At 52.6% G+C, this 57,671-nt stretch carries 47 protein-coding genes (1 of these 47 running past the window's edge); 23 read left to right on the forward strand and 24 right to left on the reverse strand.

The genetic code is table 11. The annotated features are described in order from the left end of the window. Positions 1 to 272: 272 nt before the first annotated feature. Positions 273 to 3,125 carry a T9SS type A sorting domain-containing protein gene (locus tag MRY86_RS22390; protein WP_293566481.1) on the reverse strand — a complete coding sequence of 951 codons (2,853 nt, stop codon included), beginning with the start codon at positions 3,123 to 3,125 and terminating at the stop codon, positions 273 to 275. 154 nt (positions 3,126 to 3,279) lie between these two features. Between MRY86_RS22390 and MRY86_RS22395 the strand changes: the two genes are divergently transcribed. Then, on the forward strand, positions 3,280 to 4,686 hold the full coding sequence (locus tag MRY86_RS22395; protein WP_293566482.1) for a hypothetical protein: 1,407 nt from the start codon (positions 3,280 to 3,282) through the stop codon (positions 4,684 to 4,686). On the opposite strand, the gene MRY86_RS22400 is transcribed toward MRY86_RS22395, so the two are convergent. Continuing rightward, complete coding sequence (locus MRY86_RS22400; protein WP_293566483.1) at positions 4,683 to 5,138, reverse strand: hypothetical protein; 456 nt, start codon at positions 5,136 to 5,138, stop codon at positions 4,683 to 4,685. The two genes, MRY86_RS22395 and MRY86_RS22400, sit on opposite strands and share 4 nt — an antisense overlap. A 5-nt stretch (positions 5,139 to 5,143) precedes the next feature. Beyond that, positions 5,144 to 6,247, reverse strand: coding sequence for a hypothetical protein (locus MRY86_RS22405; protein WP_293566484.1), 1,104 nt, complete (start codon positions 6,245 to 6,247; stop codon positions 5,144 to 5,146). A gap of 293 nt (positions 6,248 to 6,540) precedes the next feature. Here MRY86_RS22405 and MRY86_RS22410 point away from each other — a divergent pair, with 293 nt between their 5' ends. The 5 genes from MRY86_RS22410 to MRY86_RS22430 all read left to right on the forward strand — a co-directional run bounded on the left by MRY86_RS22410 (position 6,541) and on the right by MRY86_RS22430 (position 13,720). After that, on the forward strand, positions 6,541 to 7,800 hold the full coding sequence (locus MRY86_RS22410) for a DEAD/DEAH box helicase (RefSeq protein WP_293566485.1): 1,260 nt from the start codon (positions 6,541 to 6,543) through the stop codon (positions 7,798 to 7,800). A 720-nt stretch (positions 7,801 to 8,520) separates the two neighbouring features. After that, on the forward strand, positions 8,521 to 9,219 hold the full coding sequence (locus MRY86_RS22415; protein ID WP_293566486.1) for a hypothetical protein: 699 nt from the start codon (positions 8,521 to 8,523) through the stop codon (positions 9,217 to 9,219). A 71-nt stretch (positions 9,220 to 9,290) separates the two neighbouring features. Next, positions 9,291 to 9,692 carry a hypothetical protein gene (locus tag MRY86_RS22420; protein WP_293566487.1) on the forward strand — a complete coding sequence of 134 codons (402 nt, stop codon included), beginning with the start codon at positions 9,291 to 9,293 and terminating at the stop codon, positions 9,690 to 9,692. Between the two features lie 210 nt (positions 9,693 to 9,902). Further along, on the forward strand, positions 9,903 to 11,780 hold the full coding sequence (locus tag MRY86_RS22425) for a DUF1080 domain-containing protein (RefSeq protein ID WP_293566488.1): 1,878 nt from the start codon (positions 9,903 to 9,905) through the stop codon (positions 11,778 to 11,780). Between the two features lie 11 nt (positions 11,781 to 11,791). Next, positions 11,792 to 13,720: a plastocyanin/azurin family copper-binding protein gene (locus tag MRY86_RS22430; protein WP_293566489.1), complete on the forward strand. Its 1,929-nt coding sequence runs from the start codon at positions 11,792 to 11,794 to the stop codon at positions 13,718 to 13,720. A gap of 3 nt (positions 13,721 to 13,723) precedes the next feature. On the opposite strand, the gene MRY86_RS22435 is transcribed toward MRY86_RS22430, so the two are convergent. Then, the gene (locus tag MRY86_RS22435) at positions 13,724 to 14,296 is read right to left on the reverse strand and encodes a pentapeptide repeat-containing protein (RefSeq protein WP_293566490.1); all 573 of its coding nucleotides are present in this window, start codon (positions 14,294 to 14,296) and stop codon (positions 13,724 to 13,726) included. A gap of 159 nt (positions 14,297 to 14,455) precedes the next feature. Between MRY86_RS22435 and MRY86_RS22440 the strand changes: the two genes are divergently transcribed. Beyond that, positions 14,456 to 15,985 (forward strand): SulP family inorganic anion transporter, encoded by a 1,530-nt coding sequence (locus tag MRY86_RS22440; RefSeq protein WP_293566491.1) that lies wholly within the window; start codon positions 14,456 to 14,458, stop codon positions 15,983 to 15,985. 384 nt (positions 15,986 to 16,369) lie between these two features. On the opposite strand, the gene MRY86_RS22445 is transcribed toward MRY86_RS22440, so the two are convergent. Beyond that, positions 16,370 to 17,935: a glycerol-3-phosphate dehydrogenase/oxidase gene (locus MRY86_RS22445; RefSeq protein WP_293566492.1), complete on the reverse strand. Its 1,566-nt coding sequence runs from the start codon at positions 17,933 to 17,935 to the stop codon at positions 16,370 to 16,372. Positions 17,936 to 18,031: 96 nt separating this feature from the next. Between MRY86_RS22445 and MRY86_RS22450 the strand changes: the two genes are divergently transcribed. Then, positions 18,032 to 18,793, forward strand: coding sequence for a DeoR/GlpR family DNA-binding transcription regulator (locus MRY86_RS22450; protein ID WP_293566493.1), 762 nt, complete (start codon positions 18,032 to 18,034; stop codon positions 18,791 to 18,793). Here MRY86_RS22450 and MRY86_RS22455 read toward each other — a convergent pair whose 3' ends face one another. Both MRY86_RS22455 and MRY86_RS22460 read right to left on the reverse strand, forming a co-directional pair. Next, a complete protein-coding gene (locus MRY86_RS22455) occupies positions 18,794 to 19,981 on the reverse strand; it encodes a DUF1343 domain-containing protein (RefSeq protein WP_293571957.1) in 1,188 nt (395 codons plus the stop codon). Between the two features lie 10 nt (positions 19,982 to 19,991). Beyond that, on the reverse strand, positions 19,992 to 20,720 hold the full coding sequence (locus MRY86_RS22460) for a DeoR/GlpR family DNA-binding transcription regulator (RefSeq protein WP_293564118.1): 729 nt from the start codon (positions 20,718 to 20,720) through the stop codon (positions 19,992 to 19,994). Between the two features lie 267 nt (positions 20,721 to 20,987). On the opposite strand from MRY86_RS22460, the gene MRY86_RS22465 reads away from it, so the two are divergent. From MRY86_RS22465 to MRY86_RS22480, 4 genes are all read left to right on the forward strand, one after another. Beyond that, positions 20,988 to 24,080 carry a SusC/RagA family TonB-linked outer membrane protein gene (locus MRY86_RS22465; RefSeq protein WP_293564117.1) on the forward strand — a complete coding sequence of 1,031 codons (3,093 nt, stop codon included), beginning with the start codon at positions 20,988 to 20,990 and terminating at the stop codon, positions 24,078 to 24,080. Positions 24,081 to 24,106: 26 nt separating this feature from the next. Further along, the gene (locus MRY86_RS22470) at positions 24,107 to 25,417 is read left to right on the forward strand and encodes a RagB/SusD family nutrient uptake outer membrane protein (RefSeq protein WP_282780747.1); all 1,311 of its coding nucleotides are present in this window, start codon (positions 24,107 to 24,109) and stop codon (positions 25,415 to 25,417) included. A 102-nt stretch (positions 25,418 to 25,519) separates the two neighbouring features. Continuing rightward, positions 25,520 to 26,191 (forward strand): class I SAM-dependent methyltransferase, encoded by a 672-nt coding sequence (locus tag MRY86_RS22475; RefSeq protein WP_282780745.1) that lies wholly within the window; start codon positions 25,520 to 25,522, stop codon positions 26,189 to 26,191. Positions 26,192 to 26,246: 55 nt separating this feature from the next. Continuing rightward, positions 26,247 to 28,373 (forward strand): Tex family protein, encoded by a 2,127-nt coding sequence (locus tag MRY86_RS22480; RefSeq protein ID WP_293564116.1) that lies wholly within the window; start codon positions 26,247 to 26,249, stop codon positions 28,371 to 28,373. Between the two features lie 2 nt (positions 28,374 to 28,375). Here MRY86_RS22480 and MRY86_RS22485 read toward each other — a convergent pair whose 3' ends face one another. The 8 genes from MRY86_RS22485 to MRY86_RS22520 are packed head-to-tail and all read right to left on the reverse strand — an operon-like array spanning position 28,376 to position 36,390. Beyond that, positions 28,376 to 28,867 carry a gluconokinase gene (locus MRY86_RS22485; protein ID WP_293564115.1) on the reverse strand — a complete coding sequence of 164 codons (492 nt, stop codon included), beginning with the start codon at positions 28,865 to 28,867 and terminating at the stop codon, positions 28,376 to 28,378. 30 nt (positions 28,868 to 28,897) lie between these two features. Then, the gene (locus MRY86_RS22490) at positions 28,898 to 29,884 is read right to left on the reverse strand and encodes an aldo/keto reductase (protein ID WP_293564114.1); all 987 of its coding nucleotides are present in this window, start codon (positions 29,882 to 29,884) and stop codon (positions 28,898 to 28,900) included. Between the two features lie 3 nt (positions 29,885 to 29,887). Then, entirely contained in the window at positions 29,888 to 30,439 is a 552-nt protein-coding gene (locus tag MRY86_RS22495; protein ID WP_293564113.1) for a DUF1697 domain-containing protein, read from the reverse strand. A 6-nt stretch (positions 30,440 to 30,445) separates the two neighbouring features. Further along, complete coding sequence (bglX, locus tag MRY86_RS22500; RefSeq protein WP_293564112.1) at positions 30,446 to 32,686, reverse strand: beta-glucosidase BglX; 2,241 nt, start codon at positions 32,684 to 32,686, stop codon at positions 30,446 to 30,448. 17 nt (positions 32,687 to 32,703) lie between these two features. Continuing rightward, on the reverse strand, positions 32,704 to 33,747 hold the full coding sequence (locus MRY86_RS22505; RefSeq protein ID WP_293564111.1) for a hypothetical protein: 1,044 nt from the start codon (positions 33,745 to 33,747) through the stop codon (positions 32,704 to 32,706). Positions 33,748 to 33,753: 6 nt separating this feature from the next. Then, the gene (locus MRY86_RS22510; RefSeq protein ID WP_293564110.1) at positions 33,754 to 34,425 is read right to left on the reverse strand and encodes a hypothetical protein; all 672 of its coding nucleotides are present in this window, start codon (positions 34,423 to 34,425) and stop codon (positions 33,754 to 33,756) included. Positions 34,426 to 34,482: 57 nt separating this feature from the next. Then, positions 34,483 to 35,340: a mechanosensitive ion channel family protein gene (locus tag MRY86_RS22515; protein WP_293564109.1), complete on the reverse strand. Its 858-nt coding sequence runs from the start codon at positions 35,338 to 35,340 to the stop codon at positions 34,483 to 34,485. A gap of 21 nt (positions 35,341 to 35,361) precedes the next feature. Continuing rightward, positions 35,362 to 36,390: a glutathione synthetase gene (locus tag MRY86_RS22520; RefSeq protein ID WP_293564108.1), complete on the reverse strand. Its 1,029-nt coding sequence runs from the start codon at positions 36,388 to 36,390 to the stop codon at positions 35,362 to 35,364. A gap of 128 nt (positions 36,391 to 36,518) precedes the next feature. Here MRY86_RS22520 and MRY86_RS22525 point away from each other — a divergent pair, with 128 nt between their 5' ends. Next, positions 36,519 to 37,811 (forward strand): MFS transporter, encoded by a 1,293-nt coding sequence (locus tag MRY86_RS22525; protein ID WP_293571958.1) that lies wholly within the window; start codon positions 36,519 to 36,521, stop codon positions 37,809 to 37,811. Between the two features lie 13 nt (positions 37,812 to 37,824). Here MRY86_RS22525 and MRY86_RS22530 read toward each other — a convergent pair whose 3' ends face one another. Then, positions 37,825 to 39,147 (reverse strand): serine hydrolase domain-containing protein, encoded by a 1,323-nt coding sequence (locus tag MRY86_RS22530; RefSeq protein ID WP_293563546.1) that lies wholly within the window; start codon positions 39,145 to 39,147, stop codon positions 37,825 to 37,827. Positions 39,148 to 39,379: 232 nt separating this feature from the next. Between MRY86_RS22530 and MRY86_RS22535 the strand changes: the two genes are divergently transcribed. Then, positions 39,380 to 40,531, forward strand: a complete 1,152-nt coding sequence (locus tag MRY86_RS22535; RefSeq protein ID WP_293563547.1) for a PDZ domain-containing protein — start codon at positions 39,380 to 39,382, stop codon at positions 40,529 to 40,531. On the opposite strand, the gene MRY86_RS22540 is transcribed toward MRY86_RS22535, so the two are convergent. The 5 genes from MRY86_RS22540 to MRY86_RS22560 are packed head-to-tail and all read right to left on the reverse strand — an operon-like array spanning position 40,532 to position 44,625. Then, positions 40,532 to 41,524: a YihY/virulence factor BrkB family protein gene (locus MRY86_RS22540; protein ID WP_293563548.1), complete on the reverse strand. Its 993-nt coding sequence runs from the start codon at positions 41,522 to 41,524 to the stop codon at positions 40,532 to 40,534. Continuing rightward, complete coding sequence (locus tag MRY86_RS22545; protein ID WP_293571959.1) at positions 41,511 to 41,942, reverse strand: thioesterase family protein; 432 nt, start codon at positions 41,940 to 41,942, stop codon at positions 41,511 to 41,513. Before MRY86_RS22545 ends, MRY86_RS22540 begins: the two co-directional genes overlap by 14 nt. Continuing rightward, positions 41,942 to 42,808, reverse strand: coding sequence for a fructosamine kinase family protein (locus tag MRY86_RS22550; protein WP_293563550.1), 867 nt, complete (start codon positions 42,806 to 42,808; stop codon positions 41,942 to 41,944). Before MRY86_RS22550 ends, MRY86_RS22545 begins: the two co-directional genes overlap by 1 nt. Positions 42,809 to 42,811: 3 nt before the next feature. Continuing rightward, positions 42,812 to 43,546, reverse strand: coding sequence for a LytTR family DNA-binding domain-containing protein (locus MRY86_RS22555; RefSeq protein WP_293563551.1), 735 nt, complete (start codon positions 43,544 to 43,546; stop codon positions 42,812 to 42,814). Then, on the reverse strand, positions 43,543 to 44,625 hold the full coding sequence (locus MRY86_RS22560; protein ID WP_293563552.1) for a histidine kinase: 1,083 nt from the start codon (positions 44,623 to 44,625) through the stop codon (positions 43,543 to 43,545). Before MRY86_RS22560 ends, MRY86_RS22555 begins: the two co-directional genes overlap by 4 nt. 210 nt (positions 44,626 to 44,835) lie before the next feature. Here MRY86_RS22560 and MRY86_RS22565 point away from each other — a divergent pair, with 210 nt between their 5' ends. The 4 genes from MRY86_RS22565 to MRY86_RS22580 all read left to right on the forward strand — a co-directional run bounded on the left by MRY86_RS22565 (position 44,836) and on the right by MRY86_RS22580 (position 47,479). Further along, positions 44,836 to 45,246: a 6-carboxytetrahydropterin synthase gene (locus MRY86_RS22565; RefSeq protein WP_044222600.1), complete on the forward strand. Its 411-nt coding sequence runs from the start codon at positions 44,836 to 44,838 to the stop codon at positions 45,244 to 45,246. 59 nt (positions 45,247 to 45,305) lie between these two features. Continuing rightward, positions 45,306 to 45,902 carry a GTP cyclohydrolase I FolE gene (gene folE / locus MRY86_RS22570; RefSeq protein ID WP_293563553.1) on the forward strand — a complete coding sequence of 199 codons (597 nt, stop codon included), beginning with the start codon at positions 45,306 to 45,308 and terminating at the stop codon, positions 45,900 to 45,902. A 66-nt stretch (positions 45,903 to 45,968) separates the two neighbouring features. Further along, positions 45,969 to 46,847, forward strand: coding sequence for an ACP S-malonyltransferase (gene fabD, locus MRY86_RS22575; protein ID WP_044222603.1), 879 nt, complete (start codon positions 45,969 to 45,971; stop codon positions 46,845 to 46,847). Positions 46,848 to 46,921: 74 nt separating this feature from the next. Then, positions 46,922 to 47,479, forward strand: a complete 558-nt coding sequence (locus tag MRY86_RS22580) for a YqgE/AlgH family protein (RefSeq protein WP_044222605.1) — start codon at positions 46,922 to 46,924, stop codon at positions 47,477 to 47,479. A 102-nt stretch (positions 47,480 to 47,581) separates the two neighbouring features. On the opposite strand, the gene MRY86_RS22585 is transcribed toward MRY86_RS22580, so the two are convergent. Then, the gene (locus MRY86_RS22585; RefSeq protein WP_293563554.1) at positions 47,582 to 48,946 is read right to left on the reverse strand and encodes a peptidoglycan DD-metalloendopeptidase family protein; all 1,365 of its coding nucleotides are present in this window, start codon (positions 48,944 to 48,946) and stop codon (positions 47,582 to 47,584) included. A 335-nt stretch (positions 48,947 to 49,281) separates the two neighbouring features. Between MRY86_RS22585 and MRY86_RS22590 the strand changes: the two genes are divergently transcribed. From MRY86_RS22590 to MRY86_RS22600, 3 genes are all read left to right on the forward strand, one after another. Beyond that, on the forward strand, positions 49,282 to 50,463 hold the full coding sequence (locus MRY86_RS22590) for an AIR synthase-related protein (RefSeq protein WP_293563555.1): 1,182 nt from the start codon (positions 49,282 to 49,284) through the stop codon (positions 50,461 to 50,463). A gap of 65 nt (positions 50,464 to 50,528) precedes the next feature. Further along, positions 50,529 to 51,173, forward strand: coding sequence for an endonuclease III (gene nth, locus MRY86_RS22595; RefSeq protein WP_293563556.1), 645 nt, complete (start codon positions 50,529 to 50,531; stop codon positions 51,171 to 51,173). 89 nt (positions 51,174 to 51,262) lie between these two features. Continuing rightward, positions 51,263 to 51,586: a DUF3817 domain-containing protein gene (locus tag MRY86_RS22600; protein ID WP_293563557.1), complete on the forward strand. Its 324-nt coding sequence runs from the start codon at positions 51,263 to 51,265 to the stop codon at positions 51,584 to 51,586. On the opposite strand, the gene MRY86_RS22605 is transcribed toward MRY86_RS22600, so the two are convergent. Beyond that, positions 51,574 to 54,099 (reverse strand): BamA/TamA family outer membrane protein, encoded by a 2,526-nt coding sequence (locus MRY86_RS22605; protein ID WP_293563558.1) that lies wholly within the window; start codon positions 54,097 to 54,099, stop codon positions 51,574 to 51,576. The two genes, MRY86_RS22600 and MRY86_RS22605, sit on opposite strands and share 13 nt — an antisense overlap. Before the next feature lie 30 nt (positions 54,100 to 54,129). Here MRY86_RS22605 and MRY86_RS22610 point away from each other — a divergent pair, with 30 nt between their 5' ends. Beyond that, positions 54,130 to 54,885, forward strand: a complete 756-nt coding sequence (locus MRY86_RS22610) for an RNA methyltransferase (protein ID WP_293563559.1) — start codon at positions 54,130 to 54,132, stop codon at positions 54,883 to 54,885. A gap of 256 nt (positions 54,886 to 55,141) precedes the next feature. Here MRY86_RS22610 and MRY86_RS22615 read toward each other — a convergent pair whose 3' ends face one another. Beyond that, positions 55,142 to 56,260, reverse strand: a complete 1,119-nt coding sequence (locus MRY86_RS22615; RefSeq protein ID WP_293563560.1) for a TlpA disulfide reductase family protein — start codon at positions 56,258 to 56,260, stop codon at positions 55,142 to 55,144. A 724-nt stretch (positions 56,261 to 56,984) separates the two neighbouring features. Between MRY86_RS22615 and MRY86_RS22620 the strand changes: the two genes are divergently transcribed. Beyond that, on the forward strand, positions 56,985 to 57,671 hold the 5' end (the start) of the coding sequence (locus tag MRY86_RS22620) for an FG-GAP-like repeat-containing protein (RefSeq protein ID WP_293563561.1). The gene runs 1,026 nt beyond the window's last position; the window shows 687 of its 1,713 coding nt (coding positions 1-687); its start codon is at positions 56,985 to 56,987; its stop codon lies beyond the right edge, outside the window.

Raw genomic sequence — 57,671 nt, forward strand, 5'->3', positions numbered from 1 at the left:
ACGCAAAGTCGGGCTTTTTTTTTGTCTGGGATTTTCTTTCTGTATTTGAAGCGTTTTTTCTCCATCGGGCTACGGCGGACAGCGTCCGCCCCCGCGCTCCAACCTCAATAAACCATGGAACAGCAGCAGTTTTACGTTTACACCTTGAAGTGCAGTGATGCCATAAAGGGGTGAAGCCGGACCACCAATCAGCCCGGATTATTAGGCCAAGACAATGAGGGCGACAGGAATACCTGCCGCCCTCATCTTCAATTCAATAATTGAGGTTGTGATTATCGCTGAATCATAAACCGCCCTGTTGTCCGGTCAGTACCCAAACGGACTTCGTAAAGGTAGAGGCCATTTGGCCATTGATCTACACGTATGCCTTTTTCCGTTTCCAGGAAAGGATAAACAGCGAGGCGCTGCCCATTGGAGTTATAGATGACAATTTGAGCAAATGAACTTTGATCTTCCATTTTTACAAACCGGATGACTTGGTTAGCCGGGTTAGGGGCCACCTGTATTTTGCCCGATGCCTGGTCAGGGGCTTCCACTGAGGTCATTGTGGAGTTTTCCAAAAAGTCGACGGCTATCCGATGAACGGTGGTGTTCGTAAAAATAGGCTCATTGAAGTCGAAATAAATAGCGGCCTGATTGGAGATCGCTGTACCTAACGGTGCGTCAGGTTTGAGATCAATACCAAACTTTACAAACCCATGTGAAGCCGGCTCATTCACGTTGCTATCAGGCAGCATGATATTATCGAATTCAAAAAGGAGTGTGCCGTCCTGCGCCAGCTTCCAGGTATAGGGGTGACTGCTGGCGCCAGGCGTAAGGGTCGCAGGGGCAAGCCATGCTGACAGGGTATCCCGTATGGCTACATTAAAGGCAGTATCTGTACCTGTGTTTTGGAATCGGATCAGGTACTCCAGGCGGGTACCTGGCTCAATGAAGTGCTCGGGGCCAGCACCTTTAGGGAAGCCCTGCTTGTCATTGGGGTCGTAGGCACCAATATTCGCCCGGCATTCCAAATCGGTGAAACCGCCGTTGCCGTACAAGGGGAAGCTGTTGAAAAAGCCCAAAGAAATCACCTGATTATCGGAGATACAACCTTCCAGGGTGGAGCTGATCAGTTCTCCCGGGGCAAAGCCGGGACTGCGAGGCGCCTGCAGCCGGTAAGTAGCACCGTTGGCAGGTTGACGGATTTCGATGGATTCTCCCTGCTCAAGCTCAAAGGGTTGAGTGAAAAACATGACATCATCTTCAATAACGATATAGGGAGCACTGCTTTCCATATCCGCATCTCCAATATTCAGGAGCGTAAAGACGGCAGAGTCGCCATCACAACGACTGTCTGCGGATATCAGCGGGGCAGGGGGCTTGGGCACACAAAGCGTATCGGGAAAAACGAATGCTTCTACACAGTGGGTCTGCCCGAGCTCTGTGTTGTCACAGTCTACGTATACCGTAAACTTGAACTGTCCGCAGGCATTCGGTGGAAGATCGCCCAGCTCAAACCGGTAAGCCTGATCTCCGGTTGTCGAATAGGGCAACTCCGCAGATTCCAGCGTTAAGAATTCATCAAGTTGGATTTCCACGGCAGCGTCGTTAGCCACGGCAGTGCCTTCATTGCAGTAACGGACCGAATAGGTATTGGAGAAACAGCGCCTTAGAAAGGGCACCGATACATCCACCGACATCAGTGGGCACTCTACTGCTGCCTGTACATAGAAGTCGACAGCTGTTTCCTCGTAGAAGCCTTCCAGTAAGGTATCTATAGTGGTTTGGCAAGGCACCCAAAGATCATTGGGAGGGGTGATGGAAATAGAATAGCTGCCAGTATCCACCGTCATGGTGTAAAAACCATTGGAATCGGTAGTGGCATAGTAATCCATAGTGCCATTAGACGCGGTGACATTCCAGCCCAATAGTGGAGCAGCAGTGGTGTCAAAAGCACAATCGGCATCTTCATCCCGCTGCACCGTGCCTTGCAATATATTGGTGTACATATTGCCATTGCTGTCTAGTTTGACGGCGAAGGGGCGGTAATCATTATAGCCTACAGCTACATAGCCCGTTCCATCTGCACTTTCGGTTACCGCGGCAAATCTATAAAAGGGAAAGAATACAGAAGCATTTTCGATATGTGTCCATAGCGTATTTCCGTTTTCCTCAACTCTGGATACAAACCCAGTTTCGTTAATTGGGAAAGGATTATCAGTCCCCATAGATCCTGCGAGAATGTAGCCACCCGCAGGCAGTTGGTCTATATCTGTTACCGCATCAGCGGTCTCAGCGTGCCAAATTTCAGTGCCCTCTGGAGTAACTTTTTTAATAAAACCCGGTTCAATATCAGGTATTCCTCCACCGAAGACAAAATTCCCATCATGGTCTTGTGCTATTGCAAAGGCATTGTATTCCTCACTTTCATCGCCGTAAATCACCTGCCAAAGCTCCTGCCCGTTTGCGTCGAAACGAGTCAGGTGAGCCACCTCTACGTCAGCCTGTCTAGCGGTTCCTGTTGCCATAAACCCACCGTCGCTTAATGGCAAAATCTCCGCGAGGTAGGGCTTATGAAAGATAGACGCACCCTGCACAAAATAGGTTTGTTCCCAAATCACATTGCCTTGCAGATCGACCTTATTCAACAAGACCGTATAGTTGTTGTTGGGACCTGTTAGGTATTCACGATGCATGATGAAGTGCCCATCAATTGTAGGCGTGAAAACTGTGGAAGTAATCGAATTAGGCAATTGCTCTAAATCAGGGTAATATTGGAGCGATTGTAATTCACCCTGCATATTGAGTCGCATGACTCCGGGAAGCGGGGTGGGTGTATCAAAAATGCCAGTAATGTAAATGGCACTGTCACCGAGGATGTGCATTTGACCTCGCCTATTCACTTGCCCAGTCACTGTCACTGGAAGAAACTTAGACCATTGGGTGTTGCCGTAAGCATCAATTTTCCAAATGGCCGCTTCGTTCCCGTAAAGCAAGTAGCCGCCATCCGGGGTGGCATGTACATCGCTGATCCAGCCCCCGACGTAGTCTTCCAGACTGTAGGTCTTACGCCAGCCTTGCGCGTGTAAAAAGTGAACAGAGGTAACAAGTCCTAGGATTACAAGTAAAAATAAACGTTTCATGGTTTTTTTTTTTACAAAGATTGGGGGAGTAGGGCCAGGATGCAAATACAAAAAACACTATTTATCAAAGCAAGATTCTTGAATTTTAGAGGAATGACTTTTAAATATTGAGCTATAAGGTTATTTTTATCAAATACATATAAATTATTTAAAATTGAAAGAAAGCAAGCTTGTTTCTATTTTAGGGCAATTAAGTAAAAAAGAAGTGGCCATTTTTGATAAACTGGTCCGTTCTCCACTCTTTAATCAACGTCAGGATGTGGTCGAGTTCTGGTCATTCTTGCAAGAGCAACTCTACTGGATCGGCGATGTGCCTACCAAAGAATCAGTTTCCAGGCATCTTTTCCCCGATCAGCCATATGATGCACAGCGTATCCGCTATCTGATGAGCTGGCTCATGAAGCTGGTGGAACAATACCTGGCACTTGCGCCTCATCTGCTTTCCTCTGTTCAGCAGCAAATTGAGCTGTCTGCCGCCTATCGGGAAAAGAGAATGCCTAAGCATTTTCAACAAACCCTCCGCAAAGCCCGGCGGGAAATTGAAGCCCAGCCGCACCGTCATGTAGAGTATTATCAGTGGCAATATCAGTTGCAATGGGAGAATTATTTGTTTTCCTCCAGCCAAAAACGAGTGACTAGCCACAACCTGCAGGAAGTGTCCGATACGACAGACGTCGCTTTCATTGCCCAAAAATTACGGCAGACTTGCTTTCTGCTGAGCCATCAGGCGGTTTACAAAACGGACTATGATTTTGGCTTGCTGCAGGAAGTGCTGGCTTACGCCAAACAGCGAGACTTACTGGGCCTCCCTGCCATCGGTGTTTACTATCATTGCTACTATGCCCTCTCGCCAGATGGTACAGAAAAGGACTTTCAGGCCTTTAAGGATCAGTTAATTAGGCACTGGTTCAGGTTCCCGGAATCTGAAACCAGGGACTTGCTGTTGCTGGGGCTGAACTATTGTATACGCAAATTCAATGCTGGCGGATTGGAATATGCCCAGGAAGGGTTGGACCTTTACCAAAAGGGGCTTTCCTCCGGTGTGCTGCTTTCTGATGGGTTTCTATCGCGCTTCACCTACCGGAATGCAGTAGCCCTGGCTGTTTCCATCGGCGCTTTGGAATGGGCTGACGCTTTTATTGAACATTACAAAAAGTATTTGCCTAAAGAGCAGCAGGAAAGCATGTACAGCTTCAGCCGTGCGAGACTCGCTTATGAGAAAGGGCACTACGGGGATGTCCTTCAACTCTTACAGCGCGCTAACTACAAGGACTTACTGCTCAATCTGGCCGCTAAAACCCTGCTGCAAAAAACGCTTTATGTCACCGGGGCATGGGACGCGCTGGAGTCTCAGCTGGATGCCATGACGTCCTTTCTGGCCCGCAAGGATATACTAACCTACCATCGCAACAATTATCGCAATTTTGCAGCTCTGCTGAAGAAAATTTTGGCCCTAAACCCACACCTCCCTTCCGCTAAAGAGACGCTCAGGGCAAGGATTGAGCAAACCCAGCCACTTACTGAAAAACATTGGCTGCTTGAGCAATTATGGAAAGCTTAGTCCTCCTGCTTCTTCCCTTCAGGGCTAATCCGCATACTGCTCCGGCGCTTCATACTTTTGATGTGCTCCACGCGGCGGAAGCGAAGGGCACTCCAGTCCTCATCGACCGCCACCTGACGGACGGGCTCCAGATTGAGCGCGCCCAAAGGTGCCCAGCCGTGGTCCCGGGTGATTTCAGAATCATACTTTTTGGAGCTTTTTTTAGGGTAGGCAAACCAGAGCGTTGGGTCACCTTCCAGCCTTCCGCTTAGCTGATGGGCAATTGCGGTGATTTCGTCTGGTTGGGTGACGAATGCCAGCAGCCAGTTCACCTCGGTTGCGGTGCTCAGGCTGTTGTCCAGCTGAGCTGTTCCTTCCATGGCTTGCAGATGGGGCGCAAAGCTTTCCGGTGCATTTATTACCATCAGGCGCCCCTGGCCCTTGTAGTTCAGCTTTTTGAAAATGGGGTCCATCGTGGTTATTGCTTTACGAAACGATAAATGGCATTCGGGTTCACTACATAACCAATGACGGAAGAAGGGAAGGTTACCTCCCCATTGACCAGGCAGCCGCTTTCTTCTGCCACCACGGTCCAGGTAGCGCCCCCGTCTTGCGTCTCGAGTGTCTGCACGCCACTGAGGTAGTTAATGCCGGTCTCTGGCTCCTGGCTGATCACGCTGCGCAGGAAAAAGCCCTGATTCTCATCCACAAAGTGCATGATGCCGCCGCCGCCTTCAACGGGCAGGGGCATTTCCTCCCAGTTTTGTCCGCCATCCGTGGTTCTGAATGCGGTGGTTTCGCCCACCACGAAGCCCACCTCAGGCGTAGCAAAGTAGAAGACCTCAATGGTATTAACTGGCGTAGTCCGCTCTGTCCAGGTTTCGCCCCGGTCATCCGAAAACCAGAACCGGCGGTTCATGGGGATGAAAATACGGTTGCTGGCCCGCTGGAAACGAGGGAAGCCAAATTCTTCCGGCAGCTCCTCAATCGCCCAGGTTTCGCCACCATCTTCTGTGCGGGCGATGCTGTAATCGCTATCGCTGCCTGCACTTTCGGGCAGGACAAGTGCCAAGCCAAGCAGCGGATTGTAGAACTCCAGGTCCATAAACCGGCGCACCTCATCCACATAGCGGCGCTCCCAGGTCAGTCCGGCATCAACGGTAGAGAGAAAGACTGCACCGGAATCGCGCTCTTCACTAAATTGAGGCAAAATGTCCGACCCGCCGGCAAAACCCTGGTCTTCCGCAAAAAAGTCTACAGATAGCAAAGCCTGTACCGTAAGCGCATCTGTTTCCTGGCCGGTGAGCTGTACTTCCCAAACTGCACCATCGCCGCTGATACGGATGAGGGTGCCCAATTCGCCCACGGCGTAGCCAACAGAAGTGGTGGTGAAGTCTGCATTATTGAGCTGTGGCAGGAAGTTGGACGCAATATTGGGCTGTATCACATCCAGGGACCAATTGTCCAAAAATTCTTCCGGCTTACATTCTGCTATGTCGAATTCGAACCCATCATCATCGCAGGAACTGAAAACCAGCGTGCCAATGAGGCCAAACAGTATCCCAAACTTTACACCATTCATATTCATACCTCAGTTTTGTCAGAAAAATCAGTGTGCAAAGTTATTACTTTCTTCCTGATCGGACAATATTAGAATAGTCTCAACTATTTAGAGTATATTTGCACCTGCATTCATCTCTCAGGGGTAACAGATTACCCGGAGATGGGGAGCGTGCTCCAACAAAAGCCTACTCCCACCTTTTTTTAACTGACCTATCTTTAGTGGGTGAGACGGCAAGGTAAGATACCTTTATAAATGATTGATACCTCCCATTCCCGTCAAACTGTTTAAGCTTAGGCATTTCAATTTATTCGATGACTTTTCAAGATCTCGGGATTATTGATCCCATTCTTAAAGCACTTCGTGCTCAGGGCTACGAACAGCCCACACCTATCCAACAGCAAGCCATTCCAAAACTACTTAAGGGTAAAGACCTGCTTGGCTGCGCGCAGACTGGCACAGGAAAAACTGCAGCTTTTTCCATTCCCATCCTGCAGCAAATGTACGAGGACCAAAGCTGGGACCGCCGCAGGCGTGAAATCAAATGCCTGATCGTTGCGCCTACGCGGGAGCTGGCTATTCAAATTGATGAGAGCATTTCGGCATACGGGCGGTTTCTCGACCTGCGCAATACGGTCATTTTTGGTGGCGTAAAGCAGGGGGCGCAGACGCGTGCCCTGAGCAAAGGCATTGACATTCTTACCGCAACTCCCGGGCGTCTGCTTGACCTTATGGGGCAGGGTTACATTAGCCTGAAACATGTGCAGTTTGCGGTAATGGATGAAGCTGACCACATGCTCGACATGGGCTTTATCCATGACATCAAGAAAATCGTGAAGCAGTTGCCGCAAGACCGGCAGTCTCTGTTCTTCTCTGCTACGATGTCACCGGAAATCCTGAAGCTCTCCAAGGGCATTCTGGGGCAGCCGGAGCGCATCACCATTAAGCCGGAGCAGGCAACCGCCGAACGGGTAGAGCAGAATGTCTACTTCGTCACTAAAAAGGACAAGCGCAAGCTGCTCCTGCACCTGCTCAAGGAAAATGATGTGGATTCAGCCCTGGTTTTCTCCCGTACCAAGCACGGAGCCAACCGCATCGCCAATCAGCTGGATAAAGCAGGCATCAATGCCGCCGCCATCCATGGGAACAAATCTCAGGGTGCCCGGCAAAAGGCTTTGCAAAAGTTCAAGGACGGCAACCTGAATGTACTGGTCGCCACCGATATTGCGGCGCGTGGCATCGACGTAGACGAACTGTCCTACGTGGTCAACTTCGACCTGCCCAATGTACCGGAAACCTATGTACACCGCATCGGCCGCACCGGGCGGGCAGATGCAAGCGGCGTAGCCCTTTCCTTCTGCGATGCGGAAGAGCGCGCCTACCTCAAAGACATTCAAAAGCTCATTGGGCAGTCTATTCCCGTTGTCAGTGAGCATCCTTTCCCGGATGATGGTGCTACACCGGAGCCTGTCAGCAGCAATGGGCAAAACCGTGGCGGAGGCCAACGTTCCGGTCGTTCTTCCGGGGGCGGCAACCGCAATAACCGGCGCAATAATAACCGGCGCCGGAACTAATTACGAGCTGTAATTCAGCGTTAATAAGGCCGCCAAGGCTACCTGAGAAAGCGGGGAAACCCGTTCTTTGGTGGGCTTGGCGGCTTTGTTTTTTCGGATTTAGCCGCAGCGGGGAATGCCATTAGGCAGGAATTTCAGGGTATGCTTAGTGATGGGGGGAAGGCGCAGGAGGTTTTTACTGCCAACGAGGACCTATTTGTTAGCTTCGATATTTTTAATGCTACACAATTGCAAAACATGGCATCCGCAGGTATGCTGTTAGATCATCCATTCTTGAACTTCATCAAAGTTGAATAAATAATGTTGGATTTTAGCCTTAACAATAATTTCGAAAAGATTACAGACCGTGTAGTATTCTGGGAAATGACTTTTGATCGACTTTTCGTTCAGGATAATAAATATGAAGCTTTTTCAACCAGCCTAATTCATGGCTTTCATGAGGCGAATTCATTAGGGAAATTAGCGTCTAAGATCATGACAGTCGCAAAGCTTGATTCTGATCGGATAGCGGTAAAAGATTCCTTTGATAATAGCTTATATGTCGCTAGGCTAGATGGAAAAGGAACGATGGAGAAGATAGACATTGGACCTTTTGGGGTGTCCAGTTTTTTTGATGCCTCACAAGGTATATTACTTCACAGCCATGATTATGTTAATAGAACAATTGCATTGTATCGTTTAGGCCTTGGTGTGATTTGGGAGAAAAGTGTCAGAGCCACGATGAGTAAACTTTCTGCCTCTTTATTATTACTAAGGTCAATGCACAACTACCGGAATACAGGAATAGAAGCCAGGGAAATTGAAAGCGGAAACTTGGTTTGGTCAATTGAAGCTGAAAACTGGCCTTTTCCCAACTTTGAAATCAGTGATATATTTGTTTATAAAAACTACGCTTATATCACCTCTACAAAAGCTGCAGCTGTAGTCGCCCTCGACCTCTCCACCGGCCAACTCCTCCAATCCTGGCATGCCCTCCCCACCGGCACCACCCTTGGCCCGCAGCAGTCTACGGTATTGTCGAACCCCGCGCATAGTGTGCTGCATGAGGAAGCAGGCAAGATACTGGGGCTGACCGGTTACTACTACTGGGAGATCGACTTGCAGACCGGAGCCCTGCAGGCACAGGACTGTACCTCCGGGTTTAAATCGCAGCGCTTGCGTGCTATGACCCGGCCAGTGTGTCAGGGCGACCACCTGTACTTTTCCTCAGACGAGGTATTCGAAAAGCCAGACGGGACGCTCGGGCACGATATCAAGCTCACGGCATTCAACTGGCGTACCCGGCAGATAGACTGGGAGTGGGCTTTTGACCATCCCGGCGAAGGGTTATACCAAATCGGCATGCCCAAAGTACATGGCGATTACCTGGCAGCCGCTGATACGGGCGGGCAATTACATCTATTCAAGAAAACAAGCTAAAACGGCCATCCACAGCTCCCGTTTTGCGCGCTCACCCAAAGTTCCGTATTTTGAGGTAGAAACCTCAGCTTATGAAAACCCTACTTCCCCTGCTGTTCTGCTGCTCATTGGCTCTTTGCGCTGCTGCGAGCGCTGCATCTTCCCTGGGCGGTCATCGTTCCGCTATGACGATTGAGGAGCCAATAGCTCCACTGGAAGGGTCCATCGTGCCCCTGCCTGCCGATACCCTGCCTTATACAATGGAAGAAGCCCGTCGCAATATTCAGACCGCGGGGCTTTTTTTGCTAGTGGGGCTTGTATCCGTATCCCCTCCCGTGCTATACCTTGCCGCTTTGGTTGGCGCCCCGGTTTTGCCACAACTGCTTTTCGTCTTAGGGGCACTTTCATTGGTTTGGGGTGGGCTGAAATTCATTCAGGGGCGAATTCGCCTGCGCCGCCTCCGAGCTCACCGGCGAAACTCCCCGGGTGGCTGACCGCTCAATGCCTTTATCTCTGGTTCATCAGCCGGGAGCGCTTTGGCGAGAACGCGCTATCCTGATGACCCAAAAAATGCTCCTCGTGATTACCGTTGCGCTGGGGTGGTAGGTCTCCCGCCAAAAAAACACCACGGTTACTTTTTGCTGTAAAAATCCTCTATATTAGGCAAGTCAATTGCCCGCCCCAAAGCCGGAAAAGCCCTAAGTATGAACGCAAATTACCGCCTCGCCTGGCTGCTAGCCCTACTCTGGCTGTCTGCCTGTACCCCCGACTCTGAGCTGCCGCCGGAGGCAGAACCGGAGCCCGAACCCGCCCTCCCTTTCACCACGGTTGACCTATCGGATTTTTCCGGATTTCAATCGGGCCCGGAGAACTGGGCCATCGCCGGAGGGGCTTACGCCGACCGATCCAAAAAACTGACGATGGAGGCGCTCGACGGTAGGGGCGTAGTGGTCAATACCGCACCGCCAAGGTCCGGAGACCATTTATTCACTGCCTTTGAACACGGCGATATTGAACTGGAGCTGGAGGTGATGACTGCGAAGAATTCTAATTCCGGGATTTACCTGCAGGGGCGCTATGAGGTACAGGTGTTTGACAGCTGGGGGGTGGAAACACCGCAGCATTCCGATATGGGCGGCATTTATCAGCGCTGGGACGATGATGCACCAAAGGACAAGCGTGGATACGAAGGCCACCCACCGGCAATGAATGCAGCGAAAGCGCCCGGGGTGTGGCAGCAGGTGCGCATCCTGTTCCATGCGCCCCGGTTTGACGATAACGGGCAGAAGGTGCAAAATGCTCGCTTTAAAGAAGTCTGGCTCAACGGCGTCAAGGTACACGAAAACGTGGAGCTGACTGGGCCTACCCGTGCTGCGCCGTTTACAGCCGAAGCCCGCACCGGTCCCATTATGCTGCAGGGCGATCACGGACCGGTTGCTTACCGCAATATCCGGTACAAGCGGTACGATCATCCGCCGGTTGAAACCCGCAACCTCACCGTAGCGCAATACGAAACCCGGCAGGAGGAGCTACCCGATTGGGATACCTTGGAGTTACAGTCCAATATACCGGTAGATTCCATTTCCTTCTATCAGGCAGGTGCCAGGGCTGGATTTTCCCTCATATATGAAGGCGTATTAGCTGTGCCCACAACCGGCGATTATCTTTTCACCGCTTATGCCAACCACACCGCCATCCGGTTTATTGTTGGTCAGGATACCTTATTTGACCGGGATAATAGCTATTCCATGGGTGCCAAAGCAAAGGCGATTACCGGTCTCTCAGCGGGGACGGTCCCGTTTCAACTGGTCCTTCACAAACCCGGGCTTGGCTGGCGGCGGGGCTTTGGGCTGGAAGTGGAAGGCCCGGGTATCGAACGGCATGCGCTTACGACCCCAGCCTCTGTAAAACAAGGCCCCAAACCTGAGCCCATTATCATAGCTGCCGAAACGGAGGCTACCCTGCAGCGCTGCTTTATGCTGCACGAAGGCAAAAAACGTACGCACACCGTAGCCGTTGCCACGCCGCAGGGCATTCACTATGCCTACGACGTAGAGCGGGGCACCTTGCTCAAAGCCTGGTCGGGCGGCTTCCTGGATGCCACCGATATGTGGCACGAGCGGGGCGAGGCACAGCTGGGGCAGCCCCTGGGCATGGCCATTGCCTTCCACGGCGACCCTGAATTGTACGCATTGGAAGATGGAAAAGTCGTCTGGCCGGACACCCTGACTTCCGGCCAAACCTATCGGCAGAAGGGCTACGAACTTGACGCTGAAGGGCACCCCACCTTCCTGTATCAGGTGGATGGCACTTCCGTGAACGTACAGCACCGTCCTGCCGCAGGGGAGCGCCGTCTGACCCGCATCCTAACGATTACCAATGGCGATGGCTTTTGGCTGAAACTAGGCGATGGCAAGACGATCGAGGAATTGCCCGATGGCACTTATGCTGTCAATAACCATCAGTACCTGGTCGACCTTGGGGAAAAGGAAGCTAAACTCCGGCAGTCCAACGGGCAAATGGAGTTATTGCTCGCCCTCAGCCCTGGTGCACAAACCATCGAATACGACATCATCTGGTAAATTTACAGACCATGAGAGCCTTTTTGACCCTTGTATTTTGCAGCCTGCTGGGCAGCCTATTCGCACAGCAAGACCCTATGTCTGCCTATTATAAAATCGTTGATGTCCCCATACCGGATGAGGTCGTGCTGGAAGTTGGCGGGCTGGCCCTCAGTGATCAGGATCAGCTGGGTGTGTCCACCCGCCGGGGCGAAGTCTGGCTCATTGACCGCCCGTACAGCAAAAATCCAGACTACAGCTTGTTTGCCAAAGGCCTGCACGAGCCCCTGGGGCTGGCTTTTCGTGACAACGGTTTCTACGCCACTCAGCGGGGCGAGCTGACTCGCCTGGAGGACCGCGATGGCAATGGCAAAGCCGATGTCTTTCGCACGGTCTACTCCTGGCCCCTTTCGGGGAATTACCACGACTATTCCTACGGGCCGAAGTTCCTGCCCGATGGGGACATGCTGGTGACCCTCAACCTCTCCTGGATTGGGCATGGCGCGAGCCTGTCCAAATGGCGGGGCTGGCTGCTGAAGATTACCCCAGAGGGCGATATGGAGCCTTTGGCTACCGGCTTGCGTTCTCCTGCGGGCTTTATGGTGAATGAAAAAGGCGATATCTTCTATACCGAAAATCAGGGCGACTGGGTTGGCTCCGGGCGGATGACGCACCTGGAAAAAGGCGATTTTGCCGGCAATCCGGCCGGTCTCCGCTGGGCCTCTGAGCCCAATTCACCGGTCAAGCTGGCTGCGGAAAGTATCCCGGACTATCCGGGCATGTCCCTTTTCGAATACGCCAAAAAAGTCCCTGCGGTGAAAGCGCCCGCCGTGTGGTTCCCGCACACCATTCTGGGTATTTCCACCTCTGATATTCTGGTGGACAATACCGGTGGCCAGTTCGGCCCCTTCGAAGGGCAGTGGTTTGTAGGCGATCAGGGGCACAGCAAAATCATGCGGGTGTACATGGAAGAGATTGACGGGGTCTATCAGGGCGCGGCATTCGGGTTTATCGATGGCTTCGCTTCCGGCATTCTGCGGATGGTCTGGGGTAGCGACAACAGCATGTTCATAGGCATGACGAGCCGGGGCTGGCCCGCTACCGGTAAGGCGCCCTATGGTTTGCAGCGGCTGGTGTGGTCGGGCAAAACGCCATTCGAAATCAAAACTATGCAGGCGCAGCCCGATGGTTTTCTGCTCACCTTCACAGAACCGGTGAGCAAAAGCACGGGCAGTGATCCGGCTTCCTACGCGGTCACCTCTTTCAATTATGAATACCACAAGACCTACGGCAGCCCCATCGTAGATCAGCAGGATGGAGAAGTGTATCAGGTGGAGCTTAGTGAGGATGGGCTTTCTGCCCGCTTGTTGGTGAAAGGCATGCGCCTTGGCTTCATACATCAGGTGGTGGCGGAGGGCGTGCGCTCCCGTGCTGGTAAGCCACTGTTGCACAATACCGGCTATTACACTCTTAATACGGTGCCGGGCGGACAGCTGAAATCTGTAGCTATAGGCTCTGCGGAGGATGGGGCTGCAGATGCCGGCCCTACAAAGCGCCCCAATACCATGCCCGCTTCCTGGACAGATGGACCGGATGTAGAACTTAATTTGGGGACCAAACCCGGCCTCAAGTACGATGAAACCGTACTTATGGTGGACGCCGGTGCCAAAGTCAAACTGACCTTCAGCAACAGCGACGATATGCTGCACAACCTCGTTATCGTCAAGCCTGGTGATGCGGTGGACAAAGTGGCGGAGTTGTCCATGAAACTGGGTTTGAAAGGGGAGGAGATGAACTACGTGCCGGAGTCGGATCTGATTTTGTACCACACGGGTATCCTGCAACCAGAGACATCCGAAACGCTGTATTTTACCGCTCCCAAAGAACCAGGGTACTACATGTACGTCTGCACTTTTCCCGGGCACGCACAGGTAATGCGGGGCACGCTGATGGTGGAGTAGGGGCTATTCAAACTTTAGGCCGTAGCCTTGCAGCAAGCGCCATGCTTCCTGCCGGGTGAAACGCGCCCCTTTCAGGTCGTTGTGGGCCGGATGGATGGTGAAATTTTCTGCCATCCGGAAGTCGGCATTTTGCAATTGGGCATTCTCAAAGCGGGCATTCGTCAGGTCAGAACCACTGAAATCGGCTCCTTTGAGTGGGGTGCCGGTAAAGTCCACTTCGCGTACCGAGCAGTCCGAAAAGACAGTGCCTTCCATCGGCAGGGCTCCAAAAACGCCGTAGTCGAGCTGGCATTTTTCAAACCGGAGCTGCAGCAACAAAGGCTTGCAGTCTTCCCATGCGACCCCCAACAGTCTGCACCCGGCAAAAGTGACTTCCTGGAAAGCCGTGCCCGCCACCTCTGCGTTGCTCAGGTCACAATCCTCAAAACGACATTCCGTAAAGCGGCAATCCATAAAATTTGCATTGGTGAACTGGCAATTGCGGAATACACAGTTGATGTAAATACCGATGGGCAGTGGCTCCGTTGCGGTATCCCGGTGCTCAAAGGTTTGATCTTCAGTCAAAGGCAGGCTCATGAGGGTTAGTGTTAGTTTAACACAAACATAATTGTCCGTGGCTTGGTCAAAGGTAAAAAAGCTTTACCTTCGCGCCTTCCTTTTGAGAGCTTGCCTTACCTATTCAGAAAAATACTAATGTCCCGGTCGGCTGCCGGGCACCAAACTACTGTGTGCTATATGAAAAAGTTATTCAATCTTTTTGACCTTTCTCAACGTGTAGACTATAAAACCGAAGTCCTCTCGGGCCTTACTGTTGCGATGGCGCTCATCCCCGAGGCGGTGGCCTTTGCCCTTATTGCCGGGCTTTCTCCGCTGACGGGGCTTTATGCCGCCTTTGTGATGGGGCTGATCACTTCTATATTTGGCGGCCGTCCGGGCATGATCTCCGGAGCGACAGGTGCGGTGGCAGTGGTCATTGCGGCGCTTGCGTTGTCACATGGTGTAGAGTATGTCTTCGCTACCGTTATTCTGGCGGGGCTGATTCAGGTATTGGCGGGCGTGCTCAAATTGGGTAAGCTGATGCGTTTGGTCCCTCACCCGGTCATTTTTGGATTTGTAAATGGCCTGGCGATTATCATCTTCATGTCGCAACTGGATCAGTTCAAGACACCGGAAGGCACATGGATGGCGGGCAACAGCCTCTACCTGATGCTCGGGCTGGTACTCCTGACGATGCTCATCATCTGGGGGCTTCCGAAAATCACCAAGGCAGTGCCCTCTTCTCTGGCGGCTATCCTTACCATCTTCGGTGTAGTGGCTTTCTTTGGGCTTGATACCCGAACCGTGGGCGATATTGCTTCCATTCAGGGCAGTTTTCCACCCTTCCATATTCCAATGGTACCTTTTACTATGGAGACCCTGCTGATCATTTTCCCCTATGCAGGTATTATGGCAGGTGTAGGCCTTATTGAGAGCCTGCTCACGCTGAATATCATTGATGAGATCACAGAGACCCGGGGCAGCGGCAATAAAGAAGCGGTGGCTCAGGGCACGGCGAATATTCTTTCCGGGCTGTTTTCCGGCATGGGCGGCTGCGCAATGATCGGGCAAAGCCTCATTAACGTATCGGCAGGGGCGCGCGCCCGGCTGTCGGGCATCGTTGCTTCCGTGATGCTGCTGGTTTTCATCATGTTTGGTGCCGGGTTGGTGGAGAAGCTCCCCATGGCAGCTCTGACTGGCCTGATGATCATGGTGGCTATTGGCACCTTCGAGTGGGCCAGCCTGAAGACCTTCAACAAAATGCCGCCTTCTGATATCTTCGTGATGGTGTTGGTCACTGGCATTACCGCTGTCCTTCACAACCTGGCACTAGCGGTGCTCATCGGCGTGATCATTGCTGCTCTGGTTTTTGCCTGGGACAACGCTAAGCGTATCCGTGCCCGCAAGCGCATTGATGAGGATGGGGTGAAGCACTACGAAATTTACGGCCCGCTCTTCTTCGGTTCGGTCGCCGTTTTTAACGAAAAATTTGACGTGCTGAATGACCCGGATGAGGTCATCATTGATTTCGAGGAAAGCCGGGTTGTGGATATGTCGGCTATCGAAGCCCTCAATAAAATCACAGAGCGTTACCGCAAAGTGGGCAAAAAAGTACACCTGCACCACCTGAGCCCCGACTGCCGCAAACTGCTGAAAAATGCAGAGGAGATTATTGATGTGAATGTGTCGGAGGACCCTACTTACCGGTTGGTGGTGGATGAGATTTGAGTGGGGGCTTTACGCGGTTTAAAGTGATTGCGTGGGGAGGCGGCTTAACGCAAAGATCGCGGAGGTAGATTGGAACACGGATTAGACTGATTACGCAGATTTTCACTGATTTCGAGCGGGGACATGCTTATGTGGCTGCATCGGATTGCCAGGATCAGTGTCATCAGTCAGATCAGCGTCATCAGTGTACCCATGTCGTGCATGTAGGGTTGGAACACGGATTAGACTGATTACGCGGATTTTCACAGATTTCGAGCGGTAGCATTCTTGTGTGGCGGCACCGGATAGCCAAGATCAGTGTCATCAGTCAGATCAGCGTCATCAGTGTCCCTTTGTCGTGCATGTCGGGTTGGAACACAGGTTGGACGGATTACGCAGAATACCTCAAGCCAACAAATACCCCCGCGCCACCGACTTAAAATCAGCCACCTCTTTTTCATACCACGCATCGTCCCTGCCCAATTCCTCTTGCAGGATTTTGCCTACAGGCGCTGCCATATCCAATGCAGCCTGAGCGTCCATAAACAGGGTACGCAGACGGCGGGCAAGCACATCCTCTATACGCTGCGCCATTTCGTGCCTTGCCATCCAGACGACCTCGGCTTTGGTGTTAGGATATTTGGGGTGAAGCGGTTGCTGTAATTCGGGCTGCTCAGCGATCAGCGCCTGAATGGCTTTCGCCTCGCTGCCGTAGACCCGCCAATGACCTTCCGGGGTGTGTCCGTTGGGGTAGCCGTGGAGCTTAATTTGGGCAGAAGTGCTACCCTTGGCGCTCATCTTCTTGACTTTCAGGATTTCATCTACCATATCTTCCCCCATTTGACGGAAAGTCGTCCACTTGCCTCCGAGTATAGAGAAGAGGTCACTGTCGCTCACCACAATTTTATGGCTGCGGGAGACTTCCTTGGTCGCAGCACCCTCCGTCTTGGGAGCCGCAAGCGGTCGCAAACCGGCAAAAACCGAAAGCACATCGGCACGCGTTGGTGGTTTGACCAGGTAGTCGGCAGCGGTTTCGAGAATAAAGTCTATTTCTTCATCCAGCGCTTTGGGCTCTGCCTCTGCTTCAGACCTTGGCGTATCGGTGGTGCCCAGAATGAGCGTACCGAACCATGGAATGCCAAAGAGTACCCGCCCGTCCGGTGTCTCCGGGATCATTAGCGCATCTTTACCGCCAAGGAAGGACAGGTCCAATGCAAGGTGGGCACCCTGACTCGGGAGGATGGACTTTCGAACGCCCGGCTGATCCATTTTTAGGATGGTATCGGAGAATACTCCGGTGGCATTTACGACCGACTTGGCAGGAATGGAAAAAGCTTCCCCTTCAACGAGGTCTTTGGCTTCCACACCATTGATTTTTCCATCGGCAGCTTTGCTCAGCCCGGTCACTTCTGTGTAATTCACTACGCAGCCGCCCATAACGGAGCAGGTTTGCGCGACCGCTACCGCCAAACGGGCATCATCAAACTGCCCATCGTAATAGACCACGCCACCTAAGAGCCCTTCCTGCTTAATAGTCGGGATTCTCTCGATCACCTTCTTCCGGGAAATGATGTGAGAACGCCCAATGCGCAACCGGCCAGCCATCAGGTCATAGACTTTAAGCCCGACCCCGTATTTCAGCTGATCCCAGCGCGTATAAATCGGGATAATGAAGGCTTGCTTACCGGAAAGGTGAGGCGCATTTTTCATCATAAGCCCCCGCTCTTTCAGCGCTTCGAGTACAAGAAAAACATCCCCCTGCGCCAGGTAGCGAACCCCACCGTGCAGCAGCTTAGTACTCCGGCTTGAGGTTCCTTTAGCAAAGTCGGCCTTTTCCAAAAGCACGACCGAAAGACCACGGGAAAGCGCATCAAGTGCAATGCCCAGCCCCGATGCACCACCCCCGATTACGGCAAGATCCCAGGGCTCAGACTGATTTTTTATTTTTGCTATATTTTTGTTTCTTTTCATTTTGTTTCTTTTGTCCTTCAAAAGTGCACAAAAAAGAAAATAAAAGCAAATTTAGTTTTCTTTTTTTACCTTTGTTTGAAACTTAGACAGTATTCTATGCAAATTGCAGAGCGCCATCGGTTCATTTTGGAGGCCTTGCGGCAAAAAGGGGCAGTCAGTGTGGCGGCACTGAGCGAAGCCATGGACGTCACCACCGTCACGGTGCGCAAAGACCTGCGCCTGCTTGAGGAAAAAGGGGCGTTACTGCGTTCCCACGGGGGGGCAAGCCTGCCGGACACCTACGTTAATGACCGCTCCATTGACGAGAAAATGCAAATCCGGGTGGAGGATAAGCAGCGTATTGCCGTCCGGGCAGTGGAATTGCTGCAGCCGGAAGAAGCGGTCATCATTGGGTCCGGGACTACTGTTCGCGCCTTTGCCCAAGCCATTCCCAAAACGCTGAAGCTCACGGTGCTCACCGGTGCCATGAATGTCAGCCTGGCTTTGCTGGATCATCCGGAGGTAGAGCTGGTGCAACTGGGCGGTGTGGTGCGTAAGAGCAGTGCGTCGGTAGTCGGTCACTACGCTGAGGGCATGCTGGCGGATTTTGCCTGCACCAAACTCTTTTTAAGCGTGGATGGAATCAGCCCTGATTTTGGGCTCACCACTTCTAACATGATGGAAGCCCACCTGAATGCACAAATGATTCAGGCCGTTCCTCAGGCTATTATCCTCGCAGACTCCGGTAAATTTGGGAAGAAAGGCTTTGGGAAAATTTGTGACATTGAAGCGGTCCATACCATTATCACGGATGGGGGGCTGCCGGATGCGGCCCGGCGGGCCATGGAAGATAAAGGAGTAAAGGTGCTCATCGCCTGATCAGTCGTAAAGCAATACCGCTGCCCGCTGCTTCATATATTCAGATCTGCCTTGCAACTCAAGTTCCCGGAGTGCCTTCAGGGGCTCACGGTTCTCCACCCATAGCCTGACCTCGTTGCTGCCATTAAGGATATCGATAGGCAGTAGCTTGTATTCGTACTCGAAGGGGGGCTGCCGCCACCGGAGCCGGGCTTCCGGCAAATGGAACAGGTATTGCAGAATACACAGCCCGGACTGCCAGGGCCGGAAATCCTGGAGATTCAGCAGGTGCAGCTGATAGCCCCCGCAGCGCTCGCCTGCATGTTTTTCGAAGGTCGGCTCAAAGTAGATGGGCCGTAGCCGAAAGCCACGCAGCCCGCTCTTCAGCAAAGCAGATTCCAGGCCGGGCAGGGCCTGATAAGGATCAAATCCCGGGTAGCCAAAGACTTCAAACGGGCGGGTGGTGCCCCGGCCTTCCGACCAATTCGTACCTTCCCAAAAGACCATACCCGGAAAAACCTGGGCGGTCAGCAACGCAGGCATATTGGGCGAGGGGTTAGCCCACAGCAGCTCCGTTTTTTCAAAGGCCATAGCCCGGTGCCACCCGGTCATGGCTACCACCTTAAGGTCGCAGGATGTTGTTGTGGCTCCATTGACCAGGAGCGCAAATTCTCCAATCGACAGGCCATGCCTCGCGGGCAAAGGGGACAGCCCGATGAAAGACCGGTATTCCAAATCCAGCAGATTGCCTTCAACCCGCATCCCTCCAAGGGGATTGGGGCGGTCGAGGACCCAAACGGGGATGCGGGCTTTGGCGCAAGCTTCCATCATCAGTTGCAAAGTATAAATGTAGGTGTAGGGGCGCGCGCCCACGTCCTGCAAGTCCACAATAACCTGGTCCAGCCCCTGCAGCATGGCGGGGGTAGGGGAGCGGTTGGCCTCATAGAGACTATGTACCGGTATCTGGAAGAATGGGTGGATGTAGTGGGGACTTTCGATCATATTGTCCTGCGCTTCCCCAAACAGGCCGTGCTGAGGCGAAAAAACAGCCCGCAGCCGGGGGCCGAAAACCCGGTGCATAGCAGATAGCCCATCTTCCCCTGTGGCTGTTATGGAGGCATTGTGGCATAGGTAGCCGATGTGCTGCCCGCATGCTTGTTGAAGGGCGGGAGTACGCAGAAGCTGGTCGAGGCCGGTTTGTACGGGCATAGTTAAAAGGTTAGAGTAACGTAAGGCCCGGAATCCGGAAGGGCGTGAGGAAAGGGTCGGCCGGCGGGCGTTCCGTGATGAGGTACTGCAGTTCGCTGAGTTGGCAGACCCGCATCTTAGTGCTGGTGTTAAGCTTCTCAGAAATAGCAAGTGCGGCGGTTTGGCCCGAGACTTCGCGCATCGCCTGTTTGACTTCCACTACTTCCCAGTCGCTATCCGTCAGGCCGTTGATGGGGTCAATACTGTTGGCCCCAAGCAGGCACAAGTCCGGGCTGAGGCTGAGCAACTTTTTGATGACTTCCCCTCCGGTACTGATCTGCGCATCGCCCGAGATACGGCCACCGATGAAGAGCGTCTCGCTGTCGCTATGCCGGGCCAACTGCATTGCCACAGGCAGGCTTACGGTAAAGAAGGTGACTTTGAGCCCGGAAGGCAGAAGGCGGGCTACCTCCAGGTTGGTTGTGCCACCACTAATAAGGATGTGCATGCCGTTGCGGAAAAGGCTTATTGCTTTGCGGGCAATAGCCGTCTTTTCGGCATAGGCGTAAATTTCACTCTCAATAGCACCCACCATCCGGAAAGAGTTGGATATGGCGCCTCCTCGTACTTTTTTAAGTTTGCCATCTTCTGCAAGTTCTTGCAAATCTCTGCGGATAGTGTCCTCCGATACTTTCAGGAGTTCACTTAAATCAGCTTGCAGGACCTTATTGTGCACATTGACTTCCCTTAAAATTAGCAACTGTCTTTCCGGTTTTAGCATGCTTTTATTTCTTCAGTTTGGGCTTTCTTGAAATAATTGAATAGCCTGATCCCGAGTGTAGGGGCACTATGTTTTCTTAAAAACTTGCATAAAGTTGCAAACAAAATGGCATTAATTTTAATTATTTGCTGTATTATGCATTGAAATTGGCGGTATGGCTCAATAAAATACCGCATTTCGGGCAAGGCTTAGAATCAATACCAAATAACACTTTACACCAATCGCTATTAACAAAAACAACAGATTATGAAACAAAGCCTACTCAAGGCGAAGATGCCGCTACTGATGCTCCTCATGCTGGGGCTGCCACTTCTGGCATTTTCGCAGAAAATCAACTTCACGGTTAGTGGCACCGTACAAGACTATGACGGCAACCCGCTTATTGGTGCTTCTGCTTTTGTGGAAGGGCTGGCCATGGGCGCGGTTACCGATATTGACGGGCAGTTTGCCATTAAAGGAGAAGCCGAAGCAGGGGAGTACCAACTTCAGGTTACCTATGTGGGCTTCACACCGGTAAGACGAACGTTTGCCATCAGCGCAGCGGCACCAGAAGTTACGCTGGAGATCAGCCTGGCCGATGATGTCATGGACATGGAGGAGGTCGTTGTAGTAGGCTCCTCCGTAACCACTAAACGCAAGCAGCTCGGCAACGCGGTCAATGTGCTGAAGTCTGATAAGCTCACCGTCGCTAACCCACAGGGGGTGACGGGCGCACTGCAGGGTAAGCTTCCAGGCGCACGTATTACGCAAAACTCTGGAGACCCTGCCGGTGGCTTCAGCGTGCAGTTGCGGGGGGCAAGTACACTCTTGGGGTCTTCGGAACCCCTTTACGTTATCGACGGTGTTATTATCAGCAACAATACCACCAATGTAACCAATATCAATGCCGGCGGCGGCGCTTCCCAGCCGGGCACCAACCGACTGGCAGATATTAACCCGAATGATATCGCTGATATTACGGTTATCAACGGTGCCGCGGCGGCTGCTCAGTACGGCTCACGGGCGTCCAATGGGGTGGTGCTCATTACCACCAAGCGGGGCAAGGCCGGTAAGCCTTCATTTAGCTATTCTTCCGGTTTTAACGTTAATGAGCTACGCAAGCCGGTTTACGTAAACCTGAGGGGCGAACAGTTCGGCAGCGCTGATCAGCGCCTTTACCCTATTGCAGGGACAAACGCGGACGGAAACCTTACCGTTGGCGCCAATTTCTCCACAGAGAAAGTACCAGTGACCCGCTACGATTACCAGGATCAGATTTTTGATACCGGCTATGGTACTGATCAGCACCTTTCGGTACGCGGCGGCAATGAGCAGTCCAATTATTATGCATCGTTGTCGTATACCCTCAATGAGGGCATCATCCGCAATACGGATTTTCAGCGTTATGGTGCCCGCTTCCGCTTCAATCAGTCGGTAAGCGACTGGGCGAGCTTCTCCATCGGGCTGAATTATAACAACTCGTTTTCCAACGAACGGCCGGACGGCAACGTCTTCTGGTCCCCAATCAATGCCTTCAATATTACCAACAACATCTGGGATATCACGCAGCGGGATGAGCTGGGCAATCTGCAGTCTGTGGAGCCTACCCGGGTGAACCCACTCAGCGTTATCGAAGATTTTGACATCACACAATCAGTCAACCGGGCTATTTCTGACTTCCAGCTCAAACTTTTCCCGCTTAAAGGCCTGACAATCGACTACATAGTCGGGGTAGACGCGTACAATCAGGAGGGTAATATCTTCATCCCTCCTTATCCATACGCTCCGGTCAATCCTACTTACTTCGACGATGGCTATGCTTCCACGGCTAACAACAACGTCTTCCTGATCAACAACGACATCAATATCTCTTATGAGAAGGAAATTAGCAGCAGCCTGGTATCCATCACTAAAGCAGGCTTCTCTGACCAGTATTCTCAGAATGCGTTCTCGGTGGCCCAGGGCCGCGGGCTGGCGCCATTTGTGGAAACGGTCAATGGTGCGAGTATCATTCTCAACCCGGCGGCCAATACTGACCGCTTGCGCATCTGGGGTTACTACCTGCAGCAAACCTTTGGGCTGAACGACCGCCTGTTCCTGACTGCGGCAGCCCGGGTGGATGCAGCCAGCTCCTTTAGCGAAGACAACCGCAATATTATTTACCCTAAGGTGAGTGCCAGCTACGTCTTATCCAGTGAGCCTTTCTGGCAGGAAAGCGGACTGGGCAGGACTATCAGCCTCTTCAAGCTCCGTGCTTCATGGGGGCAGGCAGGTAACCTGACGGCCATCGGGCCTTACGCCCGTTTCTCTACCTATAACACCGGTAACCTTGCAGGCAGCGTAGCTATCAACCAAAGCAGCACCCTGGCCAACCCGGATGTGCGCCCCGAGGTGAATACAGAAACAGAAATCGGAGCAGATGTCTCCTTCCTGAAAGACCGTATTGGTATGTCATTTACCTGGTATAATCAGGATATTGACGACCTTCTCGTGAGCCGTTCTCTGGCCGCTTCTCAGGGTGGTAGTGCCATTACAACTAATGTAGGGTCGCTGGAAAACAAAGGTGTGGAAGTCCTGCTCTATGGCTCGCCTATCCGCAAGCGCGATTTCAGCTGGGATATCTCCCTCAACTTCTCCCGCAACCGCAACCGCGTCACCAACCTCGGGCAGGCGCGTACGGCGGTGCCTAACGTAACCGGTGCACCGATCTTCCTGGTTGATGATCAGCCGCTGGGCGTATTCTTTGGAACATATATTGCCCGTGACGACAACGGTGACCCTCTGCTTACCCCCGAAGGCTTCCTGCAACAGGAGCGGGGTGATGCTGCTACCAATATGCCACAGCGGGATGCTAACGGGCAGCCAACAGGTACGCCTCTTCAGCAGGTTATTGGTGACCCTAACCCCGACTACATCCTGGGCGGTAGCACCACCTTCAACTACAAGCGCTTCGGAATTACAGCTGTAATCGAGAGCGTACAAGGGCAGGACGTATTCGACGCCGACAAGCGGACCCGTCAGGGCGTAGGTATCGGTGAATACGCTGAGCAGGAACTATCCGGCGAACTGCCGCGTGGCTGGATTTGGGCCATGTACCCCATCCTGGAATGGCGGATTTCTGACGGCTCCTTTACTAAGCTCCGGGAGTTGTCTGTGAGCTATACCATCCCGGATATTGGCGGTGTGCTGAGTAATACCACCATATCTGTGGGGGGGCGCAATCTCTTCTCTATTGACAACTTCACCAGTTACGATCCGGAGACCAATGCCGGTGGGCAAAGTAACCTGATGCGGAACGTCAACTTCGGTAATGTGCCCATTCCACGGGTATACACCCTGAACATCCGTACCAATTTCTAAACCTGTAGAACCAGAAAAAGCAAACTATGATGATTTCAAGATATAAAACCCTCAGCAGCCTGTTAATGGCCCTGATGCTTTTAGCCAGCTGTGAGACAGACTTTACCAATCCCGGCGCTGCCACCGAAGATCAGGTGCTGAACAGCCCTGATGGCCTCATCGGCCTGGCAGTAGGCATTCAAAAACGCTGGAGTGTGGGGCGGCAGAGCCCGGTTTATACTACCGTGACAGCCGCTGGTTTTACGACCTTCGAGCTGCGCCTCATCAACCCGGGCAACAGTGAGGAGAACGCCTTGTCCATTGGCAAAGATGAGCTGATCGGTACCAACGGCGTGGTGTCCAATCTCTGGGAAGAAGCCCTGCTGGTCCGCAATGAGTCAGATCAGATCCTGGTGAATGCAGAAAAAATTCCGGATGCCGGGGTGCGCTCCGGCCTAATCGCAACTGGTGCGATTTTCAAGGCGCTGGCTAATGGCACCCTGGCTCAGTTTTTTGAGCAGCTGCCTTTGGCAAATGCGGAGAATGCGGTGTTCAGCTCCCGTGAAGCGGCGCTGGAAGATGCGATCGCAGCCCTGGAAGCGGCACGCAGCACAGTCAACGCAGCACCGGTGTCCGCTGCGTTTTTGGACAAAACCCCTGCTAGTATTGACGCTATCAACACCATCAATGCACTACTGGCGCGTTACCACAACATGCTCGGCAACCACGACGCGGCTATTGAAGCCGCGAACCGGGTCGACTTGTCCTCCATGTCCACTTTTGCTTACGATGCGGTCAATACCAACCCCATCGCTTTTGTCTCTATCCTAACCAACAACGTCTATCAGCCGGTCGACCTCACCCTCGGGCTGCCTGATGGGCTGGCACCGGATGCTGGCGATCAGCGCCTGCCGTTTTACTTTCAGAACCTGACCCCTGACAACAACGATTTCCGTGCGGCGGCGTTCTGGGATGCACCAGATAAGGCTATCCCGGTGTACCTGCCTGGAGAAATGGCCCTCATCCGTGCCGAGGCGCTTGCCCGCAAGGGAATGGTAGGAGAGGCTATTGATGCGCTGAACGAGGTGCTGACCAAACAGCCCACCGAGGATGCTTTCGGGGTAGGTGCCGGCCTTAATGCTTACACTGGAGCAGAAACGCAGGAGGCGGTACTTGATGCCATCTATGCCAATCGGTGTATTGAGCTGATGATGTCCGGGCTGCGCCTGGAGGACAGCCGCCGCTTCGGCCGCCCGGCTCCCAATACCGACAATGAAGAGCGCAACCGCAATTTCTATCCGTATCCGGACAGTGAGCGGGCCAACAACACCAACACACCGGAAGACCCCGAGATTTAAACAGCTGTTTTTTTAGAAGGGACTTCACAATATTTATAGTTTAAAAGGCGGGGAACAGTGGCGTTATTTTCGTCCGCCGTTCCCCGCTCTAATGCTACCAATATGGCATATTCTGAAACAGACATCCTTAAAACCTGGCAGCTTAATGCCAAGCCATGGATTGAAACACTGGAGAACGGAGATATCCCCTCCCGTGCACTGGCAACGAATCAAGCGATAGTGGATGCCTGCCTTAGCCTGAAACCCCAACGTGCTTTGGATATTGGGTGTGGGGAAGGCTGGCTGTGCCGGGCCCTGGCTGAAGCTGGGGTGGAAATGACCGGCCTGGATGGTGTTCCGGGGCTGATTGCAAATGCACAGCGCAAAGGCGGAGCTCAATACCTCACCTGTTCCTATGAAAAATTGCTCAGTGGGCTGCCTGAGGGGCTGAAACCCCCTTATGACCTGGCGGTTTGCAATTTCGCCTTGTTTGGAAAAGACCTGACCGTTGCGCTCGCAGAGGTGGTGCACAGCCTGCTTACAGCGAAAGGCCGCTGGGTCATCCAAACGTTGCATCCGGATTACCCCATGGCTGCACCGCCTGGCAGCTGGGCCACTGAAGACTGGTCGGCTATGAAGCGGTCTTTCCAGTCGGGTTACGCCTGGTACCGTTGGACTAAAGCGGGCTGGCAGGAAATGCTGCAACGTGCTGGCTTTAAAGAATTTAAATGGGAAGAGGTATACGTGGGTGAGGCTTCCTCTCCCCTTTCTCTGCTTATTGAAGCTGGAAAATAAGCCTGGGTTTAGCGGAGGATGCTTACATTTGCCCTTCGCAAAAAACCGATACCGAATGATATCCGATATCCTCCTGAAACTGGTGGCCGAACGTACCGGGCTGCCCATCCGCAAAGTCAAAAACACCCTGGAGCTCTTAGTGGACGGGGCTACCATCCCCTTCATTGCCCGTTATCGTAAGGAAGCCACAGGCTCGCTTGATGAAGTGCAGATTGCTGAAATACAGCGGGAGCACAAGCAACTGGAAGACCTCCAAAAACGCAAGGAAACCATCCTGTCGGCTATTGAAGAGCAGGGCAAGCTCACCGATGACCTGCGCCGCCGCATTGAGCAGACCTACGACAGTACTACGCTGGAGGACCTTTATCTGCCGTATAAACGAAAGCGCAAAACCCGGGCTTCTGTGGCTCGCGAAAAAGGATTGGAGCCATTGGCCGAGCAGCTCTTCCGGCAACAGGACCGGGATGCAGAGCGGGCCGCAGCGCCTTTCCTGAATGATGAGGTGCCTAATGAGGAAGAAGCTTTGCAGGGCGCGCGGGATATCATTGCTGAATGGATAAATGAAGATGAAAAGGCCCGTAATCTCGTGCGGGCAGCCTTTCGCCGGGAGGCGACCATCCGCTCTAAGGTGGCGCGTGGCAAAGAAGAGGAAGGCGCGAAGTACCGCGATTATTTCGATTTTGAGGAACCGCTGAAGAAATGCCCTTCCCACCGTATGCTTGCTATCCGCCGGGGAGAGGAGGAAGGTATACTGCGGGTGTATGTGACGCCCGATGAAGACGATACCATTTACCGCCTGGAACGCAAGTACGTTGAGGGCAACGGCAGTGCTGCCCGGCAGGTGAAGGAGGCAGTGCAGGATGGCTACAAGCGCCTGCTGAGCCCAAGCATAGAAACGGAATTCCGGAACCTCTCCAAAGCACAGGCTGATGAGGAAGCGATTGGCGTATTTGCTACCAACCTCCGGCAGTTGCTACTGACTGCTCCCCTGGGGCAAAAGCGTACCCTGGGTATTGACCCGGGTTTCCGTACCGGCTGCAAAGTGGTGGTGCTGGATGCAAGTGGCAATCTGCTGGACAATACCGCCATTTATCCTCACCCGCCTCAAAAGGATCAGTATCAGGCGATGGAGACTCTGAAGCATTTGGTGCGGCAATTTGAAATAGAAGCGATTGCTGTAGGCAATGGTACGGCGGGGCGGGAAACCCTTAGCCTTTGCCAGGCAACTGATTTCGGGCGGAAGCTGGATATTTTCTCAGTTAATGAAGCCGGAGCGTCCATTTACTCCGCCTCTGAAATCGCACGCGAGGAGTTTCCGAATGAGGATGTGACCGTGCGCGGCGCAGTCTCTATTGGCCGCCGCCTGATGGACCCGCTGGCGGAACTCGTTAAGATTGACCCTAAAAGCATAGGCGTAGGCCAGTATCAGCACGATGTCAATCAGACCCGGTTAAAGGAAAGCCTGGATCAGGTCGTGGAAAGCGCGGTGAACTCCGTGGGCATCAACGTGAATACGGCCAGTCAGCACCTGCTTACTTATGTATCTGGTCTGGGGCCAACGCTAGCCAAAAATATCGTGACTTACCGGTCTGAAAAAGGGCCTTTCCAATCCCGCCGGCAGTTGCTCAAAGTGCCGCGTATGGGGGAAAAGGCGTTTGAACAGGCGGCGGGCTTCCTGCGCATACGGGAGGGCAAGCATCCACTCGACAATACCGCTGTGCACCCGGAGACGTACCCGATTGTGGAGCAGATGGCCAAAGATCTGGGCTGTACGGTACAAGATCTGATCGATCAGCCAAAATTGCGGAAGCAGATCGACCTGCGGCGCTACACATCTGAGACGGTAGGCCTGCCGACACTCAACGACATTATGAAGGAATTGGAAAAGCCGGGCCTCGACCCGCGCGGTACCGCCAAAACCTTTGAGTTCGCCAATATTCATACCATCAATGACCTGGAAATCGGCATGGTGGTGCCGGGCATCGTCAATAACATCACCAATTTTGGTGCCTTTGTGGATATAGGGATCAAGGAGAGTGGCCTGGTGCACATCAGTCAGCTCGCCAACAAGTTTGTGAAAAATCCGGCCGATGTGGTCACCCTGAATCAGGAGGTTATGGTCAAAGTGATGGACGTGGATCTGAAGCGGGGGCGGGTGCAGTTGTCAATGAAGGCGGTGTAGGATCACAACACCCGCTCCCGCAACCGCGCCACCAATACCTCCGGAGCCGCATCAATACTTAACACCACCGCATCAGCAGGCGGCTCAAGCGCATCAAACTGAGATTGCAGCAGGGCCGGGGGCATGAAGTGGTCCTTGCGGGCTTCCATCCGGGATTTGACCAGGTCGTAGCTGCCTTCCAGGTAGACCCAGGTGGCTTGGGCTTCTATACCGGCGCTGAGGGTGGCTCTGTACCGGGCCTTGAGAGCAGAACAGGCCAGCACCAGGGACTGCCCCGCTTCGAGCTTTTCGACAACGAACCGGTGTATGGCTGCCAGCCAGTCCGCCCGGTCTTCGTCCGTCAGCGGCTGCCCGGCGGCCATCTTTTCGACGTTGGCATCGGGGTGGAAATCGTCCCCATCGTAGAAGGGGAGGCCTGTGGCTTCGGCAAACTGCCGCCCAATGGTTGACTTCCCACTTCCTGCGACGCCCATGATGTAGATGACCTGGCTCATAGGTTCAGTAATGTGTTGAGAACAAAAGGGCTACCAAAGTTGGTGCACAAGCGGTTTGATATCCGCTTCGTAAAGCCCCTGTATCTTTTTTAGTACGTCATCACTCAGGGGTGCTGCTTCGGCTGCCGCCAGGTTGCTGTCAACTTGCTCGGCACGAGATGCACCGGGGATGATGGTGCTCACCTCCGGGCGGCGCAGAATCCATTGCAGAGCTGCATGGGTGAGGGGGTAGCCTTCCGGCAAAAAGCCTTCGATTTTGTCTACTGCTTCCAACCCTGTTTCAAACGGGATGCCCGCGAAAGTCTCCCCTTTGTCAAACCATTCCCCATTGCGGTTACCGTGGCGGTGGTCGCCTGCTCCGAAGGTGGAGGATTTGGAAAACTTACCGGTTAGCAGCCCGCTGGCCAGGGGCACACGTACAATAATCCCAACATTTTTGGCCTGTGCCGCTCCGAAAAAGTGCTCCTCCGGGCGCTGCCGGAACATGTTGTAGATGATCTGCACGCTGGCCACGTTGTCATATTCCAGTGCTTTCATCGCTTGTTCCACCTTTTCCACGCTTACGCCAAGGTGCGCGATTTTGCCTTCTGCTTTGAGGTCCTCAAAAAGACCGAAAATTTCGGGCCGGTAGTAGACTTCCCAGGGCGGGCAATGGAGCTGTATGAGGTCGATTTGCTCCAGGCCAAGGCGTTTCAGGGAGTCTTCTACATAGCCCCGCAACGCTTTTGGCGTATAGCCCTCGCTGACATGGGGATTGATCTGCCGGCCGCATTTGGTGGCCACGTAGATGCGCTCGTCGGATTCCCGGACCGCTTTGCCTACCGCTTTTTCACTTTCACCGGCTTCGTACACATCGGCGGTATCAATGAAGTTGACGCCCTGATCGATGGCGCTACGAAGGATGGACTGTGCCAGATCGTGGTGGAAGCCGCTGCCCCATTTCCCGCCTACCTGCCAGGTGCCCAGGCTGATGGTGGAGATGTTGAATCCGGTCTTTCCTAAGGTTCTGTATTGCATAATTCAAGGTTGTGCTTGCCCGGTCATCTCTAGCAGCTTTAGGATGGTTTTCCAGTTGCGGGTGGTGGCGGGCACTTTCAGTTTGCGTTCTATAAAGTTGTTGTTGAGTTTGGCACGACCGTACCCTTTTGGGCAGTGCAAGTACACGGCTTTGCCCTTAAGCTCGAAGTGCTCATCGGGGAAGGACAGTCTGGTAAAGGCCTTAGCCGCCTCCACTTCCGGGACAGTCTCCAAAAAGGTCACCAACATACGGGCAGGATCAGCGGCCGCAGCTTGCGGAAATGGGTTGCCCACTGCCACATGTTGCAGCTCCTCTGAGCTGACCACCAGCGTAGGGACCTCAAAACCGTATGCTTCCAGGATTTTCCCCTTAATCGTGGCAGCGAGGTGTCCCTCAGGGGCAGCCGGGCTTTCGAACGTAATATTCCCACTTTGGATGTAGGTTTGCACGTCGCCCAGCTTCAGGTCGCTGAGGTGCACCCGCAGGTCAGCCATCTTGATTTTCTTTTGCCCGCTGACATTAATGCCACGCAGCAAAGCGATGTACTTCGGCATAGCTGGTTATTTCCACTCAATAATCGTCTGCAGCAGGTCGCTGGAGTTCGGCCCCACCATGATGTCAAAAGTGCCGGGCTCGGTGACAAATTGGCCATCAGGCATGTAGAAGCCCAGCTCTTGTGGCGTCAGCCGGAAGGCAACCGTTCGGCTCTCGCCGGGTTGCAGCATCAGCTTCTCAAACCCTTTCAGTTCCTTGGTGGGGCGTACCACGCTTGCTGCCCGGTCCCGGATGTAGAGCTGAACAACCTCTTCCCCGGCCCGGTCGCCGGTATTGGTTAGCTTAACCGTTACCTCTACAGACTGCCCGCGTAGATTTGCCCGGAGGTTATCGTAGGCAAAGGTAGTATAGCTTAGCCCATAGCCAAATGGGAAAAGCGGGCTGAGGGGCGAGTCGATGTAGTGGGTGTAAAAGACATCTCCCTTAGTATTGGGGCGGCCGGTATTGTGCATATTGTAGTGGATGGGGACCTGTCCGAGATTGCGGGGGAAGGTCATTGGCAGCTTGCCACTCGGGTTGTAGTCGCCGTACAGCACCTGGGCGACGGCATGGCCGGTTTGAGAACCCAACTGCCATGCTTCCACGATAGCCGGGATGCGCTCTGCGGCCCATGGAATGGTCAGCGGGCGGCCATTGTTGAGCACCAGCACAACGTTGGGATTGTTTTCGTAGATTTTTTCCAAAAGTTCCTGCTGCAGGCCGGGCAGGCTGATATCGGTGCGGCTGCGGGCTTCTCCGCTCATAAAGCCATGTTCGCCGAGTACCATGATGACAACATCGGCATTCTGAGCGGCCTCAATCGCTTCCGCCATACCGGTCCGGTCGGTGGTGTTGACTTCCACCGGGGTCACAAAAGTGGGTTCATTGGACCAGAGCTTTGGCCCCTCTGCAAAGGTGATTTCATTGCCTTCATAGGCAGAAAGCCCTTCTAAGACGGAGACAGCGGTACCATCATCGGAGCCGATGCGCCAGCTGCCGAGAGGACTGGTTTTGTCATTGGCGAGCTGGCCGATCAGGGTGATTTTAAGACCTTCCTTTTTCAGGGGGAGCAGGTTGCCTTCATTTTTGAGCAGCACAATCGATTTCTTAGCCATATCCAGGACGGCATCCTGATGAGCCTCATTGTAGAGGAGTGCTTCTTCCCGCTCCTCGTTGCAGTACCGGTACGGGTCTTCAAACAGCCCCAGCATATACTTGGCGCGAAGGATACGGCGCACAGCGTCATCAACCAGGGATTCACTGACGGCACCAGACTCCACGAGATCCTGTAGGTGATTGATGTAAGCGTAGGACTCCATATCTATATCGGAGCCTGCCGTGACAGCTTGCTTAGCCGCAGCCTTCAGGTCTTCAGAATAGCCATGTTCTTCCATCTCGGCAATGGAGGCCCAGTCCGAGACCACTACTCCTTCAAAGCCCCACTTACCTTTCAGTAAATCCCGTTGCAGGTAGCTGCTGCCGGTCACCGGCTGTCCGTTGAGGAGGTTAAAGCCATTCATAAAACTGCCAACGCCTGCCTCGACGGCTGCCCGGAATGGGGGCAGGACGGTGTTGTGCAGGGTTGCCGTACCGATGTCTGCAGTGTAATAATCCAAGCCAGACTGGGCAAACCCGTAGCCGGCAAAGTGTTTGGCGCAAGCCATGATAGTGTTGTTGGCGCTGAGGTCTTCGCCCTGAAAACCCCGGATACGCGCGGCAGCAATAGCACTGCCGAGGTAAGTGTCCTCCCCGCCGCCTTCCATGACCCGGCCCCAGCGGGCATCACGGGAGATGTCCATCATGGGGGCAAAGGTCCAGCTGACGCCGGTCGCTGAAGCTTCAGTAGCAGCCATACGGGCGGAGGCTTCAATGGCTTTAAGGTCCCAGCTGGCGGCTTCTGCCAATGGGATGGGGGCCAGGGTCTTGTAGCCATGGATGATATCGGAAGCGAAAATCAGCGGAATGCCCAGGCGCGACTCCTCAACGACCAGCTTTTGCATAGCCCGGACTTCCTCTACGCCCCGTACATTCAGCACGGAACCCACCCTGCCATTGCGGAGGTCTTCGTATTTGCGTTTGGCGTTTCCAGCGGAAGGAGCAGGCCCTGTGGCTTCCCAAAAACCGCTGTACTGATTCATTTGCCCGACCTTTTCCTCCAGCGTCATTTTAGAGAGCAAGTCCTCGATAAATTGATCCATATTGTCGGTTTGTGCCTGTGCAGCGCATAGCCATGCTGCCGCCAGTATAGATAGGAGTGTCTTTTGCATAGAAGTAACCTGGTTTTTTATGAAATTGGTAAAAGAGCCGATGCGGCGAGTAGTTTTCCTGAACTTTTATGCTGTACCTCAATCCGGCACTTTATGTTTTCTGAATCTGGTAAAGCATTAATGGGTAAAGATAGAGACAGCGGCTTAGAGATCGGGAATTGGTGAAATTTATTACTTGAAATAACACCGATTAATTCCCGGCGGACTTCCACCTGGCCGCTATTGTTAAGGTAGTCTGAGCCGGGGCTCAGCAGCGGGTTGCCGGCCTGATCAAAAAACCGGGCTTTCACGATCGTCCGGGTTTGATTGGTAATTTGCCCGGCAATCGAAATATTGAAGTAAAAAGTGCCATCCCGAAAAGAACGGGAAAAATTAACCTCCTGAAGGCGCGCTTCTGGACTGGCAACAGGTGGCAGAAAAACTTTGGTGTTCAGCTTGTCCGTGGAAAGGGTAAGCGATTGAGCAATGGACGAGCCTGGCGTTTGGGCAGGAAGGCTAAGTTCTGCAGAAACGGCATCAAGGGTTTTTCGGGGGAGCTTGAAAGTTTGTAGCCCTTTAATAATATCCTCTTTGCTTGCCAGTTGGCTGATGTCAGCGTAAGCGACCGCTGTGCCCGGCTGAGGGGATAGCGGAACCGGCGTGTCGCTGTCTTCATCCTCCAGGAGCTCATACCCCACCACTACGCCAGTAGCCAGTAGGGCACCGAGTACGGCTGCATTTCTTGGGTTGCGCAAAGCTGTTTTCCCATATTGTGCAAACTGCCGCATCTGAGCGGGCGTAGCGGTTTTAGAAAATCGTATTGCCAGCCGGGCATTCGGACTGATCTGTCCTACCCGCTGTAAGTCATCAGCAGAAGAAATGACCGTTCGCCTGATGGCCTGATTGCCGAATGGGCTGGCGTTGTTCACCACGAGGGCTTTGTCGCTTTCAGCCGTGACGATATACCGGGCCAGGTCATCCATGGTGACCGGACCAGCCGGTGCTACTGTTGGGGCTCCACTGCCACCGCCGCAAGCCTGTAGCAGGGCTGCCGTGAGCAAGAGGTAAAAGGGTAGTCGCATAGTTTATCAGTTTTTGCAATGCTTCTCTAATAAGGCGTCAGCAATGGGGAAGCCCATGTTTTGCACTTCCTTCCAGTCTGCGCAGGCCTGTTGTGTATCCTGGTAAAAGTGGATATACAGATAGCCTCGGTTGGTAAGGGCCAAAGGATGGTTTGGCGAGATACGAAGGGCCGTATTCAGGTCTTCCAGGGCTTGTTCCCAGTCGGGATTACGCTGCTGCATGAGCAGGGCGGCCCGTTCAATATAGGCCTCAGTGAATGCTGGCTCTTTGTGGATGACGCTGGTGAAGGTCTTTATCGCTTTCGAAGTTTTTCCGCTCCGGCGTTCATTAATGCCTAGCAGGAACAAATCGACTTTCTCCCGGTGTTCTGTATCAAAAAGTTTGGCCTGTCCGTCCGGGTCTTGTTCCCATTTGCGGAAGAAGTCGAGCAGCTTGATTGCTTTTTGCATGAGCTGCTCGCGTTTTATATGTGTGGACTCACTCTGCTGTTCTGAAGACAGCCAGAGTTCGCCTTCCAACCCCCTGATCTCCGCCTGAAGCCGACGGGCAGAAAAGGCCACGGGCAACCATTGCTGTTGTTCGGCACTGAACTGTAACCGCTCAACGGCTTCTTTTAGCCGGCCATCAGCCAGGATAAACCGGATGGATTTTGCCGTAGGAAGGTTGGGGCGTGGCATTGCTTAGGTTTTTCGCCCCCATAATACGAAATTCCCGGTAAATTTCAACCCAATTAGTCAGGCCGGGCTTTTGATATAGTTGACAACCCGCCGTACCGTTTTGCGGCGGATTTCCCGTTCCAGTTCCCGGTTGATTTCGCGCAGAATGTATTGGAACTTCAGGCTTACGCTGTCTTTGCGGATGTCTACCACCTTGAGGTTGTAGCTCTGTGGCTCGATATGTGCTTCGTATTCCTGAATAGACCGGATGAGGTCTGATTCTAGTTCCTCTACAGTCTCAATAGCAGCAGTCAGGACTTCAAACTCGATGCTCACCTTCTTGATTTCGCGCCGGGTGTAATTGACGATTTCGCTAGTGAAGACTTTGTTGTTGGGGATGAAAATCACATCATCGTCTTCATTGAGCAGAGCAATTTTGGTGAGGTTGATATCTATAATTTTCCCCTTGTGCTCTCCGATTTTCACATAATCGTCGATGGTGACTTCCCGGGAAAAGCTGATAATAATCCCGCTGATAATTTCCGACACATAGTCTTTGGAGATGATGGCAATGGCAGCTGCTACAATACTCAGGGTCGTAAAAAGGGTCTTCAGGTCAATGTTCCAGAAACCCAGAATAGTAATCATAGCCGCGCCAGTGAGCACGATATAATAGATGTTGCGTAAGCCTAATAAGACGTTATCATTTTTAGAGGAGGGGAGTTTTTTATTGCGGCGGTACAGGTAACTCAGGATAGCTACGGCCAGACTGGCACTCAGAGCGAAGACGATGAACCCCATCACCAGGCTGGCATGGGCTGCCCACGGATCATCCAGGTAAGATGCGGCAGGCAGGTTGATCCGAATAGCAATAAGCGCAGCAAGCAGCAGAGAGCGAAGTGCGACCTTCAACCCTCCCTTACTGAAAGAGGACATAATCGATCAATTGTGATACCCTTAGAACATTGCGGTTTGCCGATGAGTTGTGTCTGCCTGCATGTAACGGGACAGCTGATGGGCAACCCGCCTGACCATGGGCTTCCCGGATAGGTCTTCCATAGGTTTGATACCGCCTATGCTCAGGGTATTGACTTCAGAGAGGACCCTTAGGCCATCATCGTTGACAAGGGTGTCCATGCCAAACATCACGATGCCTTTGGGCAGCAATCCCTTGGATAATTCACGGGCCATCCGGCGTTCCCGCTCGTCGGGCTCGGAGAGCACTGCCTGTCCGCCCTGAGCTGCATTACAGAGCCAGGAACCCTTAGGGGGCATACGGAGCACCGCGCCTAAAATCCGCCCGTTGACGACCACTATACGTTTGTCGCCCTTTTTGACGTTTTTCAGAAAGCGCATGCCGAGGAAGCCGCCCTGTTCGAACCCGGTTTCCAGCACATGCCGATAGGCCCGCAGGCTGACGGGTTTAGGCTCGTTGTAGACTTTGCCATTTTTGATTTTGAGAATGCCTTGCCCGCCATAACTGTGCAGGGGCTTCAGTACGATAGGGTAGCGCGACTGCATTTCCCATACATCTTCCATAGACTGACAGAGCTGTACATCCGGGCTCCACTGCGGGAATTGGGTCAGAAAAGCCTTGGTGCTGGTCTCCACGATACCTGAAGGGCGGTTGAAGATGCGGTTTTCGGGGTAGACGGAGCAAAGGAATTCAAAGAAGCCCTCGGGGATAGGGTGAGGCAGCCGCAGCCATATCCAGTCATAGTCATTGAGGTTGGCGGGAACAGTCTCCTGCTGAAACCGATAGGCAGCATGGTCAAAGTGCATCTCCCCGTCTAATGCCCAGGCGCGGACCTGAGTGGAAGTGTAATCAGTGAAGAAAGCAGCATTAGCCGAATTGCCCCGGCTGGCCACGTGGACGTGAGCAATGCCCGATTGCCGGCGAAGGGCGCTGCACAGGGCGTAGACGGAGTTATGCTCCGTGTGGTTGCGGTGATCGGTGAGGACCAGCACGCTTAGTTTTCTGTTCATTGTTATCATTTGCGCATTGATCACGCAAATCGGGGTCAAATTGTATTACTTTCCGGAAAAAAGCAAGCAAAAAACACAAGGAATTAGTTGGGGTACAGCATTAACAGGAGAACGCTTTTGCCATACCTTTGTCAAACCTGCCTTACCACTGCTCTTTCAGCGGGAAGGGCAGTGGGTTTCGTTACGGATCAACCTACAAACGGATTCAAATTCCGTACCTTTCACCAAAAGGGAAATGCATGAAGCAATCGCCACTACTCGTTCTGTTTGTCACCATTTTTATAGACCTGCTGGGCTTCGGGCTGATCATCCCTATCCTGCCAATTTATGCCAATGAATTGGGGGCTTCGGGTATGGTTATTGGTCTGGTAGCAGCGAGTTTTTCCTTTATGCAGTTTCTGGTGGCCCCCTTTTGGGGGAATCTGAGTGACCGCAAAGGCCGGAAGCCCATCCTGCTCATCAGTATTTTTATCACCGGATTGGGGTATGTGATCTTTGCCCACGCTGCCAGCCTTTTTCTGCTTTTTGCCGCTCGTATTATTGCGGGTATTGGCTCAGCAAACATTTCCACTGCCCAGGCTTATATCAGTGATATTACACCGCCCGATAAGCGGGCGAAGGCCTTTGGGATTATCGGTGCAGCCTTTGGGTTGGGCTTTATTTTCGGGCCGCCCCTCGGTGGTTTTCTGAAAAGTAACTTTGGGATTGAATACGTGGGCTACGTTGCCGCCGCGCTTTCCGCTATCAATCTGCTGATGGCCTACTTCCTGTTGTCAGAGAGCCTAGACGAACCCAAATCAGAGAAAGGGCCGCTCTTCGAGAACCCGCTGTCTGATTTCCGTTACGGGCTGGGCAAGCCGGTGGTCAGTGAGCTGTTGATCATTAATTTCATTTTCATCACGGCCTTTTCGCTCATGACGGTCTCGGTCACGTTGCTGTGGGAGGAACACTACGGGCTGAATGAAGAGCAGGTGGGGTATACCTTTGCTTTCCTGGGTGTCATCACGGCCATCGTTCAGGGGGGACTGGTCGGCTGGGCTTCGAGGACCTTCGGCGACCGCACTCTGCTGGTTGCCGGGTATGTACTGATGTTCTTTGGGCTGACGTCTCTGCCCTTTGTACCAGTTAAATATTTTATCCCTCTTGAGCTGTTGGCCATCGTACTGATTGCGCTGGCGAATGGTGCACTGACGCCTACGATCACCTCTCTGTTATCTAAAAACTCCTCGGAAAAAGAGCAGGGGCGTATTCTGGGGCTCGGGCAGTCAGTTAGTTCTCTGGGCAGGGTCGTGGGGCCATTTCTGGGGGGCTGGCTGTACGGGCTGCACTACCAATACCCCTACATCGGCAGTGGGTTCCTGATGATCGTTTGTTTGCTGCTGGCCGTGCGGTTGGTCCGGGGACGTTTGTCGCCGGGGTGACGGTTCACCGTGTTCATTGCTTAATGCCCATGTTTTCCCGGTCGCCTTCTATTCCAAAACCGACGACCTCTTCCTCGTCATTCAGGAAAAACTCCCAGGACAGGTTCTGGCCTTTGAAGTAGAAGGTCGTGTCAGAGGAAGGGATGAGCTCCTCTTTACCCGGAATCGCGTCAGGCCTTAGGAAAAGCCTGCCCTCCGAAGTGGAGATATGGATGAGCCCAAAATTGGAAAGGTAGCTTCCGGTATACTTGTCGTACAGGGCGGTATCAATATTATACCTTAATCTTTTTTGAGGCAACACGTAGGGCTCCCCTTTGCGGATGGCCCGGACTATCTCGTACACCGCCTGATGGTAAACATTTGATCCCACATGCAAATAAATGAGGGTTTGCTGGTCGCTTAACTGGCGCTGAAAGCTTGCCCGCATGCCCGGGCCGTCACCTACGTGATAGACCTCCCGTAGCGTATCGCAATTCACGATCCGCCATCCGAAGCCATAGTTGCTGTAGGTGCCGTCTTTCAGCCTCATGCATTTAAAGCCTTCGTGTAATTGTGCCTGACTTAAAAGTTGCCCGTTATATAGTGCCTGATCGTAGAGGAATAAATCTGTGGCTGTAGTAGCCACCGTCCCCGTACCATAGGGCCGGAAGAAATGGTCTGCGGTAATCGGCTTCCCTTTTAGGCTGTCCGGTAAAAAAGGCGCTGTTTCTTGGGTATGGCGCATCCCAATGGGCTGAAAAATCCTTTCTTCCAAAAAGGTCCCGAAGGGAAGGCCTGAAACGCTTTCCACAATTACAGCCAGCAGAATGTAATTGGCGTTATTGTACTGAAAGTTGACACCCGGCGCACCTGCTTCTGGCTGATGCCGCGCGACAAGGTCCAGAATGCCCGGATTGCTCATCACCGTAGTGGTGTCTGCGTGTTTGAGCGCAGTTTCTAAAAAGCGGGGCAGCCCGCTTGTCATGGTGAGCAGGTGCCGTATGGTCACACTTTCGTACGGGAGCTCAGGTATGAATTTGCGGACACGGTCCTCATACCGAAGCTTCCCTTCGGCTTCAAGGAGCATCACCGATAGGGCGGTTAAGGATTTGCCCACAGAGAACACAGGTAGGGCCGTATCTTCAGTTAGGGTTTGACTTTCTCCGTCTACGTGCAGGTCTCCATAGGCCTCATTGAACAACACTTTGCCTTTTTCAGCAATCAGTATTTGTCCGTCAAAAAAGTCTTCTTCGGCAAGGAGGTGCATAACCGAATCGAGCGCTACGGTCCAGTCCTGCGCGATAACTCTGGTGCCTCCAATCAGTATACAACCTAGTAAAAGGGCTCTGTACTTCATTTCCACTGCTTGTCGTTTTAGACTATGTTGATGCGAAACAGTGGCTGTTTGGTGTGTAGGTGATACTTTGCCTGTGCCTAAGAGTGGGACAAAACAGCTTAAGGACATTAGAAGCATTCTTAATCGAGGCTTAAATGAAACACTGGATTTTGCAGCAGAATCAGAAAGTGAGCGCTTTGCAACCTAAAATGAATGGCGCTGTCTTTTAATATTAAAGACAACATAGAAAACTATGAAAACCGCCACTGCCCTTTCATTTATATTGACCTTCTGCCTGCTGCACCTTGCCTCCCTAAACGCTCAGGGCACTCAATACCGTCTGAGCAACCGTTATCAGGCAATGGGGCCGGATAATGACGCCTACTTGGGCGTTTACCTGAATTCAATCGGGCCGGAGAAAGCCCGGGCACTGGGCTTTGAAAACCTGTACGGCAGCTATATTCGAAAAGTGATTTCCGGTACACCTGCAGACCGGGCCGGGCTGCGGGCACTGGATTACATTTATGGTGTGGATGCCTACCGAACCGGGGCGGAGCAATCCCTTTCCGATATCCTCGACCGCTATAATGCCGGCGACCGGGCCAAATTATACGTGCAACGGGGCACTGACCGGGTGAGGCTGGACATTATTTTCGGCAACCGGAATGAAGAACGCCGCATTATCTCGGTTACTCCCTGCCAGGACCCTTTTCTGGGCGTGATGAAAATGAGCAAAGCGCCTCAAAAGGAAGGGATCGTCGTTCAGGTGGTGGAGGGCTCCACTGCTGATCAGATGGGGCTGGAAAACGGAGATGAAATCCTGCGGATCAATGGCTATAAAATTCTGGACTGGACCGATCTGACCTACGCCATCAACGACACGGAAGTAGGCTCGGATATTGAAATTGTAGCCTGGAGGGGCAAAGGCCGGGTTGAACGCTCCCATCCCATTCAGTCGCGTTGCGCTTATGAAGAAAACAAGGCCACCGCTACTGTACGTACTACCGAAAAGCAGGAGAACAAGTATTTCGATACCTACATTAAGGGCCGGAACGGGCGTAAGCTACTGAGTCAAAGCATGGACCGAAACGATGTGCAACAGGCTAACCGGCAGTATGGGCTTAATCTTAAAACAGATCAGTCCCTGGCGGTCGGTAACTTTTACTTTGGTGCCGATTTTGATCAGGAGGTGCTTGAGGTGAGCTTCAAACTGCCGGACAGCGGCCCTACTCGTATAAAGGTATTCAATACCCAAAAGCGAGTCGTTTATGATTTCGACCTGGGCAGTTTCTCCGGCACCTTTAGCGACCGGACCAACCTTCTGAAGAATGGCTCCGATGATTACTTCCTTGAGGTTACGCAGGGAGGGAAGAGTCAGGTCAGGAAGATAGAAATCCGGCAGTAATCACACCTCTTTGGCCGGGATCCGCTTTTTTAGGTCGCGGTTGACGGCAATGCTGGCATTCAGCTCAAAGCCAATGAGCAGGATGAGGGAGTTGATTTGTATCCAAAGCATCAGCGCAATGATGGCGCCTAGTGAGCCGTAAAGTTCGTTGTAGGTGTTGAATTCATTGACATAAAAAGAAAAGGCCAGAGATGAGATGATGCATAAAATAGTCGCCAGCGTAGTCCCCGGCGAGAAGATGGCAAACCGGCGTTTGGCAGCCGCCCCATAACGGTAGATTAGGGCAATGCCCATGTAAAACACCAGCAGAATCGCTACCCAGCGCAGCAGCTGAATGGTGATGTTGGTGAAGCTGTCCAAAGGAATAAAGTCATTCAGCAGCCCCAGTAGGAACTCGCCCAGGATGATCAGCACCACAGCCGCAATCAACAATACGCCAATCAGAAAAGTCAGGCCTATAGCAATGAAGCGCTTCTGGAATGCATTCCGGCTTTTAAAGGTTTTATTGTAAGACTTGTCAAAGCCCCGCATCAGTGCAATCATGCCATTGGAAGCAAAGTAAATGGCAAAAATAAAACCGATACTGAGCAGCCCGAACCGAGGGTTGTTGGTGATGTCGTCCACGAAGGAGAATAGGCGTTCACCCGTCACACCGGGAAGGATGCGCTGTATCTCCGTACGCAGATAAATATCAAAATTCTCTCCTTCTGGTAAGTATTGTATCAATGCCCATTTGAAAATAGGGATAAGCGTAAAGAATGCAATCAGGGACGGGAAAATGGAAAGAAAGAAGTTGTAGGCAATGGCATAGGACCGGGTAAAAAGGTCGTTCCGCTTCAGCTCATTCTGAATGAACACCAATACATCGTATATCGGGACTTTAAAAAAGCCCGGTAAAGAGTTGTGCTGTGACCATTCTATCACCTGCTTGACGATGGGCAGGTGGAACAACCACTCCTGAATCGCTTCTATGTCTATCTTAGGTTTCTTCAAAGTAAAGCTTCAATTGCTTGACCAACATTTCAGGTGCCGGAATGGTTTTGCCCGACGCTGCATCCACAAAGCACAGCTTCACGGTAGCCCCGTTGACGAGCTTGCTGCGCTCATTGAACAACTCCATGTGAAAAGTGATGAAGCGGTCGGGTAGCTGCCGCAGCGTTGTAAGGATGGTCAGTAGTTCGTCGTAATGGGCGGGCCGTACATAGCGGATGTTCATGGAAACGACAGGCATCAGTATGCCCTGCTCTTCTTCCATAGCTTTGTAGGTCAGGCCCAGCGACCGCAGCATTTCCACCCGGCCTATTTCGTAGTATTGCGGGTAGTTGCCATAGTAGAGGTAACCCATCTGATCGGTTTCGCCGTAGCGTACCCGCTTTTTGAATTCGTGGCTGTACATGTTTTTGTCGTGCATTAACGGGCCCATCGGTTGACAATTTCCTGCACCGAGCCGGTATAGCTGCGGCCAAACAAATTGACGTGGACCAATAAGTAGTAAAGTTGGTAAAGCCCGGCGCGTTCTCTGAATCCGGGGGCGGTAGGGTAGGCCTGCTCGTAGGCTTCGTAGAATGCCGGTGAAAACCCGCCAAACAGCAATGACATACCAAGGTCCATCTCCCGGTGGGCATAGCTCACGGCCGGGTCAATCAGGACCGGTGTGCCATCGGTGGCAGTCAGAAAGTTGCCGCTCCAAAGGTCGCCATGCGTCAGGGCAGGTGGCTCTTGGGGGCAAAGATCGGGCAATCGTTCGTACAAACGGCTGAATTGCGCCTCTGCTCCCGGCCATAGCAAATTCTGCTGTACGGCCCTGCTGACTTGCGGGCGGAGGCGTTCCTCCCGGTAAAAGTCGGCCCATTTGGCATGCTCGTGGTTGCGCTGCGGCAAACTACCGATGAAGTTGTCCTGGTCCAGCCCAAAGGTGTCGGTGGTATGCTGATGCAGCCTGGCCAGCCCTTCGCCAAAGACTTGCCAAAAAGCAGGGGTTGCACGCCCTTCCTCAACGAACGCCAGCAAAAGGTAGCTCTGCCCGTCCACCTTGCCCTGCCGGATCACTTCCGGCACACGCAGCGGGCCCGCCTGCCCGAGCCGTTGCAAACCATAGGCATCAGCAGCCATCATGGCACTGGCCTGAGGGGCATCATTGACCTTCAGGAAGAAGTGGCCCTTTGAGGTTTCCAGGCGGTAAGCAGCATTAATGCTCCCACCACTCACCGGCCGGCTGCGCTCCACTGGCGATCCGATAGCTTGAGTACAGACTTGCAGGATAGGGTCTGTTAACAAGATTTACAGGCGGTTTTTATTGACAATATCGAGGAGCTCGTCCCGGTAGTTTTTACCGATAGGGAGGTGCTTAGCCTGTCCTTTCTCTACTACTTCCACCATATTGCCCACCACCGCATCAATGCGCTCAATATTTACGATGTAGCTCCGGTGGATGCGTTTGAAAATGCCCTGAGGCAGTTTGTCTTCCAGGCTCTTCATAGTCTGCAAAGTGATGACCCGGGAATTTTCCTGCCGGATGATGACGTAGTCTTTTAACCCTTCGATATAAATGATATCGTGATAGTGGATTTTGACCAGTTTCTTATCGGCTTTGACAAAGATGTAGCCGGGGTCATCGGCAGCAGCGGGTGTAGCTTCGGCAGCATTGCCTTTTCGCTTCAGTTCAATCTGCTCGATGGCTTTGTTGGTGGCTTTCATAAAGCGCTCCAGAGAAATAGGCTTCAGCAGGTAGTCCAGTGCATTGAGCTCAAACCCTTCAATAGCGTAATTGGGATAGGCGGTGGTGAAGATGACGACCGGTGGTTTGTTCAGCGTTTTCAGGAAATCCACGCCGGTAAGCTGTGGCATCTGAATATCGAGGAACATGAGGTCAACGTCTTTAGACTTTAGTGCCTCGTTGGCTTCCAGGGCATTGCTGCACTTTTGGACGAGGGTTATTTCCGGAATCTTTTCGATGTAAGTCTCCAGCACGTCCTGTGCCAAAGGTTCATCATCGACAATGATTGCATTGATCATACTTCCAATTTTTTGGTTTGAGGCTCGATGTCGAGCATGAGGTTTACAGCGTAAGTGTTAGGGCTGTCTTCTATATCTAATTCGTAATGGTCTGGGTACAAAAGCTTGAGGCGCCGGTGGATATTTACCAGGCCGATACCACCACTGGGGCGGCTGGGGTCCCGGCTGGGCGGCGCATCCGACTTGCTGTTCTCAATGTAGAAATGTACGTTATTTTCGTCAACATTCAATACGATATTCACAAAGCCTTCGTCAATGCGGCTGCTCAGTCCATGCTTAAAGCTGTTTTCCAGGAATGGGATGAACATCAGGGGCGCGATTTTCTGGTCGCTGATGTGGCCGTTGACTTCAAAGTTGATTTGGGCGTTCTTGCCCTGCCGGATGCGCTCCAGGTCCAGGTAGTTGCGAATGTAGGAGACCTCCTTGCTCAAGAGGACCTGCTTTTCGTTGCACTCGTAGAGCATGTAGCGCATCATTTCCGAAAGTTTCAGCACGATTTCCGGTGCCTCGTCCGACTTTTTCAGGGTCAGCGCATAAAGGTTGTTGAGGGTGTTGAAAAGGAAGTGCGGGTTGATCTGCGACTTGAGGAAGCGCAGCTCGGACTGCATAGTCTGGGTCTGCAACTCCTGTTTTTCGCGCAGGTGCCGCAGCCAGTCGGTGATGATTTTAAAGACCGTTGAAGAACCGGCAATAAAAAAGGTCAGCAGAAAATACCAGTTCATATTTTCCAGCAGGTCGGCCTGCAACTGAGGCAATTTGCTGAATTTGAAGTAAAACACGAGCACTTTCAGGGGGGTGATGATCAGCGTGGCCAGGATGAGCAGCCCACTGTAGGTCAGGAATTTCTTCTTAGTCAGGTAGTTGGGGATGAGGTAAAGCAGGTTGAAGTAAACGATAACGCCGTAAAAAAGGATATTGATCACTTCATTGCTGAGTGTAAACCAAAAGCCTTGCCGGGTATTCTCAAATACCGTCAGCAGCAGCAGCACCATCAGCCAAAACAAGCTGTGGTATACTTCACGCCGGGTGAGTACCTGGTAGATACGGTCGGCTCTGGAGGTCTGGAAATGTTTTTCCATAGTTATTGCTGCAAGTCTGCTGGTCGTTATGCTTTCCGAAAATGCATTGCCAATATACAGCTAATGCCCGTTTGGCATCAAAAAATGTAGACAGATTAAGGCTGTGCATCGACTTTGTACGGGCAGGCCACCAAAGAAACAGAAATATTTGTACTTTTGCGGTTCTGTTGAAAGACCTTAAGAGAATCGACAAAAACTGCAAAAGCCACTATGGTTTATCTGACTAGAAGAGAGCGGTTTAACGCCGCCCACAAACTATGGGTCGATAGCTGGAGTGAGGAGAAAAACCAGACGATGTTTGGCAAATGCTCCAATAAAAACTGGCACGGTCATAACTACGACCTGTTCGTAACCGTCAAGGGTAAACCGGACCCGGTCACCGGATTTATTGTGGATGTCAAACAGCTGAGTAAGCTCATCAAGTCGTCGATTGTGGATAAAGTAGACCACAGCAACCTTAACCTTGATGTTGATTTTATTCCTGAAGGCATGCAACCAACAACTGAGAACCTCGTCATCCTGTTCTGGCAGCAATTGGAGCCCCTGCTGGAAGGCTGTCAGCTGCACTGCATCAAGCTGTATGAGACCGAAAATATCTTCGCTGAATACTACGGCGAGTAGCCTTACGGACAACCCTTTGCTGTTATCGGCGTTCTTCTTAAGAATCAATTCAAACAGGCATGTCTTTTCAGAAATCAGAGGAATACGATCAAGCAACCACTCAAGCCCTGACGGACCTTTACCAATCTGCCATAGGGCAATTGGGAGAGGATGTAAGCCGCGAAGGGCTGGTCAAAACGCCAGAGCGGGCAGCCAAGGCCATGCAGTTCCTCACACAAGGGTACGAGCAAGACGCAGAGCAGATCCTGAAGTCTGCCATGTTCCGGGAGGAATACAGCGAAATGGTGCTAGTGAAAGACATCGAATTGTACTCCCTGTGCGAGCACCATCTGCTGCCATTTTTTGGAAAGGCACATGTTGCGTATATTCCCAACGGCTATATCGTAGGGCTGAGCAAAATTCCACGGGTGATCGATGTGTTCGCACGGCGGCTGCAGGTACAGGAGCGCCTGACGGATCAAATTCTGCATTGCATACACGAGACCCTCAATCCGCTGGGCGTCGCTGTAGTGATTGAAGCCCGCCACATGTGCATGATGATGCGCGGTGTGCAAAAACAAAATTCCGTAACGACGACCTCTGCCTTTACTGGCGAATTCCAAAGGGCGGAGACCCGGGCAGAATTTTTAAACCTGGTCAGTGCTAATTTGCATTAATACCACGCCCGTATGGGGCCACGCCTGTATGGGACATAATCAGAAAACTTCAAAACGAAATAAACCATGAAAGCCTACGTTTTCCCAGGCCAAGCTTCTCAGTTTGAAGGTATGGGCAAAGACCTGTACGAAAGTAGCGACCTTGCCAAAAAGCTTTTCGAGCAAGCCAACGATATCCTTGGTTTCCGCATCACAGATGTGATGTTTGAAGGCTCCGCTGAAGACCTCAAACAGACGCGGGTGACGCAACCTGCGGTGTTCCTGCACTCCATTGTAAAAGCCAAAATGGCGGGAGACGAGATGAACCCGGGCGCAGTAGCCGGGCACTCCCTGGGCGAGTTTTCTGCTCTTGTAGCCGCCGGTGCCCTGAGTTTTGAAGAGGGGCTCAAGCTGGTACAGGGGCGTGCTCAGGCTATGCAAAAAGCCTGTGAAATGCAGGAAAGCACCATGGCTGCCATCATCGGCATGGAAGACGAGGTAGTGGAGCAGATTTGTGAGGGCATTGATGCGATTGTGGTCGCGGCCAACTATAATTGCCCCGGCCAGTTGGTGATCTCCGGCTCTGTGGAAGGTGTGAATCAGGCCGTAGAGGCACTAAAGGAAGCGGGTGCCCGCCGCGCGCTCGTGCTGCCGGTAGGTGGGGCATTTCACTCTCCGCTGATGCAACCGGCTCAGGACGAACTACAGGCGGCTATAGAGGCAGCAGCCTTTCAGCAACCGGTTTGCCCGATCTATCAAAATGCTACCGCCACCGCCACAACCGACCCGGAAGTCATCCAGAAAAACCTCATCGCTCAGCTGACCGCCCCCGTACGCTGGACACAAACCATGAAAAACATGATCGCAGATGGCGTCACCGAGTTTATCGAGGTCGGGGGGAATGGAAAGACGCTCCAGGGTTTTGTAAAGAAGGTCGACCGGCAGTTCCCTACAAGTGCTTTGTAGTATTCAAAAAAATGACTTCCGGCTGAACCAATTCCCGTCCACGATGGGTTCATTTGTAATGAAAGCACAATTTTATGGTTAGCAATCAAGTGAAAAACGGGCAGGTCTTACTGGCAGAGCCCTTCATGTTAGATCCGAATTTTAAGCGCGCTGCGGTACTCCTCTGTGAGCATGGTGAGGAAGGCAGCGTAGGGTTCATCATGAATAAACCACTTGATATGCAAATCGATGCCCTGGTCGAGTCCTTCCCGGAATTCGAGTCCCGGGTCCTCTACGGCGGTCCGGTACAGCGCGATACCATCCACTACCTGCACACGGTAGGAGATTTGCTGGAAGGCAGCCGCCCGGTCGGCAACGGTATCTATTGGGGCGGTGATTTTGAGAAGCTGAAATTTTTAGCGACCTCACAGCTCATCGAGCCTAAAGATATCCGCTTCTTCGTTGGCTACTCCGGTTGGTCGGAAGGTCAGCTCGATGATGAAATGACCCTCGGCTCCTGGGTGGTGGCAGACATGCACGCCAACTATCTTTTCAATATGGATTCCGGCCAGGTATGGGAGCAGGCGATGTACAACAAAGGTGATGCTTATACGGTCATCGCCAATATGCCGGAGTTCGTTAGCTGGAATTAGCCTCTTCTTTTATACCCGCCGTCCTAAAAAGAATAAGCCCCCTTCGGCTGCCAAAATGGTACTGAAGGGGGCTTCGTTTTGTTTTAATGGATCTTGTATTTCTTACGGGTTGTCCACGCCGGTGGCTTCATCCGTTTCTTCTGAAACCATTTTATTCGGTTTAGCATTGTTCAGCAGTTCCATGTAGCGGTCGCGCTGCAGCCCAAACTGAGACAGCTCTGAATCCGGCAGGGGCTTAGCAGGTGGGAATTTCATATTCAGGTGGTTGACCTGCTTGCCGTCCTTCCAGAAGCGGAAGCAAACGTGAGGGCCTGTAGCCAAGCCTGTAGAGCCCACATAGCCAATCACCTGCCCTTGCTTCACATGGGTGCCGACACTGATGCCCTTGGCGAACTTTTGCATGTGCAGGTACTGCGTTTCGTAGGTTTTATCGTGCTTGATCTTTACGAAGTTGCCGTTGCCCTTGGTGTAGGACGCCCGGGTAACCACACCGTCACCCACCGCGTAGATAGGCGTGCCGTAAGGCGCAGCGTAGTCGGTGCCGTAGTGCGGGCGGCGACGCTTCAGAATAGGGTGGAAGCGGTTGAGGTTATAGTAAGAGGAAATCCGGGAGTATTTCACGGGCGACTTGAGGAAGCCCCGCTTCATCGGGCGGCCCTCTAAATCGTAGTATCCTTCGTGTGCTTCATCTTCGCTCTTGTAGTAAATAGCATGGTATTCGTTCTCGCCTGTTTTGTAGTAAGCCGCGTGGACTGCCCCGATGCCTACTTCTTCCCCATCAATAAACTCGCGGTCAAAAACGAGTTTGAACTCATCGTTCTTCTGTAGATGGTGGAAGTCAATCGACCATTGCAGCGCACCCTCCATTTTGGCAGCGAGCTCGTAGCTCAGCCCCTGCCCAACGATGGCGTTCCAAAGCGAAGACTCCAGCTTGCCCGCAACAGAGCCTTGCTGGGTCTCCACAATACGTTCTTTGCGCTCCACCTTGTAGTCGCCGGAGAGCTCGAACACCACGTATTCGTAGTCGTTGGGCTCATAAACCATGTAAAGCGGCTGCTCAGTACCTGGCTTAGAGAGAATGGTATAAGGTTTGCCTACCCGGAGGTGGCGAACATCAAAAACATCCTCCATGTTAGCGACCAGCTTCTCAATCGAAGGGTAATCGAGCTGCTGACCCAGGAGGATGTCGGCTAAGAATTGTCCGGATTGAATGGTATTTTCTTGCAGTTGCAGCGTATCAATAGCAAAGCCGTACTTCATGGTAGGCACTATGGTCGGGAAAGCGCTAAGCTCCACTGGTGCTTCTGCTGATGATAGCGAAGCCCGCAGCCCTTTTTTGCTATTCAGCTGGGTAGCGGCATAAAAAATAGCCGTGCCCGCAAGGAGGACGGCAACTGATAAAGCTGAAATATGTATGGTGCGTTTATGCTGTCGGTAAAAGTGGTTAATCGATTCTGGTAGATCCACGATGAAGTAGGTTTGATGAATAAATGGTGTGCTACAAATACGGCATACCCAGCCAGTATTGGGGGTGAATGCGGTAAATAGTTGCTAAAGTTTTTGGGATGAGAACCATGGGATCAGAAGGTGCTGAATGTTTTTTGCACCTGCAAATATAGAAGCGGCGGCAAGTTGCGCCTAATAATAATTGTTAAAATTACAAAAAATGGAACTTTTTGTTCAGCTCCCCGTATAAAAACTTTTGCGCCGTTTCTTTTTCTCCAACTATTTATATCCTTTTTGGGCGCTTTTCTAATCATTTCTACGGAATTCCCTACCTTTGCGGGAAATTACGAAACCGGATGGCAGACCAATCGAAATACGGGCAACGGGGCGTCTCAGCAACTAAAGATGAAGTGCACGCCGCTATAAAAAACCTGGATAAAGGCTTGTACCCGAATGCTTTCTGCAAAATCCTGCCTGATGTGGCAGCCGGGAGCCCGGAGCACTGTACCTTGATGCATGCCGATACCGCTGGCACCAAGGGCAGCCTCGCCTATATCTACTGGAAAGAAACCGGTGACCTCTCCGTCTGGGAAGGCATTGCCCAGGATGCGATGGTGATGAATCTGGATGACATGGGCTGTGTCGGGTGCACCAGCAATATCCTGCTTTCCTCGACGATTGGCCGGAATAAAAACCGGATTTCGGGCGATGTCATCAGCACCATCATCAACTTTACCTCTGCCTTCGTGGAGGAGATGCACAGCCATGGCGTGGATATTCACCTGGCAGGCGGAGAAACAGCCGATGTAGGGGATATCGTACGCACCATTGATGTGGGTTACACCGCTTTCGCCCGGATGAAGCGCAGCGACCTGATTGTGAACAACATTCAGCCCGGCGATGTGGTTGTTGGCCTCGCCTCCTACGGCCAGGCTACCTACGAAAAAGCCTACAACGGCGGCATGGGCAGCAACGGGCTTACGAGCGCCCGCCACGATGTTTTCAGCCACCGTTATGCTTCCAAATACCCGGAGAGTTACGACCCCACTCTGCCCGAAACCGTAGTCTATGTGGGTTCCAAAGGAGTAACGGACGAAGTGAGTATAGGAAACGGTCAGAAGATGACAGCTGGCAAGCTGGTCTTGTCGCCCACCCGGACTTACCTCCCTGTGATTGCTCAGCTATTGAAGCACCTGAAGTCTTCCATACACGGCATGATCCACAATACCGGTGGAGGGTTGTCAAAGGTGGTCAAGTTTATTGATAACGTGCGGGTCGTCAAAGACAACCTGCTTCCCTTACCGCCCCTCTTTCAGATGATCCGGGAGGAGTCCGGCACTGACTGGCAGGAAATGTATCAGGTATTCAATATGGGGCAGCGACTGGAAGTCTATCTCCCGGAAAGCGAAGCCCAGGCGGTCATCGATATTGCCAAACAGTTTAATATTGATGCTCAAATCATTGGACGCGTTGAAAAGGCCGATCAGCCAACGGTAAGGGTGGAAAGCCCATACGGCACCTTTGAGTACGACCACTGATTCATACCTCTAACCCCAAGATCTCAAATGCCGAAAAAATCCAACACCATTCACTTTGAACAGGCATGAGAAGAGTTACCAAGCAACAGAAAGTTAAAGCCATTACAGAGATTCTGGAATCTTACTACCCGGAAGTTCCAGTCCCGCTAGACCACAAAGACCCCTATACCCTCCTGGTAGCCGTATTGCTATCGGCTCAATGTACCGATGAACGGGTCAACCGCATTACGCCCTCGCTTTTTGAACGGGCGGACAACCCAAAAGACATGGCACAGGTCCCCGTAGATGAAATACGGGAGATTATCCGCCCCTGTGGTCTCTCTCCCCGGAAATCAGCTGCCATCAGCGAACTGTCAAACATCCTGGTAGAAAAATACGGAGGAGCAGTGCCCGAAGATATGGAGGCGCTGGAGGCATTGCCCGGCGTAGGCCACAAAACGGCCTCCGTGGTCATGGCCCAGGCTTTCGGAGAGCCTGCCTTCCCGGTTGACACTCACATCCACCGCCTGGCTTACCGCTGGGGGCTGAGCACCGGTAAGAATGTACAGCGTACGGAATATGATCTCAAACGACTTTTTCCGAAGGAGCTATGGAACAAGCTGCACTTGCAGATCATCTTTTTCGGAAGAGAGTACTGTCCGGCGCGGGGGCACGACCCCAGGGAATGCCCGATTTGCAGTCAGTACGGCCGCAAAACCCTGTTTAAGTAAAAGTTAGCGATTGCAATAACCCGGTCATTTAGGGCATAGGGTAGTAACCAACTCCGGGCTTGGCTGTTATTGTGGAAAAAAGAGATATCATGTTCAAAAAATATTTCGGAACCACCATACAAGCCCTTCGCATATTGGCTTTATGGGAAGGCGTTTCCTTCCTGCTGATCTTGTTTTTTACTATGCCGCTTAAGTATATGGCAGGTATCCCTGAGCCCAATCTTGTGGTTGGAATGGGACATGGCTTCCTTTTTATTGGCTACATTACGATAGTGATACTGGCCCGGTCAGAATACAGGATGAGCCTGGGGCAGACTTTTTGGTCGCTGCTTGCTTCCATTGTGCCATTCGGGACCTTTGTGGCGGACAGCAGAATCTTCAAGCCCATACAGCAGCAGGTTCAGAACGGGTAGCCAAAGCCCAGGTTGAAAGCCACGATGTCCCCCAGGCGCAGGTCCACGCGGTTCCCATCCGGCCTGAAGTCCCGGAACCAGTAGTTCTGCCAGTTGGCGGGGCTATCGGGCTCATTGGGGAATGGGGCGGCATGCCGGAGTTTCACGCCCATGTCCAGCCGCAGAATGAAGTAGGAAAAGTCGAGCCGCAGCCCGAAGCCGCCGCCTATGGCGATCTGCCGGTAGAAGGGTTCATTGGTGTAGGAAACCCGCTCTCCGGATTCCTGGTCCACACAGGTATAAGTTTTGCCCCTTAGTAAAAACTGAGAACCGCAACGGTTGGGGTCCCGCCTCAGGGTCCACACATTCCCGGCGTCCAGAAAAAACGCCCCATTCATCAGCCAGAATATTTTGAACCGGTATTCCAGATTAGCTTCCAGTTTGAGGTCGCCGGTCTGGTATAGCCGGGTGTTGTTTGCACTTCGCACTGCCAGAGTGTCTTCATACGCGCCTGGCCCGAGCCCGCGGGGTGCCCACGCACGTATGCTGTTGGGCCCGCCGGCAAAGAATTGCTTTACATAAGGCACGTCGGTGGTGTACCCAAACGGCCGGGCTACCCCGATTGAAAACCTGGCGGCAAAACTGTGGCTGGGCCGGCTTTGCCAATACCGCCTTAGGTCAATTTGCGTACGGGCGTACTGCGAAAAATCCACGCCCTGGCCACCGCCCAAATTGAGGCGCAGGGTATCCGGCTCCAGGGAAAAGCTATTGTAAATCGCATTGCCTGCCCAGATTTCCGCACCCGCCAGCTCCAGGTTGAAGCCCAGGTAGTAAGAATTGCCCCGTCTGTTGGGCCGGGAGTTGTACACGTAGTTCATGTCCCGGAAAAGCAGGCTGACAAACAGCTGCTCGCCAAAGGAGCGCTCCAGGAAGGGGTTGAAAGCGAGCAGGGAGTCAAAGTTGGCCTCAGTCGTAGGCAGCAGGTAATCAATACCCACATGGTTGAGGATAAACCGCTTGTTGTTGGCAGGTTGGTGGTCAAAGCCGTAGGTACTTGTAAAGAGGTTGTACTGGTAAAAATCCAGGATCAGCAGGTAGTTGTAGTTGGCGGATACGCGGGTGGACGCATTTTCCTGAAGCGATTGGTAAAAGCCTTCCCTAAAAAAGACCGACGATTCCTTTTTGCCCAGCCGGGCCCGGTCGAGCCGTCGCCAGATGCTCAGATAGTCAATAAACCGGGGCAGGTAGAGATTAGTCTGCAAGCCGAGGTCTACGGTATTCCAAAACTGCCCGGCAGAGATGGCTTGCGGAGCCGGGTTGAATTCCACACCGGCGTTGAAGTCCGTGATCAGAAGCTCCGCCCCGCCAAATACATTCCGGTGGCGCAGCGATGGGCTGACCGTAGTGCCAATGAGGTTGCCAATGCCCGTAGCGCTTCGGCTGGCGTAGTTGAACTCCAGGTCGGCACCCACTTCCAGGCGCTTATTTTGCGTCAGCTCAATGCGGATGTCCAGCCGGTCCGGGTAGAGCGAATCAATGTTTTGTTTGATCCGGACAAAACGGAAGACCCCCAGGCTATTGAGCTGTTTGTTGGTCAGGTCATAATCGGCCTGACTATAGAGTTCGCCCCGCTTCAGGTAGATGGATTCCACAACGGTGCCTGGGTCTACCCGAAAGTAAAGGTGGGAAGTGCGCAGGTGAATGTTGTTGATGAAGGTGTCCACCAGGGTGGAGTCGCCTTGTCCGGGGATGTAGTCCAAAAAGACAGTGATATCATCAATATGGTATTGCTGATGGACAGTATCTTCAGCGGGGGGCAGGACTTCCAGCCGGAGTGCTGCCTGTCGCCCTTCCACCGTGGTATCTGCATCCAGGGGCGCAAAGTAATTGCTGAAAAAGTAGGCATAACCGTTGTTGCGCAGGTAGCTGGTAATACGCTTCCGTTCCTTATCATAAAGCTGCCCATCAATTGCAGAACCCGGCTTCAGGTAACTACGGGGGGCGATGGAGCGCAGGATGCTGTCCACCGTGGGGTCTTTACAGGCAAACACAATAGTGTCTACCCGGTACTGCTCATTGGGCGTAACGTGGTAGGTAATGTACATTTTTTTGCGCCTGACCAGCGGGTCGGAGTAGACTTCGGCATCGAAGTAGCCCTTGTACTGTAGGTAATACCGCATGGACTGTTCGGTGGCCTCGCGCAGCGATGGATCGTAAATGGCGGGGGGCTCACCGATCACCCGCCTGAGCAGCCGGTCAAACTTGGTTGTATCGCCGGGCCCGTTGGTGACGAAGTAAAACCACTCCCGCGGCATGAAAAAGAACCGGTTGTTTTTGGTCTGCTTGTACAGGGTGGACAGCTCATACTTCATATTGCGCTCCCGTTCCAGCTTGTCATCCGCATGCAACTTAATGCTGTTGCCGCGCAGCAGGTATTCATCCGCCGCCAGGTACCTGGAGGAATTGCAGGAGGAAAAAGACAGCAGTGCCAGAACGGCACCGATTAAGTATATTGTGCTTTCACTGCTACGCATGGGCATTTTGATCAACAGCCAAAAAACGTTATGCCGGTTTCTAAAAATACGATCAAATATATACAATCACTTCGCCAGAAGAAGTTCAGGCAAAAGTATGATAAATTCGTTGTAGAGGGCGATAAGATGGTCCGCGAACTGTTGGAGCACCGCTCCGAATGGGTGGAAACCCTCTTCGCACTGCCCCGTTGGATGGAACATTTGCCTCCGCAGCAGTGGCCACCTGACCTACAGGCGCTCACCGTCTCTGAAAATGAACTCAGCCGCCTTTCCCTGCTTAAAACCCCTAATCAGGCGCTGGCCCTCGTGCGGCAGCCCCGCTATACCCTCCGTGCGGCAGACCTTACAGGAGGGTTGTCGCTCTACCTCGATGACCTTCAGGACCCCGGCAATTTGGGCACCCTTTTGCGACTGGCAGACTGGTTCGGTATTTCAACGGTGATTTGTTCGCCGAATTGTGTGGAGGTCTTCAACCCTAAAGTCATACAGGCGTCCATGGGCGCGTTTCTACGGGTCTCCACCATCGTTGCCGACTTTGAAGCCGTCCTCAGCACCGCCCCCGGCCTGACTATCTTCGGTGCAGATATGGAAGGGGAGAGCATTTTTCAGGCCGATCTGCCCAAAACTGGTGTACTGGTCATTGGTAATGAAGGCGCAGGGATCACGCCGGCAGTCATGGAACAGGTGACGCACCGGGTGTCTATCCCCAAAGGAAAGGGCGGTGGCGCAGAGTCGCTGAACGCGGCGGTGGCGGCTGGGATTATTATTGGTGTACTGCTGAATTAGGCGGTGGCGGCTGGGAAAGGCTAAGCCGGAGGCTGAGGTTCAGGATAAGATTGAGCAGACCAGGGGAGTGTCTCCAAAGGGCACGACCGCTTTGCAATCGACTCGGGTGGCTGCCGGATAGCTTGCTATCCACCCCCTGAAGCTACTGCTTGGTACTCAACCTCAACCTAATCCTTAACCTGCCCCAACGCACCTTCAAAAAAAGCCATCCAGGCAATACCTGAATGGCTTTTATCCAGACTAAATTACAGCCTGCTTACAGGAGTTTCTTCAACTCCGCTTCGATTTGTTCCGCACCACGGACGCTGGTAGAAACAATCCGGCCCTCCTTGTCAATCATGAAGGCACGCGGGATGCTGCGCACACCGTAGAGAGCGGCAGCCTCAGACTCCCACTTTTTCAGGTCGCTCACGTGGTACTCCCACTTCAGGTTATCCTGTTCAATGGCTTGTACCCAGCGTTGCTTCTGGTTTTGCAGGTAAGTTTCGGCCTCCATTTCAGAATTCATACGGCTGCGGGTACGGGCGTCCAGGCCATCCAGAGAAACGCTAAAGACGGTAAAGCCCTGATCCTTGTACTTGTCGTAAACGGCTACTACATTCGGGTTTTCCCGGCGGCACGGGCCACACCAGCTTGCCCAAAAGTCGAGCAGTACGATCTGACCGCGAAGGTCAGACAACGCATATTCCTTCCCATCCGGGCTTTTCATTTTGATGTCCGGCGCCATTTGGCCGACCTGAATCAGCTCCTGTGCCTGCTGCTGCATATACTGCCGCTCCACGGCGGTGAGGAAAGCACCGTAGTTGGCACCCATCTCCGAGTTGGGGATGGCCTCGTTGAGGCGGCGGAGGGCATTCTTCTGCGTATCCAGAAACTGCCCGTTAGAACCCAGCGAGCGGTAGGCGACAAAAGCGCCCAGCACCGGGTTGGAAACGGAGTCGACAAAATTCTCAATATCAGAAGCCTGATACTCCCGCTTGAAGAGGCTGTTCATGGTATGCGCCAGGATTTTGGAATCCGGAGCGCCCTCAATATCGAAGTTGAAGGTTTGGATATCGTTGAGGTCGCCCTTGAGCGTGACCTGCTTTTCGCTCCCATCAAAGACCAGGTTGAAATTCTTGGCACCAATGCGCATTTGGTAAACCCCTGCCTCAATGCCTTCCGGGAATTCCATTTTGAACTGCCCGTTGGCATCCATATCCGCTTTCGCTAAAACATTGCTTGCTTTGCCGATCTTCACCTGATCGAGGTAGACCTGCATATTCGCTGCATTCTCAATCTGCCCGTCGATAACGGTACCTTTGACCTCAGGGGCACACTGCCAGACGGCCAGGGACAGGAGGGTTGCCATTAGGGTAATTCCAATATTCTTCATGCTCGTTACGAGTATTTTGATTCGGTAATGATTACTTGTTGCTACTGCTGATTTCAGCTGATTTTCAACGCCACAAAGATAAAAATAGTATGGAAAATTGGGATTATGGGCGGATAAATCGGTGGGGTCGCACTGTGGACCAACCTGAACCTTGCAAGGATTTTGGTACTGTGGTGTTTTCCCGCCGTCGCCTGTGGCTTTGGCGGGCGGTGGGTTTTGTGGTTGCGGGCGTTACCGGTCGGAGTAGCAGTCTCGCCTGGCGCACTCGCTGTCCGACGTAGTTTAAAACGCCAATACTGGCCCGTATGGGAAGTCGGTCCTTTCGACGGGCGTGCTTGGAGACGGCACTATTTTTTTAGGAAGGAAAAGAATAAACTTCCACCCCCGACCCCCGCCAGGAAGGAAATGTAAAACTGTAAAACGCTTAATGTAAAATGTAAAATGTAAAATGGGCGAGCAGTGCCGTTGGTTCAGTCTTGGATTTTGAGCAGTGCCGGTTGGCTGGTCAACGGAGGCGGTCGCACAGCGGCCGTTCCATATGGAGGCGCTTCATGGTGCTTAACCTTTACCTCGACTGGACTGCCCTCGGGACCAACCTGAACCTTTTCTATGAAAACAGTCAAAAATCGTATCTCACACGGTAAAATATAGGGTTTTGAGCCAAATGGATATCCTTTAATTGACGAAGTTTTGCTACTTTTCAGAAAAGTGAAATGCAGGACTTATGGTTCGTTTATGTTTTTTGCTGCTTGCTTTGATGGCAAGGCTGCTGCCCGCACAGCCTATTTTCTTTGATGGGTCCGCCAGTGCCGGCATCGGGCATCCTGGCCGGAACTTTGGCGTCGCCTTTGGTGATTACGATGGTGATGGGGCCGATGATATCTACATCTCCCGCCACAATGCGCCCAATCTGCTTTACCGGGCTATCGGTAATGGACAGTTTGTGGAAGTGGCCGCTCAGGCAGGCATTGCGCATGTGGGTACGACCAATGTGAGTTCCTGGGGCGATTTCGATAATGACGGGCACCTCGATCTTTACCTGGGTAACCGGGATGAACCTAATATTTTGTACCGCAATAATGGCGATGGCACCTTCACCGATATTAGCGTAAGTGCAGGGGTCAACTCCGGGCATCGCACCCGGGCGGTCCTCTGGGGAGATGTGGACCGGGATGGGTATGTCGATTTGTACGTAGCCAACCTTGCCGCGCCCAATTACTTGTACCATAATAACGGTGATGGGACCTTCACGGATATTACAGTAGCTGCCAATGCCCAGGACTTTGGCATCGCCATGGGCTCCCTGTTTTTCGACTACGATAACGATGGTGACCTCGACCTTTACCTTACCCACGATGCCAATCAGCCCAATATCCTGTACCGCAACGACGGGACCGGGCACTTCGAGGAC

Origin of the sequence: Phaeodactylibacter sp., from assembly GCF_022763345.1 — a bacterium.
In the GTDB taxonomy this organism is placed as follows: domain Bacteria; phylum Bacteroidota; class Bacteroidia; order Chitinophagales; family Saprospiraceae; genus Phaeodactylibacter.

Coding starts and splice junctions, on each gene's coding strand:
- MRY86_RS22465 (WP_293564117.1), top strand. CDS start 20,988: ATGAAACAAAGCCTACTCAAGGCGAAGATGCCGCTACTGATGCTCCTC.
- MRY86_RS22475 (WP_282780745.1), top strand. CDS start 25,520: ATGGCATATTCTGAAACAGACATCCTTAAAACCTGGCAGCTTAATGCC.
- fabD (WP_044222603.1), top strand. CDS start 45,969: ATGAAAGCCTACGTTTTCCCAGGCCAAGCTTCTCAGTTTGAAGGTATG.
- MRY86_RS22520 (WP_293564108.1), bottom strand. CDS start 36,390: ATGAACAGAAAACTAAGCGTGCTGGTCCTCACCGATCACCGCAACCAC.
- MRY86_RS22400 (WP_293566483.1), bottom strand. CDS start 5,138: ATGGACCCCATTTTCAAAAAGCTGAACTACAAGGGCCAGGGGCGCCTG.
- MRY86_RS22535 (WP_293563547.1), top strand. CDS start 39,380: ATGAAAACCGCCACTGCCCTTTCATTTATATTGACCTTCTGCCTGCTG.
- MRY86_RS22390 (WP_293566481.1), bottom strand. CDS start 3,125: ATGAAACGTTTATTTTTACTTGTAATCCTAGGACTTGTTACCTCTGTT.
- MRY86_RS22430 (WP_293566489.1), top strand. CDS start 11,792: ATGAGAGCCTTTTTGACCCTTGTATTTTGCAGCCTGCTGGGCAGCCTA.
- MRY86_RS22440 (WP_293566491.1), top strand. CDS start 14,456: ATGAAAAAGTTATTCAATCTTTTTGACCTTTCTCAACGTGTAGACTAT.
- MRY86_RS22420 (WP_293566487.1), top strand. CDS start 9,291: ATGAAAACCCTACTTCCCCTGCTGTTCTGCTGCTCATTGGCTCTTTGC.
- MRY86_RS22505 (WP_293564111.1), bottom strand. CDS start 33,747: ATGCGACTACCCTTTTACCTCTTGCTCACGGCAGCCCTGCTACAGGCT.
- MRY86_RS22565 (WP_044222600.1), top strand. CDS start 44,836: ATGGTTTATCTGACTAGAAGAGAGCGGTTTAACGCCGCCCACAAACTA.
- folE (WP_293563553.1), top strand. CDS start 45,306: ATGTCTTTTCAGAAATCAGAGGAATACGATCAAGCAACCACTCAAGCC.
- MRY86_RS22605 (WP_293563558.1), bottom strand. CDS start 54,099: ATGCGTAGCAGTGAAAGCACAATATACTTAATCGGTGCCGTTCTGGCA.
- MRY86_RS22580 (WP_044222605.1), top strand. CDS start 46,922: ATGGTTAGCAATCAAGTGAAAAACGGGCAGGTCTTACTGGCAGAGCCC.
- MRY86_RS22590 (WP_293563555.1), top strand. CDS start 49,282: ATGGCAGACCAATCGAAATACGGGCAACGGGGCGTCTCAGCAACTAAA.
- MRY86_RS22490 (WP_293564114.1), bottom strand. CDS start 29,884: ATGCAATACAGAACCTTAGGAAAGACCGGATTCAACATCTCCACCATC.
- MRY86_RS22485 (WP_293564115.1), bottom strand. CDS start 28,867: ATGAGCCAGGTCATCTACATCATGGGCGTCGCAGGAAGTGGGAAGTCA.
- MRY86_RS22555 (WP_293563551.1), bottom strand. CDS start 43,546: ATGATCAATGCAATCATTGTCGATGATGAACCTTTGGCACAGGACGTG.
- nth (WP_293563556.1), top strand. CDS start 50,529: ATGAGAAGAGTTACCAAGCAACAGAAAGTTAAAGCCATTACAGAGATT.
- bglX (WP_293564112.1), bottom strand. CDS start 32,686: ATGCAAAAGACACTCCTATCTATACTGGCGGCAGCATGGCTATGCGCT.
- MRY86_RS22495 (WP_293564113.1), bottom strand. CDS start 30,439: ATGCCGAAGTACATCGCTTTGCTGCGTGGCATTAATGTCAGCGGGCAA.
- MRY86_RS22405 (WP_293566484.1), bottom strand. CDS start 6,247: ATGAATGGTGTAAAGTTTGGGATACTGTTTGGCCTCATTGGCACGCTG.
- MRY86_RS22530 (WP_293563546.1), bottom strand. CDS start 39,147: ATGAAGTACAGAGCCCTTTTACTAGGTTGTATACTGATTGGAGGCACC.
- MRY86_RS22545 (WP_293571959.1), bottom strand. CDS start 41,942: ATGCACGACAAAAACATGTACAGCCACGAATTCAAAAAGCGGGTACGC.
- MRY86_RS22450 (WP_293566493.1), top strand. CDS start 18,032: ATGCAAATTGCAGAGCGCCATCGGTTCATTTTGGAGGCCTTGCGGCAA.
- MRY86_RS22515 (WP_293564109.1), bottom strand. CDS start 35,340: ATGTCCTCTTTCAGTAAGGGAGGGTTGAAGGTCGCACTTCGCTCTCTG.
- MRY86_RS22415 (WP_293566486.1), top strand. CDS start 8,521: ATGAGTAAACTTTCTGCCTCTTTATTATTACTAAGGTCAATGCACAAC.
- MRY86_RS22610 (WP_293563559.1), top strand. CDS start 54,130: ATGCCGGTTTCTAAAAATACGATCAAATATATACAATCACTTCGCCAG.
- MRY86_RS22425 (WP_293566488.1), top strand. CDS start 9,903: ATGAACGCAAATTACCGCCTCGCCTGGCTGCTAGCCCTACTCTGGCTG.
- MRY86_RS22455 (WP_293571957.1), bottom strand. CDS start 19,981: ATGCCCGTACAAACCGGCCTCGACCAGCTTCTGCGTACTCCCGCCCTT.
- MRY86_RS22470 (WP_282780747.1), top strand. CDS start 24,107: ATGATGATTTCAAGATATAAAACCCTCAGCAGCCTGTTAATGGCCCTG.
- MRY86_RS22410 (WP_293566485.1), top strand. CDS start 6,541: ATGACTTTTCAAGATCTCGGGATTATTGATCCCATTCTTAAAGCACTT.
- MRY86_RS22435 (WP_293566490.1), bottom strand. CDS start 14,296: ATGAGCCTGCCTTTGACTGAAGATCAAACCTTTGAGCACCGGGATACC.
- MRY86_RS22615 (WP_293563560.1), bottom strand. CDS start 56,260: ATGAAGAATATTGGAATTACCCTAATGGCAACCCTCCTGTCCCTGGCC.
- MRY86_RS22600 (WP_293563557.1), top strand. CDS start 51,263: ATGTTCAAAAAATATTTCGGAACCACCATACAAGCCCTTCGCATATTG.
- MRY86_RS22480 (WP_293564116.1), top strand. CDS start 26,247: ATGATATCCGATATCCTCCTGAAACTGGTGGCCGAACGTACCGGGCTG.
- MRY86_RS22445 (WP_293566492.1), bottom strand. CDS start 17,935: ATGAAAAGAAACAAAAATATAGCAAAAATAAAAAATCAGTCTGAGCCC.
- MRY86_RS22560 (WP_293563552.1), bottom strand. CDS start 44,625: ATGGAAAAACATTTCCAGACCTCCAGAGCCGACCGTATCTACCAGGTA.
- MRY86_RS22510 (WP_293564110.1), bottom strand. CDS start 34,425: ATGCCACGCCCCAACCTTCCTACGGCAAAATCCATCCGGTTTATCCTG.